Source organism: Arcticibacter eurypsychrophilus (assembly GCF_001730525.1).
Classification (GTDB): Bacteria; Bacteroidota; Bacteroidia; order Sphingobacteriales; family Sphingobacteriaceae; genus Arcticibacter; species Arcticibacter eurypsychrophilus.
In genome coordinates, this window is sequence record NZ_MDFN01000030.1 from 1 (window position 1) to 57,671 (window position 57,671).

A 57,671-nucleotide genomic window follows, 5' to 3' on the forward strand; every position below is an offset into this window, starting at 1 on the left:
AATTTCTGTGCATTGTTAATTACCGACTACAATTGTAGACAAGTAAATAAAGCGGAATAACTATTATCGCAATTGGGAAGATGATGAGAAACAATAATAAATAATACGCTTGTTTGTGCGCCATGTTGAATGTTTGCCCAAATCCATACTTCTTTTCAACAAACAGCTCAGGATCATCAGGATTGTAAAAAACATTCCCCATGTCCAGTACTTAGAATTCTTCCTATGATTATACTTCCATATTGCATATTAGAATCATCATCACATCAATATTCTGACTTGTAAAAGTTACTTCTTGAAGGGCCTTTGATTTATCGTAAACAACCTACAAATATGCGCATGATACATGGAGTGCTTTGCTTAAGCTTCGAGGATATTCTCCTTCACAGTGTATGTAATTAAGAAAAATCAATTCTTCTAAAGTTGTTAGGAGTAAAATAGCTATTACTAGCTATTGCGTCAATCATTTACTCAAGGTACATTAGAGAACTCAATCATATCAAAATGACTAAACTCTATTCATTATTTGCCCAAGGATTCTCTTGTGTATTTTTATTAATGGTTCTATCGGGATGTGGTACTAATTGCAAATATTTAACGGTTGTCTGTCCAGTCACGAATATGCCTGTTAATTACCCAAAATCTCAGAAATGTGCAAAATTATTTTATGAGGACGCTGTTAAGACCTATGAACCGCGCTTCAAGGGGGATATAGATATTCTAAGTAAAATAAAGATTATGTCTGTAGATGCTGGTGTAGATGCAAAAGTGGACTTATTAAAAGAAAAACTTACGAGCGAACACCAGCTTATGCAAGGGGTTCTGCAATCGGCTACATTGTTGTTAGCATCACACCCATGCGATGGGATTGTTGCTTATACACAAGCGATGGATAATGTTGCTAATTATAAAATCCGCCTTGAAATGATTGCTGCCGACGTAGAAAAAAACAAACAAAATCCAGAAGCACTTAAGCAGGTATTAGATACTTACAATAAGGGAAAATTCGTTGGCAAAAGAGTTGGGATTATCCTGGGTGCTTTAGATACATACTATGCTAATAATAATAAATATCCTTCCAGCCTGTCAGAGTTGCCGGATAAGCTTTCAAAAGACTCTATTGCAATTCTTGGATTGAGCTTGTTATACACTGCTGATTCCGCTGAAACTTACACGTTAAGATTTGCGGGCCAAGATGGAGTGATAAATAGTTCAGATGACAAAATACACAAAGGCACTAATGGCAAGCTCATCCCATTTTAACAAAAAGAACTAAACACTTACACCTCTTTTTCTTAATTCGCTTAATGGTCATTAATTCGAATATAGTACCCTAGTATTTTCAGTAACCGTTTATCATATAGGCTTTATTTTCAATACTTGACTAGTTTGGTTGTATGTGTCCTTTTTTAAGAACCAATTAAAAAAGGACGCTAATAAATTCTTTATAGCTACTAGTAATACTCCTTTATATAAGCATAAGCCCGATCAAACAAAACCTGTTCCTTATGCAACTTATACTTCAACAAAGCCTGGCGCAACGATTTCTGCACTTCCCGTTCCCCTGATGCAGTTTTTTGCCATCCAGGAAAACGAACCAATCGAACAATAGAATCTATATCATTTACAATCCTCTCCACAACCGCAGGAGTCTGGTCAGTTTTAAGCTCCAAAAACAACTCTGTTAAAGCAGCCTGAGGCGTTTTCTCAGGAATAGCTAGCGCAAGCTCTTTCTCTGCCTGAAGAGTCTCCTTGGCTAGCTTACAGAGTTCTTTTACAAATTCTATAGAAGTGATCAATCCCCGCTCTGCTCTATCTCTCAGGGCTTCTAAAAGCTCACTCAATTTTTTGAACCTAGGATCACCGCCACGTTTTTTAAACCGCTTTATCAATATCTTCTCCAAATCCTTAGCTGCCTTTGGATCTGGATTGTTAAAAATATCTTCAATCACATCCGCATCCAGTACAAACTCATCCAATTGATGTATTTCACCAACATGGATATTTTCATGGATAAGCTTAGTTGTCTGTGCTCCCAAAGAAAACCATAGCAATTTACCAATATGATTAGACGCAGGACGAACGGATTCAAAAACTTGAGAAAGCCATTTATAATCTACCTGATAATCATTCAGTATCTGATCCGGTGACAAAGACTCCCATAAATTAGCCAGATACTTAAAGTCTTTTGCAAAAGCATCCTTTTTTTCATCGGTATTAATAACATTTTGAGCAGCTTCAAGTCCGTCAAAACCTGTTATCGTTCTATCCAAGTCTCCAAAATGCATTAGCGTTTTTTCTATCGCTTTTGGTAATACGTTGCGTAATTCTGATAAGTTAGATATTATCTTTTTTACACCTTCTTCATCAAATTCAAGAGCCTTTGCTGCATCATCAAAAACGCCAAAATAATCTACAATCCTTCCAAATGTCTTTCCTGGAAACAAACGATTCGTTCTACAAATGGCCTGTAATAAAGTATGATCTTTTATCGATTTATCCAGATACATCGTTTGCAAAATTGGCGCATCAAAGCCTGTCAAAAGCTTGGCTGTTACAATTAAGAATTTCAATTCTGTTAATGGAGCATTAAAGTCATCAAGTATTTTTTCTTGCTGACTCTTATCTACAGCCCATTTTTGTTTAAATTCATACGAATCATTGGCTGTTGTGGATATTACGACTTTACTCGCAGCAATCGGAAAATAACGATCCAGTTCTTCTTTGTATTGAACACAAGCATAACGATCAGGACAAACAATCATAGCCTTGTACCCTTGTGGCCCAACCTTTTCATTAAAATGCTTAGCTATGTCCTCAACAATTTTTGCAACCCGCTCAGGCGATTTCAAAAATGCAGCCATCTTAGCTGATTTTCTATTTAAAGCATCAGCTTCCTCATCAGATAATGCAGACTCTTCTTTAAAATCCTGGAAAGCCTGATCAATTGTCTCCTTATCCACATGAACATCTACTAAACGAGGCTCAAAATGCAAAGGTAAAGTTGCGTTATCACGAATTGAATCTTGAAAAGTATATCGAGACAAATATCCGCCTTCATCTTCCGAAGATCCAAATGCCCAAAAGGTGTTTTTATCAGCCTTATTAACCGGTGTTCCAGTTAATCCGAATAAAAAGGCATTGGGTAATGCAGCACGCATTTGTCTTCCTAAATCACCCTCTTGCGTTCTATGCGCCTCATCCACTAAAACAATAATGTTATCACGTGTATTCATATCAGGCTTTGCATCCCTGAATTTATGAATCATCGAAATGATGATCTTTCTGGTATCCCGCTCTAATAAGGTTTTAAGTTCGCTAATACTTTCTGTGGTAACCACGTTGCTAATATCCGCGGCGTTGAAGGTACCCGTAATTTGGGTATCTAAATCTATTCTGTCCACCAAAACAATAACCGTTGGGCTTTTTAAAGCAGCCAGCTTACGTAACTTCTGTGCTGCGAATACCATCAATAATGACTTCCCAGAACCCTGGAAATGCCAGATCAATCCCTTTTTAATTCTACCTTCAACAACCCGATCAACTATTTTATTTGCCCCTTCATATTGCTGGAAACGACATATAATTTTTATCCTCTGTTTCTTTTTATTGGTGGTGAATAAAGAAAAATTCTGAAGAATATCCAGTAATCTTACAGGACTCATCAAGTCTGATAACTCCTTCCCTATTTCAGCTAAACCTAAACGCCTAGCTAAAGCATCATCATCACCTTCAATACGCCAGGGGGACCAAAACTCCAAGGGAGTTCGAATACCGCCGTATTTTAAAGTTTTACCTTCAGTCGCAAAAGAAAGAATATTTGTAACAAACAATTGCGGTATGGCATCCTCGTAAACAGCATGAATTTCATGGGCACCATCAAGCCAACTCACGGAGGGACGTATTGGTGTCTTGGCCTCACCAACAACAACCGGGATCCCATTGATGAATAATACAATGTCAGGAATCTTCGTCTCTCGGTAGTGAACGCGAAATTGGTTCGTTACCCAGTAATGGTTATTATCTAATTTTTCAAAATCTATTAGGCGAACCTGTACATGGCGGTTATTTTCACTAAAAGGCATTGTCTTTTCGCCCTGCATCCATTTAAAAAACTCCTCATTCGCTTTTACTAACCCTACCTGGTTAACTGATAACAGAATTGCCCTGAGCTTATAAATAACCTCATCCGCCAATTCATTACGAACTCCAATTTCCGGATTTAACCTAATTAAAGCATCCTTCAGTTCAGTTTCCAGTAAAAGTTCATTAACACCTCTTTCCAGCTCTGAAGGATCTTTATAAATCCATTTATTACCATAGTTGGCTTCTGGTTCAGTAACTAAGCTGCTATTTAAATTCACATTGCTTAATTGATGAATGATATAATGTTCTACTGAGTTGAGTTCGTTGAATGACATTAGTTTTTAGGCTAGGCTAATATATTTACAAAGTAGTAAAATTATACTGTAATAAAAAAAGAGATGGTTTTATCATCTCTTTCCTCTTATACAAATACATTTTGTTTATGTTGTTCCAAATGCTCTGCGGCAATTCTAACATGCCTTTCTTCAAACATATGGGCCTTCCGGGGATTCCAGGCTTTAATTTCGTGAACTAGTAATCCCAGATCTTTTGTTTTATTCACCTGCTGTACAAAATCTACTGAAGCTAATAGTTCCAATGAAAATGTAGACTCAAAACCATTGATTAACTTAAGTACATTTTGTAACCTTTGCTTTTGTTCAAAAGATAACTGGGTTTCTACGTATCTGTTAATTTCATCTGCTTTAGCATAATTTAGAAACAGCGGTTCGAATGGTTTCGCCTGATTCTGTTCCATACCTTTCAAATAAACGCCATTTAAATAACCAAGCACATGATTCAGCTGAACAGTATAAGGACCATAATGATGTGCTTTAAAATCCAGTTTTAAATTTTCACCACTCCGTTGTAAAAAATATGCTAATTTATTTACCACAAACAGACTACTTTGCTCACCATAAATTTCATATTGGTGCATTAAATGCAACAACATCGCTCTTGCCGGTGTTAGCTTAATTTCTTTTTTTACACCTTCTTTTTGTAGAATCTCTTTTATATGATCATTTGGTGTGTAAACTATTACTTCAGCAGATAAGTTGCCCAGGTATTTATCGATCATTGGCTGAACTTTTTTCCAATCCAACCCGCCATTTCCACAACCTAATGGAGGTAATGCGATACTTTGTACCTGCTTTTCAATAATAAGTTTACGAAGTTCTTGTAATCCAGATTCTATGTATTCATATCTCGAATCTCCACGCCAATGCGCTTTTGTTGGAAAGTTAATAATCAACTTTTTATCAGTCAAATCATCTTCCTGAACAACAAGTAATTCACCCACATGAAAAGACTTCACTCTACAAGCTTCCTTATATACCTTGTAATTATTGGCAAAACGGTTTTTAAACTGCAATGCAATACCTTTCCCCATGACACCTACGGTATTCACAGTATTTACCAATGCATCAACAGATGCATCTAATAAATTTCCTTGTGTGTACTTGATCATGGGTAATATAATTTATTTCCTGTATCTATATGAACTGGAATATTCAATCCAAAAGTATACAATTGCTCTTCAATATAGGTCTTTTTTTCTTCATTTTTAACAACTATCGCACTAATTAATTCTACAGGCAGATGGTGCCTAACCAGAAATTCCGCTTGTTTTAAATCTCTCTTCTGAATATTTTCTTCTGTATTTTTCCATTCAAGGGCATTAATGCAATCCCAATTCAATTTATCTAAATCAGCAGTATCCGTGAAGGTTTCAACAAATTTTAATTTAGCATTCCGATCGGTAAAGAAGAAATCAACACCGGACTGACTTACTACCTCAATTTTGCAAACAAGAAATATCAAATCTTCTTGTGGCCGCTTTTGAACCCCTAGATAACCATTCATTATGACGTAGAGCATTGGGGAATGCCCTGCAAAGTAGAATGGAATGTAATCTCCTAACACACCTAATCCTTCTAAATCAATGGGATGCTGATCTCTATCATTAATTAATTGTTGATGACCAATATTAATAAAATTAGCATCCGCATTTTCATGGGCACGACAACATAATCCATATTGTAAAATATGAGGAACGTTTTGCCAATGCACCATGCGATATATGTATTTACCTATAGCCAACTATCCAAATATTTGATTGATTAAGGCTTTTTGTAAGGATTTGGAGGCATTAAGTTTTGAATTAACACCAGAAATTGACGTATCAAAGTATTCCATTTTTTTTATAATCAAATCTTGTACTTTTAATATTGGTATTGCCAGTGGGAGACTTCCAATATCACTTTGATCTAAGCTTGCTTGATTAATAGCTTGCTTTGCTCTTCGTTCATAAAAGCGTTTTGCTGGCTTATTATCTAAAAGATAATGCAAAAACGTATATCTGATCAAGGATGGGTCTGCTTTTAATCTCATAAGATTAACTCCATGATATAAGTCTACGTGTTCTTTATAAAGAGCAACTTTGCCAATATGAGCTACACTATTAATGTGACTAAACAATATATCACCAACATCCAATTTATATTTTGAATAATCTCTAGTGGTATCAATAAACCCTACATTCTTTATATTTATTACACTCTCTGAGATAGTTTCTATACGGGTTACTTTAATCCCTTTCTCATTCAAGTTTTGTTCTTCTGAAATTCCATTTCTCAGGCTTGATAACAATTCTTTAAGATGAAAGACTGTCCAACTCTTAGGATAAACTATTGACTTATATTTAGCATTCTCTTCATCAAAGTAAATTCCTGAAGTAATGCTCCTATTGAAATAAACATATTGACCTCTAGTTATTTTATTTAGTAATTTATGCTCCTGCTCAATTAAATGATCAATTCTCCACAATAATCTACCCAATCGTTCTTGTTCTTCTAAAGGAGGTAGATGAAACTCTTGTGTTTTTAGTGTTCCCCAATTTATAGTTGGAGAAAGTGAACCAACAGAAATATCAACCGCCCTATTCATGAACAAATCGGAGTGTATAAAAAAAGGAAAAAGTTTAGGATGAATAACCGCTGGATTAGCTCTCAAAACCAATGAATGCGCTGAGCAGAAACCATCGAAAGTTGCTATCGCCGCTTTACGCTGATATGCTCTCCTTCTTCCAAAAATGATATCCCCAGGGTAACACCTAAGTTTTGTTCCATTAACATCATCTGGCGTTCCTGTTCTTTTTATGTGTAAAGATTCAGAATCAATATGTTCTAAACCTACATATACTTGTAAATCAGTATCATTTGGGTCTACACGTTCAGATATATTTTTAGCAATCTCATCAAAGCGATAAGATCTCCACTTAGACCTATCAATATTTTTCAAATCAATCCCTTGCAAAATTGTTTCCATTTAGTTTAAGATTTGAAATAACTCACTCATACTTTTCTTTAAGTCAACAGATTGCTTATTAAATGCCGACAGTGCTTCATCAATTGATAATTGCACTTTTTGTGAATCGACATTGCTCACATACAAAGCCATGTTTAGACTTGACCTATTATTTATTATTTCTTCTATGGGCACTACTTTACAGAATCCATCAGCGTCCTGGAAATTCTTATAGGCATCAAAGATTTTAATAATATGATTTTGTTGTAAATGAGAAATAGTCTTTTCTTGTTTTAGCTCCTTAACCGCATTGATAATTAAAACCTTACCTTTCTTACTAACAGCCTTGTTATTATTAGTAATCAACAAACACGCTTCCATCGGTGAGTTATAAAATAAATTGGGACCTAACCCAATCACACATTCAACCAAATCTTGTTCAATCATCTTTTTGCGCATTTCAGTTTCAGCATCTCTAAACAAAATACCATGAGGCCATAATGAAATAGAACGCCCGTTCTTCTCATTTAAACTTTTCTGAATATGTTGTTGGAAAGCATAATCTGCACAGCCTTGAGGTGGTGTTCCCCAAATATTTCTACCGTAAGGATCACTTTCAAATCCTTTACGGTCCCAAGCCTTTATGGAATAAGGTGGATTAGCTAAAATAACGTTGAACTTTTTTAGTTCATCATTCTCTAAAAATGCCGGCTGAGCTAAAGTATCCCCACGTACAATACTGAACTCCTCTATACCATGCATAAACATATTCATACGGGCAATGGCTGAGGTTATCAAATTTATTTCCTGCCCGTAAAGTTTTAAAGTCCGAAATTCTTTACCTTCTTCTCTTAAATGTAAAGCACAATTCAGCAACAATCCTCCAGAACCACAAGTAGGGTCATACACACTCTCTCCAGGTTGCGGATCCATGATCATTGTCATCAGCTTCACTACAGTTCTGTTGGTATAGAACTCAGCAGCAGTATGCCCACTATCATCAGCAAATTCTTTAATCAAATATTCATAAGCGTTGCCTAATTTATCATCTGGCACATTTTCAAGATTAAGTTTGTGCTGAGAAAAATGCTCTACCAGATTATTTAAAGTAGCATCTGACAGGCGCTCTTTATTTGTCCAGCTGGCATCACCAAAGATACCAAACAGGGTTTCAGGATTAGCCTTCTCTATCTCCCGCATAGCCTCCTGAATGGCCATACCAACATTCACTGTCACTTCTCTTACTTGATTCCAATGAGCACCAATAGGTATTTGAAAGCGATGATTCTCCTCAAAGGCAGCATACTCTAAATCTCCGTCACTTTCTTTTAAGGCTTTTTCAAATTCTTCTTCATACACATCGCAAATGCGTTTAAAAAAAAGCAAAGGAAAAATATATTGTTTATAATCTCCGGCATCTATTGTACCTCGTAAAGCAGTAGCTGCACCCCAGAGAAATTTTTCTAATTGTTGTTGAGTCATGATTAACTAAAATTTTCAACTTTATATAAGACTCTTACTGCTCATGTTAAGGTTGCTTGAGGACATCTTTATACTTAAATAATAAATCTGTCTAATATCCTTTTAAATTTTTCTTCTGCTTCCAGACTTGCATCCCAGGCTGTCTTTAAATCAGCTAGAGCTTCCTCTACTGAAGGTAAGTTGTCTTCAATAATCTTCTCTACATAAAGCGGAATATTTAAATTATAATCGTTTTCTTTAATAGCTGCCAAGTCAGCCACCTGAACGTAATTTGCAACATCATTATAATTTTTATACCATGAATAAATTTGTTTAATGTGGTCAGGCTCCAAGTAATTTTGTGCCCTACCCTCACGAACCTGATCAGAGGCATCAATAATCAACACCTTTCCTTTCCTGGCTTTTTCTTTATTTTGCTTAAAAACCAGTACACAAGCCGCTAATTGAGTACCATAAAAAATATTCGACCCTATACCAATTACAGCCTCTAATAAGTCCTGATTAATTAAAGCCTCTCTAATTTTTCCTTCAGCGCCTTTTCTAAACAAAGCACCATGAGGTAAAACAACTGTCATTCGGCCAGTTTTATTGACTGACTTAATCATGTGTTGGACCCAAGCCATATCACCATTTCCTTGAGGAGGCACTCCCGCAATATTTCTTCCAAATGGATCATTTGCCCAGTTTTCAGCCCCCCAATCTTTCAGTGAAAAAGGTGGATTTGCAATCACACAGTCAAAAGTCTTTAATTCATCAGCTTCAAAAAATGCAGGATTTCGTAAAGTATCCCCTCGAACGATGTGAAAATCTTCAATGCCATGCAAAAACATATTCATACGAGCAATGGAACTTGATGTCAGGTTTTTTTCCTGACCATAAAGCTTCAAGGTTCTGAAATCTTCCTGATTGTCTCTCAAGTGATCAACACATTCTAATAACATTCCGCCTGTACCACATGCGGGATCATAAACACTTTCCCCTTCGTGTGGATCCAAAATTAAACCTAGCAAATGCACAACCGATCGGGGCGTATAAAACTCCCCTGCTTTTTTGTTGGTTAGATCTGCGAAATGTTTAATTAAATACTCATAGGATTGACCTAAAATATCCGGATCAACTAAAGAATTTGATAGTGTATACTGGGAAAAGTGCTCGATTAAATCTATTAAAAGCCTATCTGAAAGTTTATTCTTGTTACTCCATTGTGCATCGCCAAAAATGCCATATAAAAATTCCTGATTGGCTTGCTCTATTCCCCTAAGCGCACTCTCAATAGCTAACCCGATATTAGATGTTTTTTCTCGAACATAATTCCAATGACAACCTTCAGGAATAATAAACCGATGTAATTCTGGTAGTAAAGCATATTCTTGATCACCATCAGAAGCATTCAACGCCTCCTGATACTCCTCATCATACACATCTGAAATTCTTTTAAAAAACAAAAGAGGGAAAATAAACACCTTAAAATCTGATGCATCCACCGGGCCCTTTAAGATCCATGCAGCTCTTGATAGATACTGTTCTAATTGTGATAATGATAGCTTGGGTTGAGACATCTCGTTATTCGGCATTATTAAGAAGTTTGCAAATTACCAAATATTTGCTGATTGTGGGTCTTAAATCTGGCACCTATTTTTCAGCAGGAGCAACTAGTCTTATAGAAAATTCTATTCAATAACAATAACCAATAATGATTCTCTCCAAATTTTCACATAATCAACGACCTCGTTTAGATTCAATTCAGAAGACAACAGCCCAATGCACCAAAAATTGGCGAATCTTGTAAATCAACACCTTCATCACAATTTAGTCCTCGGTCCTCTAAACATTCCCTTATATGTTTATATACTTCTTCCTTATGTTACTAAAAGTTCGCTAAAGAGACTAAGAGTTGAGTGATTAGTATCCCGAAGATCTAATCACTCAATTCTTAGTCATTACAACCAGTTTCAATTCCAAACAAATAGGAAACAAAAACAGTTCACTTGTATAACCAATTGACCTTTGCTAATTCTGTGAAAGTATTCTTATCTACATCTTTTAGGAATTCATATATTAATTACTCTTCTTCCATTTTCCCCTCTAAGGAGTTGCGACCTTTTTCCCTTCCGTGGCCTTGCCTAACCCTGACGGGAAAGGCAAGGCCACGGCAAGTTCGTTTTTGTAAGTCAATCGTGCGGAGCAGATTGTACGTACAAAAACACAACTCGCAGTTAATAAAACAAAACGCCTTTTCTTATTAAAGTATGTGAATCAAGAGAATAAAGAAAAGAAAATTCCCCACCCTAGTGTTACACAATTTCTATTCGCATTCGTTGACTGGTAGGAATTTCATGGCCAATTCAATCAGGAAACTCTTGTTCGCTAGTATGGACCACGGTATGCTTTGTAAACCAGCCCATCAACTCAACATCTTTCCTTATTTCTATTTCTAAACTATCCGGATACTTTTCTAGCTTATCGACATATGCAAATAAAAACCGATGCTCCCGGTTTGATGATATCAGTATCATTGATTTACTCTTATAATCTGTATAAAGATTTGAACTTTCAACCGCCAAATTATTTAAGGTATTGACCATCTCTAAATCCATTTGTTTTGTATAAAAAGTAAATAACACTCCGATACCATCATAATCAGCAAATCTTCTCCCGAAGTTCAAACCTGCTATGTCCTTATACAAATCATAAAAATCAAAATAGCTTTTAGCAATTGTTCTCCTTGTCAGCCTATCAAATGACAGGAGTGCTTTCGCCAAGCCTTCCCGCATAGGATTTAAATTTTTAAGTAAATTATCCTTCAATAATTCGTTTTTAACGAACTCATCTATAAAATAGCTTACCTTATCGGCTTGGGTCTTTTTAAGAACCTTTTGATTTGCCGCAAAACTTTCCCAATCTCCGTCTATTTGTAGGTAGTAGCTATCGGAATCACCATTAAGTATTTCAGGAAAATTCCTTTGATTCTTAAAAAAATGGGACAACAGATCTTTTTCCGTTCCTGATATTAATATATTCTTTTTGCCTAAAGTTTCCCCGAACTTTGAAAATTCCTGCTGTGTTTCAACTGGAAAATCGAATTCATCTCCTGGTAATATTATAGTTGTCTTACCTTTAAAGAGTTTTTCCCGTTTTTCCAAATAATCTATGAAATCAGGTATGGTATCTAATTCATCAATTATTGCTTCAAATGATTTTTTATCAAAAAGTGTGACGTAGTCATCATTTTTTGTAGTTTGGTTGAAAGGATAAAATTTTACGCCCTCACCTAAGTTAATTACAATCCTAAATACCTTTTTAATCTGGTCTTTAGGGAAAATTTCTATTTCTTTGTCGGGATGCTTAATCTGGACTTCAGACGAACCAAATAAAACCCGACAAGCACCATATATCTGCTTTACCGCCTTTTCAATGGTATTATTGAAATATCGGAAGTGGTTGCCTTTGAACTCATAATTTTTGACTGAAACCACAATCAATATTGAATTAAATATTATTAGTAGATCACAAATCTCTTTTTTATTACCATTTTCAAATCTAGGTCCAGGATAGCACCAAAATTTCAGAAATGAACTATATGCTAACTCATTGACAAATTCCTCTCCTAATTTTCCTTTATCTTCCATCTTACGTTTTAATTTGCTTAATCGTAAAAGTAGTCAATAAAATAGATTCAATATCTTACTGGTATTATCAGCTTAACGGTAGGGTCACACTAAACATTAAGGTTTACAATGCGCATAGTTCTCCGTTGTTCAACTGGGTCGCTAAGTTTCTTTATTCTAGCCTCATTAGGTTCGCTCAATAGTGCGATTACCTTTGACTGTACTTCATCTACAATGCCCCAGTCCTTTTCGATATAAATATCAGTAGTCTTATTTCCCTGATCTACGTGATTAAGCGCTAATCCCACATCATCCTTACTCATGCGGCATTTGTTACGGCCAAGATTTGCGAATGTATGTCGTGCCCAATAAAAGGTTATACCAGATAACTTTGCCCTTTCATTAACAATCTTAATCCCCTCATTGATCGCTCTATCCAGATTTTCAAAGCTGTTATACCGGGTATGTGATTTTTCAAGATACCTATCCAAAAGTGGTTTCGCCTCTTTCACTACTTTAATACTTATAAAAGCTTTATCTGATCTTCGGATAGTTTTACTTCTGTTATATTCGACACGGCCTTTAATAATATTGGACGTTCGTAAATGGTATAGATCAACCGCGTTCATACCACATAGGTAAAAAGACAGCATAAAAAGATCCTGCACCAATTCAGCCCTGCTATCAGTTGGCACTTTGCAATCACGGATCGCTTTAATCTGCTCAACCGTCAGATTTCGTTTCCTAGTTTCCGGGGCATCAACGATTTTGTAATTATCGAAAGGGCAATAAGGTATCCTAATCTCGCCGATTTGCGGTTTGTTATAAAATTTCATTGCCGCTTTAAACAGTATTCGTAAATCCCGGAAATGATTGTGCACGGCTGCATCACTCATGCCCTTTACTGTCCGGGTGATCAATTTCCCCTGATTTAAGCGCGTTAATTTTCTTTCAGCCCGTAAATATTTCTCATAAGCGGTAAGCATCCACTCATTGATTTCCAAAGGTGACAAAGCATTACCTTTGAAATAATCCTTCAGGCTTAGCAGGACTGTATTCAATGTCCCAGCTGATCCTTTTCTCCCCTGGTTCTTTAAGGCTTCAATATGGTCGCTGCAAAACCTAAAGAAATCCATCGGTTCATTTTTATCCCTTAAATGGTTCCTTAACGTTTCCGCATTAAAGAGTTCCAGTTTAGGCCCCAGGTTACTGATTGTGATTCGGTAATCATCGAGAGTCTGGTTCAGAAACTTTCTTAAGGTAGCATCCTTCAGCGTAGATTTAGCTTGAGTTGCTTGTCAACAACAAAATGGGGAGTATCGATGTATTTCTTTTCCCCTTTGTGTGCAATCCTGATTTTTACATTGTAAGTTCCATCTGCTTTTTTGTGGTGTTTGTGAATTTTGATACCTACAGTAGCCATGACAAAACCTGTTTAACAAAAAAGTTATGTAAAAGCTATCGGAACGGGACGTTCCTGACAGTTGGCTTAAATCTTAAAAAACCGCCTTTATAAACGAGAAAAGGCCTTTTTCTAAGCGAAAAAGACCTTTTTTGTTTTGTGGTACCACCTGGATTCGAACCAGGGACACAAGGATTTTCAGTCCTTTGCTCTACCGACTGAGCTATGGTACCCTATTCGTGTTTGGGTTTGCAAATATAGAATCTTTTTATATTAAATTAACATATTTCGCAAAAATATCCCTTCAAATTCCCAAATTCAAATGCTCCCTCCTGATTATTAGAAAATTAAGTCCTAATTATTTTTTTATCCAAACCCTCATTTAGCCCTAAAATCACTCCTTAATACCCCTAAACCTCCAACCACATGACAACCAAACTATATTTAAGTCAATATTGATACTAACATGATTCTATCATAAGTCCGACTTTTGCCGCTAAAACATGGACTTATCATGGACTCAACCCAGTATCTTACCCGATTCAATAATAATAAAACCTAAACCTATCCCCTCATTCTTACTAATTCCCTACCACACAATTTTACCTCTACCCTATAATTCTCTAAACCCAAATTATGTATATTTACATTATGGAATTTTCACAAAATTCAAAGGTTTGGATTTATCAATCCAACAGACCTTTTGCTCAAGAGGAGCAGGTTAAAATAGAAAAAATAGTAGCGGAATTTGCCACTGAATGGCAGGCTCATGGCGTACAATTAAAAGCAAGGTCCGAAATTCGATATAACCGCTTTATTATATTCATGGTGGATGAAATTAAAGCAAACGCTTCCGGCTGCTCTATTGACCGCTCTGCGGACTTTATCAAGGAATTGGAAGCCGAGTATAAGGTCAGTCTGTTTGATCGCTTTAATATGGCTTATAAAACGAATGAGGAAGTAATTTCCTGCAACCGCGATGAGTTTGAGGTTTTACTAAATAATGGGATCATTAAACCGGATACGATTGTGTTTAACAATATGGTGCATACCAAGGCAGAATTAGATACGAATTGGGAAATTCCTTTTAATAAAAGCTGGCACGCACGCGTATTTGCTTAATCCAACAAGTATCTACACTTAATCAGGCACCTATATTCGCTTAATCAAACTACTATCTGGCTTTAATCATAAACGTATCTTCACTTAATCCGGCAACCTTATATACCGCATATTCCGCATAATCACCCCTCTTTTATAATAAATATAATTGGTTGGATGCTCCGGCGTCCATTTCCTTGGATTCGGAAACACAGCTACCAGTAGTGCAGCCTGCCTTCTACTCATGCTCCGGGCAGACTTAGAGTAATACTCTTGTGTAGCCGCTTCCGCTCCATAAATACCATCCCCCATTTCTATCACATTCAGATAAACTTCCAGAATCCGTTGTTTACTCCAGAATACCTCAATCAGCACCGTAAACCAGGCTTCAAATCCTTTACGTAACCAGGACCTTCCTCCCCATAGAAATACATTCTTTGCGGTTTGCTGACTGATAGTACTTCCCCCGCGGATAGGTTTACCTGCACGGTTCTTTAGATAAGCTTTTTGAATCGCATTGGCATCGAAACCCCAATGCTGGACAAACCCTGCATCCTCTCCGGCAATAGCTGCCTTCTTCAGGTTAGCGGACAGCTCATCATAGTCACGCCACTCCTGGTCAATCTTCCAGCTCTTACCGTCAAGCTTTCGCTCAAACCCTCTTTGAATCATCAACGAGGTAAAAGGCGGATTGATAAAGCGATATAACAAAACCCACAAAACACTCAGGGCCAGAAACCAAACGAAGGCCCTTTTTAAATATGTTAGAATGCTAATGAAAAGAGAACGACTACCCTTCCCTGCTGAATACTTTTTTTTACTAGACATTTTCTTACAAAAAAAGGCGCCCTGTTATGGAGCGCCCTTTCATTATCTTTAAAATTAACTTATTCAGCGATCACTTCAAAAGGAACCTGAACCTTAACTTCTTTATGAAGATTTAAGTTAGCAACATATTCGCCAACAAATTTAGGTTCTGATTCGAAAGTGATACGACGACGGTCTACTTCAAATCCTAGTTTTTTCAATGCTTCTGCTACCTGAATGGTATTTACTGCACCAAAGATCTTTCCGCTTTCACCAGCCTTAGCGCCGATACTTAATTTAACTCCTTCTAACCGTGCTGCAACAGCAAGAGCGTCATTTTTGATCTTCTCTTGTTTGAACTGTGCTTGTTTCAGGTTTTCTGCAAGAACTTTCTTAGCAGATGAAGTAGCCATAATTCCGAATCCCTGAGGAATAAGGAAATTACGTCCGTAACCTGGCTTAACGCTTACAATATCGTCTTTCTCGCCAAGGTTCTTAATATCTTGTTTTAAAATGATTTCCATGCTGATCTACCTCTCTTATTTTATTGAATCAGTAACATAAGGTAATATACCAATATGGCGTGCACGTTTAACTGCTTGCGCAACTTTACGCTGAAACTTCAATGATGTTCCTGTTAAACGACGTGGTAATACTTTACCCTGGTCATTGATGAACTTCAAAAGGAAATTTCCGTCCTTATAATCAATATACTTGATACCGTTCTTTTTGAAACGGCAATATTTCTTACGCGTATCCTCTACTTTAGGGGCTGTTACGTATTGAATTTGTTCTCTTGCCATTATTTTGAAGCGTTCTCGGTTTGATTATCAGTTTTAGGTTTCTTCAGGAATGCTCCACTGCGTTTCTTTTCGTTGTACGCACGGGCATGTTTGTCTAAAGAAATCGTAAGGAAACGCATAACTCGTTCGTCACGTCTAAGCTCAACCTCCAGTTTGTTAATTAAGTCACCCGGGGCCTTGTATTCAGTTAGGTGATAGTATCCTGTTGTTTTCTTTTCAATAGGATACGCAAGTTTCTTCAAACCCCAATTATCCTCTTGGACAATTTCGGCTCCGTTATCGGTTAGAAGTGTACTGAATTTGGTTAAAACCTCTTTCACTGCTTCTTGTGATAACAACGGGGTAAGAATGATTACTGTTTCGTACTGTTGCATTTTATATAATTATCAATTATTTACCCTCTTTATAAGGGATTGCAAATGTAGCAGATTCGGTTGTAAAAAACAAATTTCATGTACATTACTCTTATCCTTGCACATCAACTCCCTTCTGCTTATCTTAGTGGCGATGGATAATTTCTTAGTATCGGCTAGAAAATATAGACCTACAACGTTCGAAAGCGTTGTAGGTCAGTTACATATAACCAATACGCTTAAAAATGCCATTAAAAATAATCAGCTCGCACAGGCCTTTTTATTCTGTGGTCCGCGTGGTGTGGGCAAAACTACCTGCGCCCGTATTCTTGCAAAGACCATTAATTGCGAAAATTTAAGTGCCGAAACTGAGGCTTGCGGCGTTTGTCCTTCCTGCAGGGCCTTCCTAAATGGCAATTCCTTCAACGTGCATGAGCTGGATGCGGCATCGAACAATTCGGTGGATGATATCCGGAGTCTGACGGAGCAGGTTAGGATTCCCCCTCAGGCTGGCCGGTACAAAATCTATATTATTGATGAGGTTCATATGTTATCCCAGGCGGCTTTCAACGCCTTTTTGAAGACACTGGAAGAACCTCCTCCATACGCGATTTTTATTCTCGCCACTACAGAGAAACATAAAATCCTCCCTACTATTTTATCAAGGTGTCAGATCTTTGATTTTAACAGGATCAAGGTGGACGATATGGCTCATCACCTGGCGGGAATCGCGAAAAAAGAAAATGTAACCTATGATGCAGATGGACTGCATGTGATTGCACAGAAGGCGGATGGCGGACTGCGTGATGCCTTGTCTATGTTCGATCAGATTGTCAGCTTTTCTAACCGTAACATCACCTATAAGGCGGTTATTGATAACCTCAACATCCTGGATTACGACTATTATTTTAAAGTGACTGATCATTTGCTGAATGAGGATATCGCTTCTACCCTACTTGTTTTTGATGAGATCCTCGTGAATGGTTTTGATGGTAATAATTTCATTACCGGACTGGCTTCTCATTTCAGGAATCTGTTGGTGGGTAGGGATACGGCTACTTTAAAGCTTTTAGAAGTGAGCGAGGGAATCCGTAACCGGTATATGGAACAGTGCAAAAAAACCTCTGCTTCTTTTTTACTTTCGGGTTTAAATATTGCCAATCAATGTGACCTGAATTATCGGAACAGTAAAAACCAGCGTCTTCAGGTGGAAATCTCACTGATTAAGATCTGCCATATTACCTCTGCTTTAAATTTGGCTAATGCTGCTCCTGAAGAGGTTGTAAAAAAAAAACCTAATCCTGTCATAGGTAATTCTGCTGTTATTCCGGTTCAAGTACCTGTAAAACAGCCTAATCCTGTTGTTCAAACACCTCCAATACCAACAAATTCAGCTCTTCAAACTCCTTCGGTACCAACAATACCGACTATTCAGTTGCCTGCTGCAGCTGTACAGGTTCAGAATGATTCTGCTCCTACAAGCTTTCAGGCTGCACTTCCGGTTAAGCCTAAAATTCTAATCAAGAAAATGGTTAATACGGGGTCCCTCATTCCAAATCTGAATGATTTGGCGACCAGCATGGTTGCTGAAGAGGATAATGCACCTAAATATGTATCGGGCGACATGAAGGAGCATTTCAGCTCCGAAGATCTGTTAATTGCATGGAACAAATATGCTCAGGATATTTTGAAAGAGAATAAAATGAGCATATATACTTTAATGCATGCGAATGAGCCTGTTTTAAAAGACAATTTTCAGGTGGAGGTGATTGTAGACAATCGCATCCAGGAAAACCTGCTTGTTCATGAAAAGGTTGATCTGCTTAATCGTTTAAGGGTTGAACTTCAAAATTTCGACATTGACCTGATCGTCCGTTATATAGAAAAAAATGAGAAGAAGCAGTTGTATACTTCTCATGATAAATACCAGCACCTGGTTGCTAAAAACCCACAGCTGGATGACCTTCGTAAACGATTCAACCTTGATCTGAGCTAATCGGCAGTTTATAAAAAATTTCCGTCTTTATCCGGATCAACGTCATTCTTTGGGTATCCTTCTTCATCGAGGTCGCCTCTTTCGTCTTCCGGTGTTTCAGACAGCTCTTCGTCTAACTTATCCAGTACCACTATTTTACCACTGTCTATGTGCATGCCATACTCATCTATTCCATCGTCATCTTCATCATTGGCACGGTCGTATTCATCATTCGCAGTAGGATTGGCTTCATCAAAATCCGAATCAGAATCACTTCCATTCTTTACTGAAGTATCGTATGGATCGGGATGTACATAATCCGGATCTTCACTTTCCACATCGATCTCATAACTCCCTTCTTCTTCGTTATATTTAAGGTCCTCCTTATCTACTTTAGCTCCTAATTCGTCTTTTATTTTCTTGTCCCTATTGCTGTTTTCGTTGTTTAATTCCGGATAGGGTGTATTTTCGTTACTCATGATATATAGGTTTTATACTTATAATAGCAATTGAAAGGGTTAAATGTTTGTCATCAAATACTTTTGAAGCACCTTACATTCCCCTCTTTATTCAATTTTTATATATTTGTGTTTCTGAACAAATTACTCAAACAAACTCAAATATGTCAGTGCAGAAAATTAAAGTTGTTAATTCAATAGTAGAACTAGACGGGGATGAAATGACCCGCATCATATGGAAGTTTATTAAAGATAAACTAATTCTTCCTTATCTTGACCTTGATATTAAATATTATGATCTGGGTATTGAACACCGCGATGAAACCAATGACCAGGTTACTATTGATGCCGCGAATGCAATTAAAGAACATGGTGTTGGGATTAAATGTGCTACTATCACTCCGGATGAACAACGTGTTGAAGAATTTAAACTGAAACAAATGTGGAGGTCTCCAAACGGGACTGTACGTAATATTCTCGATGGTACTGTATTTCGCGAGCCTATTCTGATGAATAATGTACCTCGTTTGGTTCCAAACTGGACCGCTCCTATTTGCATTGGTCGTCATGCTTTTGGTGATCAATACCGTGCTACAGATTTCCGGACTAAGGGAAAAGGTAAGTTAACCCTTACTTTTACTCCTGAAGATGGCTCTGAAGTGCAGTCTTACGAAGTGTATAACTTCACCAGTGACGGTGTCGCCCTTGCGATGTACAATACAGATGAATCGATCACTGGTTTTGCCCGCGCTTGTTTTAATCAGGCATTAATGAAGAAATGGCCTTTATATCTTTCTACTAAGAACACGATCCTAAAGAAATATGATGGTCGTTTCAAGGATATCTTCCAGGAAGTGTTTGAACAAGAATTTAAGGCTGAGTTTGAACAAACAGGCATCACTTATGAACACCGTCTGATTGATGATATGGTTGCTTCTGCTTTGAAATGGAATGGAAATTTTGTTTGGGCTTGTAAGAATTACGATGGTGATGTACAGTCGGATACGGTTGCTCAGGGATTTGGATCATTAGGTCTGATGACTTCGGTTCTGATCACTCCGGATGGAAAAACAATGGAAGCTGAAGCGGCACACGGTACAGTGACCCGTCATTTCCGCGAACATCAAAAGGGAAACCCTACTTCAACTAATCCTATTGCTTCTATCTTCGCATGGACAAGAGGTTTGGAATTCCGTGGTAAACTGGATGGTAACGAGGAATTGATCAAATTCTGTCATGCATTAGAGCAAGTTTGCATCGAAACTGTTGAAAGTGGTAAGATGACCAAGGATTTGGCTATCACCATCAAACCTAAAGTAGAGCATGGAACGGATTACTTGTATACCGAAGAATTTTTGGATGCTATTGATCAGAATTTACAAGCTAAACTAGCATAAGTTGAAGCACGTTTAGGATAACAATATAACAAAAACAGGAAAAGGCTGGGTCGTAAAGATTTAGCCTTTTTTTTATGTCCTAATTTTCATATCTTTGATGTCCAAAATTATAAAAAAACATGCCTGAAAGTGTTCCTCGTTATTTCTTGTGTATTCTCGTCTTTGCGTGTCTGATGGGCTCTGCTCCTGTATTTGCGCAAAATATAGATGCTATAATTTCCTCCGAAATGAGTGATTATAAAAACAGGACGATTCATTCGAATTTAACGGCTAAAGTGATTGATGCGACTCCGGATCAGGAATTGGTACAGGTAATTAAGGATAATTTATTATCTAAAATGAAGAAAAGCATGAATAATGAAGATCAGGTATTTAGTATGTTGTCCGAACCCAGGAAAGCGATTTATACCATCTGGCAGGTAGAAGCGGAAGTTAACAATGGTGGGTTTAAACAACTATTTTCCAGTCCTGCCCGCAAGTTTGTTGTTCATGCGCAAAAGTCTTTTAACTCTATACGGGCTCCCCATTTTGCTAAATTGCTTGCAGAGGTAGTAGAAAAAGAGAAAAACGGACAAATTTCTGATCAATATATCTCATTTAATGAAGCATTCGTTGCTTTATATGATCAAGAAGATCTTCAAAAACTCAAAATTGCCTATATTAGGCATAATAAAAATGAGTTTATTGACAATTAAGGTTCCTATTGAAACAAGCTAAATCCTCTTTCCTTCTTGTAATTATTGCTTTTGCTACTGTTTATATAGTTTGGGGCTCAACTTATTTCTTTATCCAAAAAGCAGTACTGCATATCCCCCCTTTTGTTATGGGCTCGATCCGATTTTTGATAGCCGGAGGAATCATGTTGTCCTGGAGTGCCCTGAAAGGGGAAAAAATTTTTCGTAAAGATTTGATCCGATCTGCTGGCATCAGCGGATTATTGTTGCTCTTTGTTGGAAATGGCTGTGTGATCTGGGTGGAACAATACATTCCGAGTGGCATGGTTGCCATCATGGTTTCTTCTGCTCCTCTTTGGTTTGTGCTGTTTGATAAGCCTAACTGGGGAGCTAATTTCAGAAGTCTGCATACCATCCTCGGTCTGGTAGTCGGTTTCGCTGGAGTAATTCTTCTTTTTTGGAACCAGGTGGGTGCATTATTCAGCAAACATGACCTGACTAATTTGCCGGCGTTAATTATGTTGCTCATTGGCTCAATGGCCTGGTCTGCAGGATCCTTGTATTCCAAGTATTATTCGAAGTCCGGATCTGCCATTGTAAATACCGGCTGGCAAATGACAATTGCTGGTTTGGCTTTTGTTCCAGGAACTTTCATTTTGCAGGAATGGAAACTGGTAGTTTGGGAAAGTATCCCTACGGAATCCTGGTTATCGCTGCTTTACTTAATCTTTATGGGTTCGATTGCAGCTTTTAGTTCTTATGTATGGCTTTTACAGGAGCGACCGGCCACACAGGTTAGTACCTATGCGTATGTGAATCCTGTCATTGCTGTTTTACTGGGTGTATTTTTTGCGCATGAAAAGGTTTCCTTTATCCAAATAATTGGGCTAGCAATCATATTGGGAAGTGTGCTGCTCATTAATCTTTCCAGATACAGACAGGGCAAAAAAAAACTGTCCTAATTAAATCAAGACAGTCTTAAACTTTTATAAAACAGTATTACACTGAGGCATCACGAATGGTTTGATCTTCCCGAAGCTTATCTACATTGTTTGTATCACCAAAGTTTTCTGTTTTATCAGCGAAATAATCTAAGATTCCAGCAATGGTATCCAAATTATCGGCAGTACGCTGATGAACATCAGGTAAGTCTTTTTCAAGCCTTTTATCACCTAATTCCATGTTATCTACTTCGATCTTAGCAATTTTTTGTATGACAGCTTGCTGACTGTTTTTTAGATCTTCCAATTCTCTAACAATTTTTGCCATCAAATCGAACTTTTTCAACTTATCCATAAATATATATTTATATTGATTTGCTACTACATACTATAAAGCAATAACTCTGCCGAAATGATTTTGAAGCACAATTACCCGTAACAACGGAGAAAACAGGTTCTTTTACTAGACAATCGTATCGATATGAAGACAGTTAAATTGCTTGTGCCTTTTTCTGAAGCCATTTTAAATCTTCGGCATCCAGAAATGGACTTAATTTAGCGACTACTTTTTCGTTATAGGCATTTAACCATTTTACATGTTTATCTTCAAGTAAGGATTGATCTACAAGACTGGTATCAATAAGAAACTGTGTAAGGGTTTCAAAGGTATAAAATTCGCCAAACTCTGTTTCTTCATCTTTTACGGTCAGCACCAGGTTCTCAATCCTGATTCCGTATCGTAATGGACGGTACAGACCGGGTTCCACAGAGGTGATCATACCAAGGTCCACTTCTACCGTACTATTAGATGCGTTGAATACTTGCGGACCTTCGTGCACGTTGAGAAAATAGCCAATTCCATGACCTGTACCATGTCCGTAATTCCGGGCAAAATCCCACAATGGTTTACGGGTAATGGCATCAATCTGATAGCCTTTGGAGCCTTTTGGAAAACGCGCGGTTGATCCTTCAATCATTGCCCGAAGCACCAATGTGTAATCGGTCTTTTCTTCCTGACTTAGATTACCCAAGGAAATGACGCGGGTGATATCCGTAGTGCCGCGCAAGTACTGCCCTCCTGAATCAAGTAAAAATAATCCTGATTGCAATAAGGGAACATCGCTTTCGGGTGTAGCCTTGTAATGAGGCAATGCTCCATGTGCGGCATACCCTGCAATAGTATCAAAACTTTCGCCAACAAAACCTTCTTGTTCTGCCCGGAAAGCATAGAGCTTTTCTGCTACGGATATTTCTGTTAAGGTTGCCTGATCCGGATTAGTTTCCATCCATCTGAAGAAACGGGTTAGCGCTACACCATCCCGAACCATAGTCTGCCTGATATTAGCTATTTCTATTTCATTCTTAATGGCCTTGAAATTGGTACTTGGATTGGTATCCTGTACAATTTTAACACCGGCAGGAATCATTTGGTAAAGGGCGTTGCAGGTTTTCTTAGGATCGATCAGGATACTGCTGGTCTTAGGAAGGGATTGGATCTGTCCGTTTAGATCCTCATAGGGCCATATTTCTACTCCCCAGATTTTAAGTTTGGATTGATCCGTACTGGAAAGTTTGGCTGCATCAATATACAAGCGCGTTTCGTCTGGACTAATTAAAGCAAAGCCGAGGGTAACGGGGTTGCATTTTACATCTGCTCCACGGATATTGAAAACCCAGGCTACATCGTCAAGAGAAGATATGAGATGATAAACAGCACGTTTCTTTTTTAACACTTCGCGGATGCGCTGCAGTTTGGAAGGAACGGATTCTCCGGTAATTTCTTCTTCCAACAGGAACGCCGGGGAAGCTGGAAGTTGGGGACGGTCTGCCCAGATTTCAGTTAAATAATCTTTATGCTCAGCTACACCGATATCCGCAAGATCCAATCCTTCGGCAATCATTTGAGCCAGTTGAACAGAGATGAGGTTAGAGTCGAAGCCAACAACTGCACCGCTCTTGAGGCATTCGGTCAGCCATGTGATATATTCAGGAGTAGCCTGTGCAATTAGTTTCACTAATACAAAACCGCTATTTTCTAATTGTTCTGCAGCCTGAACGAAATACCGGGCATCTGTCCAGAGTCCTGCAAATTCTTGTGTGATCACTAAAGTTCCAGCCGAACCGGTGAAACCTGAAGTAAAATAAATACATTTATAGCGGTCCGGAAGGTATTCGCTGATATGTGGGTCAGCGGATGGAATTATATAGGCGTCTACCCGGTCATCGCGCATTTGGCGACGTATTCCTGAAAGTTTTTCCTGATATGTCATTTTGAAAAGATTAAAGTCTGCAATTTACAAACTCATTAGCTCTTTGAATGTATCAAAGAAGGAAAACTTACATTTAACGGATGGCTGACGAAGATTTCGAAATTATAAAGAAAAGAATATGATTAAACAGTATGCGAATAAAGCAGAACATGGATATGATTGGATCGATTTGACAGATCCTGAAGAAGCTGAATTACGCGATGTAGCAAAAAATTATAATTTACATGAGGCCTTGGTTCATGATTGTTTGCAGCCTGGACATTTGCCTAAGTACGAATCATTGGAAGCTTATGCCTTTATCATTTCCAGAGTTTATACCGATATTGATATGCTGGAGGCGGATACAGTTCAGGAGCTCACCAATAAGGTTGCCTTATTTTATGCGGACAGCTTTTTTATTACCATACATCGGAAAGATCAGCCTTTTTTAAATAAATTGGCTTGTCTGGATCGCACCAAAGGTTTAAAAAACACGCATCAGCTTTTGAATACCGTGGTCAGGGCCTGTTTAATGACTTATGAAGAGCCTTCTAATAAGCTGGCTAAGTCCATCGACTATTATGAAGAGCAAGTGTTTTTAAGTAACAGAAGGACTCCATTGTTAAAGGGACTCTATTATTTAAGGAGAAAGATTGATTTGCTGAGGAGAATGCTGATCCTATCTTTAGATACGATAGAAAACATCGATGACGACCGGGGGAATGTAAATACACGGGACACGCGCGATTTGTACGTAAAGCTTACCACGATTTATGATAGTTTGAATGATAATATCAATCAGCTGCTGACCACTTATTTCTCCACTTCCTCTCAGCGGACCAATGAGACCATGCGGGTACTGACTATTTTCTCCGTATTTTTTATGCCACTGACCTTTATTGTAGGCATCTATGGCATGAATTTTAAATTTATGCCCGAACTTGAACACCCTTTGGGATATCCTGCTATTTTGATCGTGATGGCGGTCATCACGATTGGCATTTATTTTTGGTTTAAACGAAAAGGCTGGTTATAAACAGCTTATCGTTTAAACCTGTTTTTAATTAGACACTAAAGCCTTTAAGTTGCTCGGCAATTCTTGACTGAAGATCTTCATCAATATTAGTCGTATTGGTATCAATGGCAAATGACCCATTTTTATCATCCTTGAATGTGGCGATCAAGGTCTCTTTATCATATACTTCATAATACTGGGCTTTTCGATCTGTTTTAACGTCATAGTCAGCAAATTTGCCATCCTTTAACATTACCTGCATATTAAATCGTTCCATATTTTCTTTTTTTAACAATAACCTCCTTATCGGATTAATGTTTGTTTTGAAATCTTTCTGATCGGGTGTACCTATTGTGGGTCGTATTGAAATATTGCTGTACTGAAAAAACAACATGTGTTTGCAGGCTTTTAAAATCCATGCAAAAGACAAGGCTTGTTATAAATTTAGTTATTCATTATCAGCATCTTACAAGTAATCCTATAAGGCATCCTGGTTTTGGCATGTTTTTGGAATAATCCTTTATATAACTTTAAACCAAACATCATGAAAAAGATCATATCTATTACCAACATTAGCGAATTGACACAAGATTTTGATATTGAATTAATGGAGATCCTTAAATCAGAAGTTAAAAAGTTTAAAACAATCAAGACATATATAAATCTACGCGATTCTATTATACAAGCAGCATAATCTATTTACTTTATTATTTTATCAACTACCTATGAGCATAAAAAAAGGGAACTTCTTACGAAATTCCCTTTTTTTATGCTCATATAACCGGTTTTAAAGTGTCTTACGGTGAAAAGACTGCGGTTTTTCTCTTGGCTTAAAACTTCTTTTCTTTGCTGCTGCGGCTAAATTAATTTTAGTTTTCGCTCTTTTAACAGAAGAAGCATCCATCAGTTTATTAAAAAACATCGGGTAAGGATGATCTTCAACCAATGGAATGTCCTGTTGAGTAAGTTTTAAGATATCATGCAGGAATGGGCGATCTTCTTCATCGCAGAATGACCATGCTGTTCCGCTTGCTCCTGCTCTTCCTGTACGTCCGATCCGGTGAACATAAGTTTCCGGAACATTAGGAAGGTCGAAATTGATTACATTTTTCAGTTCATCTACATCAATACCACGTGCTGCAATATCTGTAGCTACCAATACACGCAAAGTTCCGGCTTTAAAACTTGTTAATGCACGCTGACGCGCATTTTGAGATTTATTTCCATGAATAGCTTCTGCATTGATGCTTGCTCTTTCGAGTACTTTTACCAGTTTATCTGCACCATGTTTGGTCTTGGTAAATACCAAAACGTTCTCGATGGATTTATCCTGTAAAAGATGGATAAGTAGATTAGGCTTATTTTTCTTCTCTACGGAATAGATTGCTTGCGTAATCTTTTCCACTGTAGAAGATACCGGAGATACTTCTACCCGTACGGGGTTGGATAAAATGGTATTAGCCAGGTTAGAGATCTCAGAAGGCATGGTAGCTGAAAAGAACAGGGTCTGTCTTTTAGCCGGGATTTTAGAAATGATCTTTTTTACATCATTTACAAAACCCATATCCAGCATGCGATCGGCCTCATCAAGGACAAATATTTGGATGTGCTGTAAATTAACCAGACGTTGAGAAACAAGATCCAGAAGTCTTCCAGGGGTAGCAATTAAAACGTCTACTCCTTTATTGATTTCTTCTACTTGTTTTCCTTGAGAAACACCACCGAATATAACGGCTTGTCTTAGACCGGTAAATTTTCCGTAAGACTGAAAACTTTCCTTAATTTGAATGGCAAGCTCGCGGGTAGGTGTTAGAATAAGTGCCCTGATGTCTCTACGGGTACTTTTCTGAATAGGTTGTGCACTTAATAGCTGTAACATCGGCAATGCGAACGCTGCCGTTTTTCCTGTACCTGTTTGTGCGCAACCCAATAGATCTTTTTGTTGTAAAACGATGGGGATGGCCTTTTCCTGGATAGGAGTTGGATGTGTATAACCTTCTGCACTCAGAGCTTTTAGAAGTGGCTCTATGAGATTTAATTCTTTAAATGACAAAATTGTTGATTTTTTTTAATGTGATGTATCGTATTTGCCCTCGAATACTTTGTTATATTACAGGAGCTTTCTGAATGAATAGTATGATTCAAAACAGTTTTTACGACTCAAAGATACGAAATTATTACATCTTAGCAATTAGAACTGAGCAACACTCTGAAAATGAGTCAATTTTAACAAAAGTAAGACAACTAATCATTTTTAATTATACTTGCGTTGATAAACTGACATACATATCATGGCAACATTATATCCGCTAAAATTTAAAACTATATTTAAAGACAAGATCTGGGGAGGCGAAAAGATTCGTACCTACCTTGGAAAAGATTTTAGTCCGCTGCCTAATTGTGGTGAGACCTGGGAAGTATCAGGTGTAAAAAGTGACGTTTCTGTGGTACAGAATGGCCCCCTTGAGGGACAAACCCTGGCGGCGTTACTGGAAACCCATCAGGAAGAGCTGGTAGGCAAAAAGGTTTACGAACGCTTTGGCAATGAATTCCCTTTACTGATTAAATTTATTGATGCTAATGAAGATCTGTCTATTCAGGTACATCCGAACGATGCATTAGCACGTAAAAGACATAATTCCTTTGGAAAAACAGAAATGTGGTATGTGCTTCAGGCTGATGAGGGTGCATCCTTAATTGCTGGATTCAATCAGCCTTTGGATCAGGAGATCTATCTGGAGAAATTTAATAGTGGTCATCTGATTGACATCCTGAATAAGGAAGAGGTAAAAGCGGGTGATGTATTCTTTTTACCTGCTGGACGGGTTCATACTATCGGTAAAGGTTTACTGATTGCTGAAATACAGCAGACTTCTGATATTACCTACCGGATTTATGATTTTGACCGTGTAGATGATAAGGGTAACAAACGTGAATTGCATACCGAAGATGCTTTGGCTGCTATCGATTATAATTTTTATCCGGAGTACAAGTCGCTTTACAAGGAAAAGCTGAATGAACCGGTAGAGGTTGTCACTTGCCCCTATTTCACGACCAATATCCTTGAATATACCGAATCTGTTTCACGCGATTATGCTGCAAAGGATTCATTTGTGATCCATGTATGTGTTGCAGGATCTTATACCTTATTATATGGGGAAGAGAGTTTGAAGGTAAGTATGGGTGATTGCATTCTTATCCCGGCTTCTATTGACCGTGTAACCTTACATGCACAGAAAGGGTTTAAAATATTAGAGTCTTATGTATAAGACTCTAATATTTTTTTAGTTTTCTAAAGCCTGGTAGGCCAACGCTCTGAACTTATCGTAAACATCCCCTTTAGGGGGGTTGTTGCGTAAAGATCAAGCAGAGTAGTTTCTTTTGTGGATCTATCCTAAAGTTCATTGTCGGATAAGAGACAGTAATGGTTGGGAAAAAGTATAATTTACAATTTATGTTAATAAATCAAACATTTATGCTTTTTAACAATTATTGATTTGAACTAAATACATTTAACTTGAGAAGATTCGGTACCCTCACCTTAAAAATCATTCTGTGGATCATTGGGATTTTAATTTTTCTGGTTCTTTTAGTATTTGTCCTGATTCGTGTTCCGGCTGTTCAAAATTTTGCAAAAAAAAAGGTTGTAAGTTACCTGGAGGGTAAGATTGGTACGAAGGTAGAGATTAATAAGATTAGCCTGGACTTGCCTAAACTGATTGTACTGGAAGACATTTATTTCGAAGATCAGAAGAAAGATACCTTGTTGGCGGGAGATACGCTAAAAGTAAACATCAGCTTATTAAAGCTGCTTGATAATAAACTTGAAATTAATGAAATTGACCTAAGAGGTATTACGGCTAATATTCAGCGTGGATCCGATAGTGCATTCAATTTTGACTATATCATGAAGGCTTTTGTGAGCGAGCAAAAAAAAGAGCCTGAGCCGGTTGATACTTCATCTACCATGAAGTTTTCGCTGGATAAAATTAACCTGGACCGGATTAAAGTAAGTTTTAAAGATGCTCCATCAGCAAATGATGTTTATTTTTCTATTGGTCACTTTGACACCCGGGTAAAGGAATTTGATCTGGATAAGATGAAGTTCAGTATCCCCAAAATAGTACTTTCGGGAGTCAATGCGAGGGTAATTCAGAGTAAGCCTGCCGTAGTTGCAAAATCAGTTGCGGTGCATGAAGCGGAAAGTGCTGAGCCTATGAACCTCGATCTGCAACTAGGAACCATTGATCTTTCTAAGATAAAGGTATACTATCAGAATGATGTGTCAGCGATGAAAGCGGATGTAAACCTGGGTTCTCTTGCTGTTGAATCTGATCAGATCGATATGAAGAATCAGCATATCGCTTTGAATAAGCTTGATTTGAGTAATTCTTCAATTTTATTTCAGCTTGGGAAAAGTCAGCAGGCTAAGTTGGTGGCTTCAGAAACCGTAAAAACTACAGAGGCGACAGCTAACAACTGGAAGTTTGATACCAAAGACCTGAATCTGGGCAATAACAATATCCGCTTTGATAACTTCAACATGCCCATGCAAAAGAAGGGGATGGATTTCGCTCATATGGATATTAAGGACTTGAATTTAAGTTTGAATGACCTTGCTTATTCTGTAGACACCATTTCAGGGAAAATCAATTCAGGCACGTTTAAGGATAAAAGTGGGTTTAACCTGTTGAAGTTTGAAACGAAATTCTTTTATGGACCTAAAGAAGCCTATTTGAAAGACCTGCTGATTCAGACTCCTTATACCAGCATTAGTAATAATATCAGAGTTACTTATCCTTCTATAGCCAGCATCTCTAAGAATTTGGGTGAACTTGGGGTGGAAGCGAACTTGATTAAAACTAAGATTGGATTCAAAGATATCTTAATTCTGGCTCCGGATCTGGTTAATACAGTTCCCCTTAAAGGTAATCCAAATGCGGTACTGAATATAAATGGCAAGGTGAAAGGTAAGGTGAAAAATCTGGAGATTGAAAATCTTCAGATCTCAGGATTGGGAGGTACGATCATTAAGGCCTCCGCTAAGACCAGGGGGTTACCGGATATGAATAAGGCTTGGTTGGACATTAAAATTGATGAGTTTAGCACCAGAAGGTCCGATATTCTCGCATTAGTTCCAAAAGGTACCATTCCTGCAAATATCCGGATTCCTGAATCGATTAAGTTGACGGGCAAGTTTAAAGGTGGAATGACCAATTTCAGTACAGACTTAAACCTTTTTTCAAGCTTTGGAAGTGCGAAAACTATTGCGACGTATAATGCGCTGGTTAAAGGCCGGGAATCTTATAAAGCTAATGTACGGATCTTCAATTTTGACGTCGGAAGGATGATCAAAAATGATAGTATCGGGCGGATTACACTGGCGGCAAATGTGGTAGGGAATGGATTGAATCCTAAAACGATGCGAGCCAGGGCAGTTGCTAAAGTGATTAAAGCGGAATACAACCACTATACCTACCGGAACTTTTCTTTTGATGGTTCTGCCAGCAGAGGAAATATGATGGTGAAGGCTGATATGCCTGATCCAAACTTGAAGTTTAATTTGACTGCTTCGGCTAATATGTCGGGCACATATCCTGCGATTAAGTTGAACCTGGATCTGGACAGTGCAAATCTGAAGAACCTACATTTTGTGAAAGAGGACATGCGTTTCCATGGTAAGTTGGTTGCCGATTTGCCTACTGCTGATCCTGACTATTTAAATGGGAGCATTCTGCTGACTGAAGCGTTGTTTGCCAAAGCAGATCAGCGAATTGGTTTGGATACAGTGAGTATCATTTCCAGTGCTTCTGCGGATAGCAATACACTTCGTTTACGCTCGGAAGTGATGTCCGCCGACTTGAAAGGAAAGTATAAATTGACGCAATTAGGTACTGCAGTGCAGGATCTGATTGGCAAATATTATACAATAGGTTTGAAGGCTAAACCGGTAAAATATGGGCCGCAAAAATTGATCTTTAATGCAAAAATTGCCAATGGGCCTTTGATTCAAAAGTTTGTGCCGGATTTGAAAGAACTTGCGACCATTGTTTTGAATGGAGATTTTGACAGTCAGAAAAGGCAACTGAATGTAAATGGTTCGATACCCCGTATTTTGTATGGCACAAATGACCTGAGTAATTTCCAGATGAAGATCAACACAGCGGACAGTACGCTGAATTATGCATTGATGCTAGATAAGATTACAACAGGCTCTATGCAACTTCTTAAGGCTAGTGTTGCCGGAAATGTGAGGAATAATACGATTACGACTGCGATCCAGACCCAGGACAATAAGGGTCGGGCTGATTATCGGATTGCTGGTGCGCTAAAGGCTTTGCAGGACGCTTTTCAGTTTAGTTTGAATCCGGATGGATTAGTTTTAAATCATACGCCATGGAAAGTAAGTCAGAATAATGCCATTCTCTTTGGAGGAAAAGGGATAGAGGCAACGAACTTTGTCTTATCCAACAATAATCAGCAATTAAGTATCAATACGAGTCCACCGGGACTTAATAACCCTTTGGTAATTGACTTTAAAAATTTCCAGATTGAAACGTTAACCAATATAGCGAAACAAGATTCCCTATTGGCTGGTGGTACAATAAACGGGAATGCACAAGTGCGCAATTTCAATACAACTCCTGTATTTACTTCGGATATGACGGTGAGCAATTTCAGCTTCATGGGTGATACCGTAGGAAATATAGCTCTAAAAGTCAATAATGAGCAGGCAAACACTTTTGCAGCGGACGTTAAGATTACAGGACAAGGGAATCAGGTTAACCTGAATGGCTTATATTATACCAACAATAGCAGCTTTGACATGAAGCTCGACATTGCCAACCTTAATATGAAGAGTATTGAAGGTTTTACTATGGGGAGTGTGAAAGAAACAAAAGGTTTTATGAAGGGGAACCTGGATATTACCGGCACCACTACTGCACCTGCCATACGAGGAGGAATTGACTTTAAGGAAGTAGCCTTTAATGTGACGATGCTGAACTCCTATTTTAAAATTCAGGACAATGCGAGGATTGGTTTTACGGAGGATGGGATTACGTTTAACGACTTTGCCCTGATTGACTCCGCTAATAACAAAGCGCAGCTTTTAGGAACTGTATATACGAAAACGTATACAGACTTCCGTTTTGACCTGAAATTAAATGCAAATAACTTCAAGCTTATTAACTCAGCAGCAAAAGATAATGACCTGTTTTATGGAAAGTTATTTATTGATACCCGTTTAGGAATTAAGGGAACAGTAGCTGCTCCTGCTGTGGATGGATCTTTAAAAATCGATCCGAAAACGGACTTCACTTTAGTGCTTCCTGCCAGTGATCCGGGAATTCAGGACAGGGCAGGCATTGTTGAATTTGTGGATAAAGATAATCCACAGCTTGCAAAGGTGTTTAAAGATCCTGCTGATACTTTAAATTCTTCTGCGATTACAGGAATGGATGTCTCAGTGAACATCGAACTGGATAAAGAAGCGCAACTCAACGTTTTGGTGGATCCTGCAAATGGGGATATGTTGCGGCTTAAAGGTGCGGCACAGTTAAACGGGGGTATTGACCCTAGCGGTAAGGTTAGTTTAACAGGTAACCTTACTGTAGAAGAAGGTTCTTATGACTTAAGCTTAAGCTTTCTTAAAAGAAAATTCTTAATCAAAAAAGGAAGTACTCTAACCTGGAACGGAGAGCCGATGATGGCTGATGCGGATATTACTGCAACGTACGTGGTCAATACAGCTCCTATTGATTTGGTGGAACAACAATTGGGCTCTGTGGCACAGACTACGCTTAATACCTATAAACAGAAACTTCCATTTAATGTGAACCTGATGTTAAAAGGAGAACTGATGAAACCAACGATTACTTTTGACATCATTCTGCCGGAAGCAAACTATAATGTTGCCACAGAAGTGATTACTAATGTGAATGGCAGATTGACGCAGCTAAGAACAGAGCCTTCGGAGTTGAATAAACAGGTATTTGCGGTATTGTTATTGAACCGTTTTATATCGGATAATCCTTTTGCGAGCAGTGCTGGTGGCGGTGGTCTGGAATCTTCTGCCAGACAAAGTGTAAGTCGCCTGTTATCGGATCAGCTGAATAACCTGGCCGGTGATATGATTGGTGGTGTGCAGCTGGAATTTGATCTGCAGTCATCGGAAGATTATACGACCGGACAAATGGCTAACCGTACGGATTTGAACGTAGGTTTATCCAAGCGATTGCTTAACGATCGTTTGAAGGTAACGGTGGGTAGCAATTTTGAATTAGAAGGTCCTCAGCAACAAAACCGAAAGACCAGTAATATAGCGGGTGATATTCAAGCGGAATACCAGCTCAGCAATAATGGCCGGTATATGTTACGGGCTTACCAAAAAAATCAATATCAGGTAGCACTTCAGGGACAAGTTATTGAAACAGGTGTAGGATTTGTAATTAGCATGGATTACAATCAGTTTAAAGAAATATTCGGAACAAAAACAAGAGAAGAAAAGAGACGTCAGCGTGCTCGAAAATCGGCTAATGAAACTACTAAAGAGAATGACTAAACGATATATAAAATACTTCTTGTTACTCTGTGTAGCGTTTCTTGCTGCATGTAATGTGACGAAAAATGTTCCCGAAGGTGATTTTCTGTATACTGGTGCAAAGGTTAAAATTGAAGACAAGGACCTGAAGAAAAAAGATAAAAAGATCTTGGAACCCGACCTGACCAGTTTATTAAGGCCTAAACCGAATATGTCTATTTTGGGGATCAGGCCCAAAATATGGATCTATAATATTACCAAAAACGCGAAGAAAGGACCGTTGAAATGGATTAAAAAGTACGGTGAGCCCCCTGTATTATTCAGTTCGGTAAAGGTAGATTACAATCGGGATATCGTTTCTAACAGGCTTGAAAATAAAGGTTTTTTTGTGGCTAGCACGAATGCGGATACCACTATACATGGTAAAAAAGCTTCTCTTACTTATCAGGCTTTGGCTGGACCGCGATATCTGATTAAAACCGTTAATTTTACTACGGATAGTTCTGACCTTGGAAAAGCAGTACATGCTACAGCTGAGGATAGCCAGTTAAAAGTTGGCGACAGTTATGACCTTGATGTCATTAAACTGGAACGTGAACGGATCGACTCCCGGCTGAAAGAACAGGGATTTTACTACTTTAGCCCGGAGAATCTTATTGTTCAGATTGACAGTACTACAGCCGATCACAAGGTTGATTTGTATATGAACATCAAAGACGCAACTACTGAAAAAGCGAAGGATATTTACAAGATCAATAACATTTTTATCTATCCTAACTTTAAACTTAGGGACACTGTACAGGGAAAAAGTCCGGAAGCTGTGAAGTATAAGGACTTTTATGTCATTGACCGGACGAATATGTTCAAACCTGCTGTATTTGAACGGACTATGTTCTTTTATAAGGGGGACACCTATAATCGTGCAGATCATAATTTGTCTTTAAGCAGATTGACCAGTTTGGGTACTTTCAAGTTTGTTAAGAATCAATTTATAGAATCGGACACGACGAAAAAGGCACTGGACGCCTATTATTACCTCACTCCTATGGCTAAAAAGTCTATTCGGGCAGAGGTAACGGGAAGAACAAATTCAGCTAATTTTACCGGATCGGAATTTACATTAAGCTGGCGGAACAGGAATGCTTTCCGGGGTGCGGAACTGCTAACTCTATCTGCTTATGTGGCCACTGATGTACAAGTATCGGGCAATAATAGCGGAGACGGGATTTTTAGATATGGTACAGAGGCCAACCTCAGTATTCCACGTTTCCTTACTCCTTTTAAACTGAATACGAGTAGTGCTTATATTCCACGTACACGGTTTGTTTTGGGGTATGACCGCCTGGAAAGAAAGAACAGTTACAAGTTAAATTCATTTCGTACCTCGGTGGGTTACACCTGGAAAGAGAGTTTGGAAAAGGAACATCAGCTGACCGTTTTAGGGGTAACTTATGTACATGCCCCATTTGTATCTCCAGCTTATGACACATTGGCTCAAACTAATTCTACTTATAGAAATGCGATTCAAGATCAGTTTATAATTGGCCCTAACTATAATTTCAATTATACGAACACCCACCGTGCTTATAAAAAGAATACCTTTTATTTCAATGCGAATCTGGATATGTCTGCTAATTTATTGGGCTTAATTCAGGGGGCAAAGGTAGAAAATGAAAAGAAATTATTCAACACCCCCTATTCCCAATATGTAAGGGGTGAATTAGACTTCAGACACTATTATAAGTTGGGTATAAATTCACAATGGGCATCTCGACTAATTATGGGTTATGGTCAAGCGTACGGGAACTCGCGATCATTACCATTTGTTAAGCAGTTTTTTATTGGCGGCACGAATAGTTTAAGAGCATTCCGTGCAAGGTCTCTGGGTCCGGGGGTATATCGTGATCCGGCGCAGGATTCCAATGATACCATAGCAGCCGATCAATCCGGAGATATTAAGCTGGAATTTAACACCGAATTCAGGCCTAAATTATTCAGTATTGTAAGAGGAGCCTTGTTCCTGGATGCCGGTAACATCTGGTTACTAAATAATGATACTAACCGATCCGGTGCTAAGTTTACTAAAGATTTTATGAAAGAGCTTGCCGTAGGAACAGGAGCCGGAGTAAGGATTGATGCCTCCATATTAATTTTACGTCTTGACCTGGCATTTCCTCTCCGGAAGCCATGGTTGCCTGAAGGTGAACGCTGGGTATTTGATGAAATCAATTTCGGAAACAAGGAATGGAGAAAAGACAATCTAGTGTTAAATTTAGCAATTGGGTATCCATTCTAATGTTTAAACAAAATTTGTGTTACATTTAATGAATTCTATCGAATAGGTTAGGGGATTTATTTAAATTGCCTAACTTTTATTACATACTAAATTACCTAAAACATGAAAGTTACAGTAGTGGGAGCAGGTGCCGTTGGAGCAACCTGTACTGATAATATTGCTAGAAAAGAATTAGCAGAGGAACTTATATTGCTTGATATTAAAGATGGTTTTGCCGAAGGCAAGGCTATCGATATGATGCAAACCTCTGCCCTATTGGGTTTTGATACTAAGGTTAGAGGCGTCACGAATGATTATGCAAGTACAGCTGATTCAAACGTAGTTGTTATTACATCCGGATTACCGCGCAAACCAGGAATGACTCGCGAAGAGCTGATTGGAACAAATGCTGGTATTGTAAAAGGTGTAGTAGAAAACATACTTAAGTATTCTCCAGAAGCTGTTATTGTTATTGTTTCTAATCCGATGGATACAATGACTTACTTGTCTCTTAAAACATCAGGATTACCAAAAAATCGTATTATTGGTATGGGTGGAGCACTTGACTCATCCAGATTTAAATATTACCTGAGTCAGGAACTAGGATGTTCTCCTGCAGATTTGAATGCGATGGTTATTGGCGGACATGGTGATACTACGATGATTCCTTTGATTAATCATGCTACATGGAACAGTATCCCGGTTACTCAATTCTTAAGTAAGGAACAGCAGGATAGTATAGTTGCGGCGACTATGGTTGGTGGTGCTACACTGACTAAACTAGTTGGTACTTCTGCCTGGTATGCGCCAGGTGCTGGAACAGCTGCCATGGTTGAAAGCATTCTTAGGGATGAGAAAAAATTAGTGCCTTGCTGTGTTGCCCTGGATGGCGAATACGGACAATCGGATATTGCTATAGGAGTTCCTGTGATCATCGGCAAGAATGGATGGGAAAAAATCATTCAACTTCAGTTAAGTGATGAAGAAACTGCTGCTTTCAATAAGAGTGCAGAGGCTGTAAGGGCTATGAATAGTGTTTTGACCTTCTAATGATAGAGGTAAAATTGAAACTTTTGAATCTACATAACGACGGCTTTCACGCTTTAGTGGACGTCGTTGTATTTGGAAAAAAGTTCAAAGCGGTTGTTGATACAGGAGCTTCAAGAACTGTTCTTGATAAAAGCATGGTGGAGAAATACATCAGTTCGGATATGATCTCTATCAGTGATTTACTTTCAACAGGACTAGGTACTAATTCAATGGAAAGCTATACGCTGAAAGTTGAAGAAATGAGTATTGGGGATTTAGTGATATCGAATATGGAGGTTGCTATTCTTGATCTTTCGACAATTAACAATGCATTTGAGCAAGTATCGGTCAAACCGGTAATTGGTGTAATTGGTGGGGATATTTTAGTGAAGTATAGGGCAATCATCAATTATCCGTTGAAAAAGATCTCTTTTTCTGAGGTTCGAAAACATATATCCAAGGATACAAAAGTTTCGTTTGAAAAAATAGATTCAGGACAAACTACATTTGATTAAAAGAATTTATTTATTTTCATTTATTTATAAGCATAAAAAAAGAGGCTGATCAAATGAATCAGCCTCTTTTTTTATGCTTATAAGTATTATACGTCTATTCTTGCATACTTTGCATTTTTCTCTATAAAGTCACGACGGGGAGCAACTTCATCACCCATCAGCATTGAGAATATATGATCACATTCGGCCGCATTTTCAATGGTAGCACGTCTTAGCGTTCTGGTTTCAGGATTCATAGTTGTTTCCCATAACTGCTCCGCGTTCATTTCTCCAAGACCTTTGTAACGCTGTACATGAACGTTCTCTTCCTTTCCAGCACCTTTTAAGCGTTGAACAGCAGCATCACGAGTGGTATCATCCCAAGCGTAAGCTTGTTCTTTACCTTTCTTTACCAGATACAATGGAGGGGTAGCAATATACACGTAACCAAACTCAACCAACTCTTTCATATAACGGAAAAAGAAAGTTAAAATTAGCGTAGTAATGTGAGAACCATCCACATCCGCATCCGTCATGATGACCACTTTGTGGTAACGTAACTTATCCATGTTCAATGCCTTGGCATCATCAACCGTTCCTATACTTACACCAAGAGCAGTAAAAATATTCTTTATTTCTTCATTTTCATAGATCTTATGCTCCTGTGCTTTCTCCACGTTTAAGATCTTACCTCTTAAAGGAAGAATAGCCTGGAAATACCTGTTTCTGCCTTGCTTGGCCGTTCCACCTGCAGAGTCCCCTTCGACAAGATACAGTTCGCATTTGGAAGCATCTTTTTCAGAGCAATCGGCAAGCTTACCAGGAAGACCTGATCCACCCATAACCGTTTTACGCTGAACCATTTCCCTTGCTTTACGGGCGGCTGCACGGGCTTGTGCTGCAATAATAACTTTCCCTACTATAAGCTTTGCTTCCCTGGGATTTTCTTCCAGATAGTTGTTCAGGATCTCTCCTACCGCCATATCGACGGCTCCCATTACATCGTTGTTACCAAGCTTGGTCTTTGTTTGACCTTCAAACTGCGGTTCCTGAACTTTTACAGAAATAATGGCAGTCAGACCTTCGCGAAAGTCATCTCCATTAATTTCAATTTTTATATTTTTAAGCAGGCCTGATTTTTCCGCATATGATTTAAGCGTACGCGTTAAACCTCTTCTAAAACCAGCAACATGGGTTCCACCTTCAATTGTGTTGATGTTATTCACATAAGAATGGACATTCTCGGTGTAGGTTTCATTGTATTGCATGGCCAGCTCAACTGGAATACCCTGTTTAATTCCTTCTACATAAATAGGTTCAGGGATTAAAGGAGTGCGGGTGCCATCTAGAAATTTAACAAATTCTTTTAATCCGCCTTCTGAATAAAACTCTTCTTTTTTAAAGCTTCCATCTTCATGTACTTCCCGTTCGTCGGTTAAAGTCAAACGGATGCGCTTATTCAAATAAGCAAGTTCTCTTAAACGAGCAGCTAAGGTGTCGAATTTGTATTCGTTGGTCAGACTAAAAATGCTGGTATCAGGAGTGAAAGTAATCGATGTTCCTCTTTTATCTGAATCGCCAATAATTTTAACATCATATAATGGTTTTCCACAACTATACTCTTGTCTGAAGATTTTACCATCACGGTAAACGGTTGCAATTAAAAGGGTGGATAGTGCATTTACGCAGGATACCCCAACACCGTGTAACCCACCTGAAACCTTGTATGTATCTTTATCAAATTTACCTCCGGCATGCAGAACCGTCATAACTACTTCAAGTGCTGACTTTTTTTCTTTTGCCATAATCCCGGTTGGGATCCCACGGCCGTTATCTTCGACAGAAATAGAATTATCGGGGAGAATAACTACGTTAATATCGGTACAATATCCAGCAAGTGCTTCATCGATAGAGTTATCAATTACTTCATAAACAAGGTGATGTAATCCCTTTATACCAATATCGCCAATATACATAGCAGGACGCTTACGTACAGCTTCCAGGCCTTCTAAAACCTGTATATTTTCCGCTGAATAATTAGTTTTGTCTTCCTTTTGTTCGCTCATAATTATTTTAAAACAATAGATCAAATCTAGCCATTTTAAGCGAATTAACAGTATTTTATACCATTAAAGCGTCAGAGAAAGCTGTTTTATGATTTCTAAATTGTTTACATCAGGCGAAAGATTATATTTGCCTGAAATTATAAGTAAAAATGACAATATCATTCGGAACATTCTCCAAACTTACAGCGGGATTCTTGTTTGCAGCCGTAGTTGTTTCATGTAACAATAAAGAGCAGGCTAAAACAAATTCGCCATCTACTTCAGCTTCGGCATCTAAAGCTGCAGAACCAATTGTATTTGTTAATTCTGATTCTTTAGTTAATAATTACAATTACTTTAAAGACATTAAAGGTAAACTTCAATCTAAATCTAAAAAAGCTCAGGATGACTTAAGTTCTAAAGGGACTGCTTTCCAGAGAGAAGTTGCTGAATACCAACAAAAGGCTCAAAGCTTGAGTGCAGATGAACGGGCATCAACAGAACAACGCCTTGCTCGTAAGCAACAGGAACTACAGGCTTTTAATCAAAATGCCAGTTCTGCTTTAGCTAACGAATCTGCTGGAGAAAACGAAAAGCTTTATGATAAAGTAGCGGAATATTTGAAAGTGTACGCAAAAGAAAAAGGCTATAAAATGGTCCTGACTTATTCTAAAAGCAATCCTTCATTGTTATTCGCAGATGAAAGTCTGGACGTAACCAATGAAGTGGTTAAAGGGTTAAACGATCAGTATACGAAGGATAAAAAATAATCATCACAGGTTAAACTACATAAAGAAGGTTGCATTCGGTTTGGTTTGCAGCCTTTTTTAATATCCCCTTATTATGGAAGAGAACGTTCATCATCAATTTATGAGAATGGCTATCTCATACTCCAGGTCAAATATACTGGAAAGCCTTGGCGGTCCTTTCGGAGCGGTCATTGTTAAAGATAATTCCATCATTGCCGCCAGTCAGAATTTAGTACTTTCCACTAATGATCCTACTGCGCATGCAGAAATCTCTGCTATTCGGAAAGCATGTCAGCTATTGAAGACTTATGACCTGAGTGGTTGCATTATTTATACGAGCTGTGAGCCTTGCCCTATGTGCTTAGGTGCAATATATTGGGCCAGGTTAGCTAAAATTTATTATGCCAACACCAAACATGATGCAGCGGTAATCGGGTTTGATGACCATTTCATTTATGAGGAGCTAGAATTAGTTAAAGAACAAAGGCAACTTCCATCTGAACAAATTTTGGAAGACGAAGCTAAAGTTGTATTCGATCTTTGGGTTCAATCTGAAAAAAAAATGCGTTACTGATTGAAATTAAGATTTAGGCGTCTATTATTTAACAACTATTACTATTTCTGACTTTTAACATTACTATTCTTGACTTTTAACATCTTCATCACTAATCAGATCATCAATTTCTCTTCTATCTTTCTTTGTAGGCCTTCCCGTGCCCCTGTCTCTCTTCAATGAGGGAGCATGAAACATTGATTTATAACCTAATGTTTCTTCTTCTGGTGTGATATCTTCGTAAAAATTGACTACCGTTTTAGCATCTACCCTACTGTGTAGAAGTCCGGTTACCCGTACCTGTTTACGTTCAATACCTTTTGAGACATGAAAAACATCTCCTATTTTCACCTCGTAGGAAGGTTTAATATTTTGTCCGTTTAACTTTATACGTCCGGCTTTGCATGCATCTGTTGCTAAAGTACGCGTCTTAAATAGTCGGATTGACCAAAGATATTTATCTATTCGTAGTTTTTCTTTCTCGCCCATGCCTTTAATAATTAGATATAAAATTACCAATTTAATTCTTATGAAAATAAATGGTTCTAACCCAACCATTTTAAACTATTCGTAAAACTGATTGATTTTTCAATTGATGATTATAACCTACCAATTCTAATTATTAATTCAACAATTGCTTCTTAAATCAATTAGGTATAACCATCCTATTTTGATTCTTTGTAAAAATGATTGGTTCTTATTGATAGAATAGATAACAAAAGTCCTTAAAAAAGCTTTATTTTGCTGGAAATATAATTAAATGATCTTTAAACTACAAAAACAGATTGAAGAAGCCTGGGAAGATAGAACTCTTTTAACTTATAGTGAATATATCAAGGCTATTGAGCACGTTATCGACCTGCTTGATAAAGGAGAAATCAGAGTTGCTGAACCTGTGGCAGGCGGATGGCACGTTAATGAGTGGATTAAAAAAGCAGTAATTTTATATTTCCCTATTCGCACGATGGAAGAAATTGAAGTTGGTCCTTTTGTTTTTCATGATAAAATGAAATTAAAGACCAATTATAAAGAACTTGGTGTACGTGTAGTACCACATGGCATTGCCCGTTATGGTGCTTACCTGGCTAAAGGTGTAATTTTGATGCCTTCGTATGTCAATATAGGTGCATTTGTTGATGAAGGCACCATGGTGGACACTTGGGCTACGGTTGGCTCATGTGCGCAAATTGGAAAACATGTTCATCTGAGTGGTGGTGTGGGCATTGGTGGCGTATTAGAACCTGTTCAGGCAGCACCGGTAATTATTGAAGATAATTGTTTCATAGGATCCCGCGCTATCGTGGTTGAAGGGGTTCGGGTTGAAGAAGAGGCTGTGTTAGGAGCTAACGTAGTGCTTACTGCTTCTACAAAGATCTTTGATGTATCAGGTAGTTCCAGTGTGGAATATAAAGGTATTATTCCTGCCCGTTCGGTTGTTATTCCTGGAAGCTATGCGAAGCAATTTCCTGCTGGAGAATTCCATGTTCCCTGCGCATTGATTATTGGAAAACGGAAAGAATCAACTGATAAAAAGACCTCATTAAACAACGCTTTAAGAGAAAATAACGTAGCAGTATAACCTGTTTCAAAAACCTGCATGAACTTACCTTAAGTTTATGCAGGTTTAATATTTTATAAAAAGTCAATTTTCATTGATTTAATAACCTATTGTACTTGGTTTTGGTTTATGCAAATTAAAACATGGAGCAGTTAAGTATTTTATGCCTACAAAACCCTTTTTCTACTTATTCGGGTTTATTATCTTAACTTAATGTTATAATCAAACAGTTTCGGATATTGGTTTGATACTGAAATCGATTTCTTAAAATAGCAAATTTTTCATTCCAATGAAGGAGTCTACATCGTGATAATTTTACATGAGAGGCCTCAGTATTCATCGGGCAATCAGATCAAAAATGACCTGCTGATTCCCAGGAAGACACGAAAGTCTATTACTGTCTGAGGCGATTAAGCATGGAGATCGTTTAACGATACTTTTATCTGATAACAAATAATAACACTATTTAAAAAAGCACAATGAGGATTGGTTTTGATGGAAAGAGAGCAGCAAATAATCTCACTGGTTTAGGAAATTACAGTCGATCTTTAATTGTGCAATTAGCTAAATTATTCCCGGATAACCAATATTTAGTTTATGCACCTAAACACAAAAAATCGAAACAGATTGATACCTTTCTTGATACCGTTGGAATTGAATTAAAACTTCCGGAAAAAAAGTCATTATCCTTGATGTGGAGAAGCTTTGGAATAAAAAGTCAACTTAAAAAAGACAACATAGTACTTTACCATGGCTTGAGTAATGAAATCCCTTTTGGCATCCAATCTACTGGTATCAAAAGCATTGTAAGTATCCATGACCTGATTTTTTTACGTTACCCTGATTATTATAAGCCCATAGATCGGTTCATCTATAATTTCAAGACGAGGTATGCTGCGAAAAATAGCGACTGTATTGTTGCAATCAGTCAAAAGACGAAACAAGATCTAATTGAATTTTACAACGTTAAGGAAGAAAAGATAAAGGTCATTTATCAAAGTTGCGATGCGGAGTTTAAGCTAATCCAATCACAGGAGTTTAAAAATTCAATCAAGGCAAAATATGCTTTACCAGATAAATATTTACTGAATGTAGGCACGATTGAGCCCCGGAAAAACTTATTGTTGATTATTAATGCACTAAAAGATATTGATCCGGCTTTTAAGCTTGTTGTGGTCGGTAGAAATAAACCTTATGCAGATCAGGTAAGAGCACAAATAAAATCATTAAATCTATCAGATCGGGTAATTTTTTTGAAGGATCTCCCTTTCATTGATCTGCCGGCTATTTATCAAATGGCGACTGTGTTTGTTTATCCCTCATTTTATGAGGGCTTTGGAATCCCGGTAATAGAAGCTTTATATTCAGGCATCCCAGTGGTTGCGGCTACTGGATCCTGTCTGGAAGAAGCAGGCGGACCTGAAAGTCTCTATATTGATCCAAATGACAGTTCAGCATTGGCGCATGCACTAAATGGTATTTTAAGTGATTCCCTTCTTCAGAATAAAATGAAGATTGCAGGACTAAAGTATGTGCAAAAGTTTGATAGCGATTTACTTGCTCAGCAAATGATAGAATGCTATTATACCCAACTTAATAAAAACTAATACTCAATCATTTCAGAGGCAATTTATTATAAACCAAAGCCAATAATCAGAAAACATCATTTGGCCAAGTTTATTATCTTATCTTGCAGATTATTTTGTCTAAATGAGTGATATGGAAATAAAAAGCCATTTGTACTCCATTATCGAATAACTAATTGCTATAATTAATGAATGCTGAAATAACAAAGGCACTTGAAGTACTTAAATCCGGGGGACTTATCCTCTATCCTACTGATACCATTTGGGGTATTGGTTGTGATGCAACAAACGTAGAGGCTGTTGAACGCATTTATAAGCTTAAAGGCCGTGATTCCAGCAAAAGCCTGGTTATTCTCCTTGATTCTGATAATAAACTCCTTTCTTATGTATCGGAAGTTCCAGATATTGCCTATGATTTGATCGAATATGCAGAGAATCCTCTTACTATAATTTATTCCAATGCTAAGAATTTGGCACCTAATATTATTCATGAGGATGGAAGTATAGGAATCAGGATCACAACTCATAATTTCTGTAAACAACTAATTCAAAAATTCAAAAAGCCAATTGTTTCTACTTCAGCTAATCTGAGTGGAGAGCCATCACCTGAAAACTTTTCACAGATTTCAGAAACTATTATGGAGGGTGTCGATTATGTTGTTGATCTGGAACAAGCTGACATGTCAAAGAAAAAGTCTTCTACTATCATGAAAATTGAGCCTGACGGTCGCTTTTCATTCATCAGGAAGTAGTTAAAACCTGAACCAATTACTTGAATTTCAAATTAGACAGTTCAAAACAATCAAAATACATTAATTTTGCATTCCCAAATCGTATTCTTTAAATAAGAAATAGGATAAGGGCAACGTGTTTTATGAAGCAACACCTTAAAAATCCTTTATTTAGAAAACTCAATAAACTAGCTGACGAGAGAGGTGTAGAAACGTATGTTATTGGCGGATTTGTAAGGGATATTTTCTTAAAGAGGCCATCTAAAGACATTGACATACTTATTATCGGAAATGGAATTGAGTTCGCAGAAGCAGCTGCCACTGTACTCAAAACTAATGTATCCGTATTTAAAAATTTCGGCACAGCCATGCTTCGCTTTAAAGACCTTGAAATTGAGTTTGTTGGTGCACGTAAAGAATCATACCGAACAGATTCAAGAAAACCTATAGTGGAAAATGGCACTCTTGAAGATGATCAGTTCAGGCGTGATTTCACTATTAATGCGATGGCTATCTCGCTGAACACATCAAATTTCGGTGCATTAGTAGATCCATTCCATGGAGTTGATGATTTGAAAGAAAAAATCATACGTACACCTCTAAATCCAACAGAGACCTTTTCTGATGATCCATTGAGAATGATGAGGGCTATACGCTTTGCATCACAATTAAATTTCACTATAGAAGAGAAAGCCTTCGAAGCAATTAAATCATTTAAAGAGCGAATATCCATTGTTTCTACCGAGCGTATTATGGATGAGCTCAATAAAATTATTTTATCTCCAAAACCATCCATTGGTTTTAATTACCTGTTTGACACCGGTCTGCTTCATCTCATCTTCCCTCAGATGACAGAATTATATGGCGTTGAATTTATTAATAGCAAAGGACATAAAGATAATTTTTACCATACATTGGAAGTTTTAGACAACATTGCAGAAACAAGCAATGATCTATGGTTACGTTGGGCGGCGATATTGCATGATATAGCAAAGCCTACTACTAAACGCTTTGACTCTGATCACGGTTGGACATTCCATGGACACGAAGATCGGGGAGCACGTATGGTTCCTAAAATTTTCACTCAGCTTAAACTTCCATTAAATGAAAAAATGAAGTTTGTTCAAAAGTTAGTACAATTACACCTCAGGCCAATCGTTATTGCACAGGATGTAGTTACTGATTCAGCTGTAAGGCGTTTACTTTTTGATGCAGGTGAAGATATTGAGGCTTTAATGTTACTCTGCCATGCAGATGTTACGACTAAGAATGAGTATAAAAAGAAAAAATACAGGAATAACTTTGAGCTGGTTAAGCAAAAGTTAAAGGATGTAGAGGAACGGGATCAAATAAGGAACTGGCAACCACCCATATCTGGTCTGGATATAATGGAAACGTTCGGAATTAAGGCTGGACGTGAAGTAGGCATTATTAAAAATCAAATCAGAGAAGCAATTCTTGAGGGTGAAATCAAAAATTCTCGCGGAGATGCAATGTCTTACATGATTGATAAAGGTAAAGAACTGGGCCTCTTTCAAAAGAATACTATTATTTAACATAATTTCAAACAATCTGAAATAGAGAGCGTTAAAATTACGCAATTTTTCATTTCGCATAAAACATAAAACTTGTCATGGCTATTTACCGATTCAAGGTTACTTTTGAAGATTACGACGACGTAGTACGGGATATCGATATTAAGTCAACCCAAACATTTGAGGATTTTCATCTTGCAATACATAAAAGTACAGGGTATAATCCGGAGATGGCTTCCTCTTTTTTCGTCTGTAATGATCACTGGATCAAAAGTGATGAAATTGCATACCTCCCGTCTCAAAGAAAAATTGATAGAGGTGTTGCGCTCATGTCAAACACGAAATTGAGCCGCTTTATTGATGATCCTCACCAAAAATTTTATTATACCTTTAATTTTGAACGTCCTTATGACTTTCATATAGAACTAGTCAAAATCCTTGAAGAAGAAAACGGAAAACAATACCCTTTTCTTTCCAGAAGTATTGGTGAAGCTCCAAAAATGCCGGGTACAATACCAGTACCTCCAGCTACTACAGAAGACGATGAGGGATTTGATTTCCTTAATGAAACAGAATACGGCTATATTGAGGAAGAAACGGATGATATGGATACGGCCAATTCTGTAGAAGAATTAAATGGTGGTGCCTCTGAAGATGAAGAAGATGAATTTGCAGATGGTTTTTCTGATAACGACAGTTCCGATTCCGACGACTATGACAATAACAAAAATAAAGACGACTATTAAAAAATATCCTTCTAATAACAACATATGGGTTCTGATAACACGCTAATTGTTATAGCCGGACCTACTGCTATAGGTAAAACTGAACTTGCCATTAAGGTTGCTTTGAATTTTGATACTGAAATTATATCGGCAGATTCAAGGCAATTTTACAAAGAAATGAGCATTGGAAGCGCTAAGCCAAATCAAACCGAATTAGAAGCAGTTAAACATCACTTTATAGATTCCATTTCTATAGAGGAGTCTTACTCAGCAGGAAGTTTTGAAAATGAAGCCCTATTCAAACTGAATGAAATCTATCATAAAAAGAATACAGTTGTCTTAGTTGGAGGTTCCGGTTTATTCATTAAGGCTGTTTGTGAAGGATTCGATGAATTTCCTGATGTTGATCCACTAGTAAGAGACCTCTTAAATAAGGAATATGCTGCTAAAGGGATTCAAACTCTCCAAGATCAATTGGAGAAACTTGATCCTTCCTATGCCAAAGAAGTTGATTTGAATAATCCTCAACGCCTTATTAGAGCTTTGGAAGTTTGCATTTCCACTGGACAGCCTTTCTCTATATACCGGTCAAATTCTATAAAACAAAACAGACCTTTTAGTTCAATAAAAATAGGTTTAAATATGGAAAGGCCATTGCTTTATGAAAGGATCAACAAAAGAGTGGACATGATGATTGTAGCTGGATTAGTTGATGAGGTAGAAAAATTAAAACCATTCAGGCATCTCAATGCCTTAAACACAGTAGGCTACTCGGAAATATTTGACTATTTAGATGGTTCTCTTAGCTTGGAGCAAGCTATAGATAAAATAAAGCAGAATACCAGAAGATTTGCTAAACGTCAGCTTACCTGGTTCAGGAAAGATCCAGAAATAAGCTGGTTTCATCCAGAAGATTATTCCAGCATAATCTCCCATATTAATCAACAAAAATAAGAACAAGCTATTTTGAATTTTAAACACGCTAAAAATGTGTATTTAATTCACGAAAGAAGATGTATTCAAAAAGGCACCTTACCGTAAAGTATTCAGCTTGATAGTCATTCCTCTTTTCATCCTGTAACCAATGCCGATCATATTAGGGTTTTGCAATAAACGGATTTCACCATTAAACGGCTACTTTTACGTCCGCTACTTATACTTGCTATTTAGTCCTTGTCTAATAACAATAAGCATACATAGGAGGTTTCTAAATCATCCAGCTCGTATTAAGCTTGTGCCGTTGGGCCTCCAAAAGTAAGCGGCACACCATTATCCTTTTGTATTTTTATTCTTCCATTCTGTTCTTCAAACTTTTCAATATTATCTTCAAGCGCACTGAGAAGTCTTTTTGCATGCTCTGGTGTTAGTATAATCCTCGATTTAACTCTTGCCTTTGGCACTCCTGGCATTACTCTGATAAAATCCAATACGAATTCAGTATTGGAGTGAGTAATTATAGCAAGATTGGAATAAATTCCTTCTGCAATTTCTTCTGATAATTCAATATTTAACTGATTATCTGTATTCTGTTCTTCCATAATGTAAAAATAAAAAAGTCCCCCTAAATTAGGGGGACTTTATAAATAATATTTAATATAAATTAAACGGCTTCTTCTAATTTCGACGCCAATAATTTATCATACTCTTCCTGAGAACCAACTATGATACGTTCATAGCTACGTAAACCAGTACCTGAAGGAATCAGGTGACCTACAATTACATTCTCTTTCAGACCTAACAGATTATCACGTTTTCCACTAATCGCAGCTTCATTCAGAACCTTAGTAGTTTCCTGGAAAGATGCTGCTGAAATAAATGACTTCGTACCTAATGACGCACGGGTGATACCCTGAAGAACCGGACTGGATGTTGCTGCGATAGCATCGCGTGCTTCAACCAACTGCAAATCCTTACGTTTTAGAACAGAATTCTCATCCCTTAACTTACGGACAGAAATAATCTGACCTGCTTTAAAGTTTGGAGAATCACCTGCCTCAGTAACTACCTTCTTGTCATAGATATCATCATTTTCAATCATAAAGTCCCAACGGTCAACCGCATCCTTTTCAAGGAAACGAGTATCACCTGGATCTTCAATCTGAACTTTCTGCATCATCTGGTGAACAATAACTTCAAAATGCTTATCATTTATTTTCACACCCTGCAGACGGTAAACTTCCTGAATACCATTTACCAGGTATTCCTGAACCGCAGCCGGACCTTTAATAGATAAAATATCAGCAGGAGAAATTGAACCATCAGATAATGGCATTCCCGCTTTCACGAAGTCATTATCCTGTACAAGGATGTGTTTAGATAGGGGCACAAGATATTTCTTAAGCTGTCCATCTTTAGATTCGATAGAAATCTCACGATTACCACGTTTCACACCACCCAATGTTACCACACCATCAATCTCCGTTACAACTGCAGGATTTGATGGGTTACGTGCTTCAAACAATTCCGTTACACGTGGTAGACCACCCGTAATATCCCTTGTTTTACCAGTTGAACGAGGAATCTTAGCAATTACCTCTCCCATCTTAATCTTAGCACCTTCATCAACCGAGATATGAGCTCCTACCGGGATGTTATATCCTTTCACAATCTGAGCTTGACCATCAGCAATCTGAATTACCGGATTCTTTGTCTTATCACGGGTATCAATGATTACTTTTTCTCTGTGACCAGTCTGCTCATCAGACTCTTCACGGAAAGTAACCCCTTCAATTACCGCTTCAAAAGCAACTCTACCTGTAAATTCAGAGATGATAACGGCATTGTATGGATCCCAGCTACAAATTCTGTCGCCTTTTACCAACTGCTGTCCTTCTTTAACATACAAGTAAGAACCGTAAGGAATGTTATTTGTCATAATCATTCTTCCTGTTCCAGCTTCTATGATACGGAACTCACCTGAACGTCCAAGAACTACCTCTACCGGACCTTCTTCAGTTTCGTAAGGAACAGTTCTGATATTTTCAAACTCGATAATACCTTCAAACTTCGCGTTGATCTGAGATTCAGCAGCGATATTCGATGCAGTACCCCCAACGTGGAACGTACGAAGTGTTAACTGTGTTCCCGGTTCCCCAATGGACTGTGCAGCAATTACACCGACAGCTTCACCAGCCTGAACACGTTTACCAGAGGCAAGGTTACGACCATAACATAGCGCACAAACACCTCTTTTATTTTCACAAGTAAGAACGGAACGAATTTCGATACCTTCAAGTGATGAGTTTTCAATGTTGTGACCTATATGCTCAGTAATATCCTGATTTGCATAAACCAAAAGTTCTCCGGTGATAGGATCATAAACATCATGTAATGATGTTCTACCTAAAATCCGGTCGTATAATGGTTCAACAACATCTTCATTATCCTTAAGCGCAGTTGTATAAGTACCTCTTAAAGTACCACAATCAGTTTCACTCACGATCATGTCCTGAGCAACGTCATGCAAACGACGAGTTAAATAACCCGCATCTGCTGTTTTAAGAGCCGTATCCGCAAGTCCTTTACGTGCACCGTGAGTAGAGATAAAGTATTCCAATACCGTTAGTCCTTCTTTAAAGTTAGACAAAATCGGATTCTCAATAATTTCACCTCCTGAACCTGATTTCTGAGGCTTAGCCATCAGACCACGCATTCCACAAAGCTGGCGAATCTGCTCCTTTGAACCACGCGCACCTGAGTCAAGCATCATGTATACCGAGTTGAACCCTTGATTATCATTAGACAAAATATCCATCACATTCGCTGTTAAACGATTGTTGATACGGGTCCAGATATCGATAATCTGATTGTAACGCTCGTTATTAGTAATGAAACCCATGTTGTAGTTACTCATTACCTCTTCAACTTCCTTAGTAGCCTGAGCAATCAATGTAACCTTAGCCTCCGGAATATTTAAATCCTGAAGATTAAAGGAAAGACCACCATGGAACGCCATCCGGAATCCTAATTCCTTAATATCATCAAGGAATTGAGCGGCACGTGCCATACCGGTAGCTTTAACTACCTCACCAATAATATCACGAAGTGATTTCTTAGTTAAAAGTTCATTGATATAACCCACTTCTTCCGGTACCATTTCATTAAACAGCACACGACCTACAGTAGTGTCGATGATTTTGCTGACAATAGAACCGTCTTTTTCTTTCTCTTTTGCCTTTACCTTAATAAATGCATGAAGATCGATCTTCCTTTCATTGTAAGCAATGATCACCTCTTCAGCAGAATAGAAAGTCTGACCCTGTCCCTTAATAACTCGTTCTGCATCAGTCTTACGGCCTTTAGTGATATAATAAAGACCCAAAACCATATCCTGAGAAGGTACGGTAATAGGAGTACCATTTGCAGGATTCAGAATGTTATGAGAAGCAAGCATCAAAATCTGAGCTTCCAATACGGCAGCATGACCCAAAGGTAAATGAACAGCCATCTGGTCACCGTCAAAATCCGCATTAAAGGCAGTACAGACAAGAGGGTGCAACTGAATCGCTTTACCTTCAATCAGCTTTGGCTGAAAAGATTGGATACCTAAACGATGAAGCGTAGGCGCACGATTAAGCAATACAGGATGTCCTTTTAGTACGTTTTCTAATATATCCCAAACGATAGGATCCTTACGATCAACGATTTTCTTAGCAGACTTCACTGTTTTGACCACACCTCTTTCTATCATCTTACGAATGATAAACGGTTTGAACAACTCAGCAGCCATATCCTTTGGCAAACCACACTCATGAAGTTTCAAACTCGGTCCAACAACAATTACCGAACGAGCTGAATAATCCACACGTTTACCTAATAGATTCTGACGGAAACGACCTTGCTTACCTTTCAAAATATCTGAAAGAGACTTAAGGGCACGATTTCCTTCAGTTTTAACCGCATTTACTTTACGTGAATTATCAAATAAAGAGTCAACAGCTTCCTGTAACATACGTTTTTCATTACGTAAAATTACTTCCGGAGCCTTGATCTCGATCAAACGTTTCAAACGATTGTTACGGATAATTACACGACGGTATAAGTCATTTAAATCCGAAGTAGCAAAACGGCCACCTTCCAGAGGAACTAAAGGACGTAACTCAGGAGGTATAACAGGAACGATTTTAACGATCATCCATTCAGGACGATTTTCAATGTTCTTGCGAGCACCTCTGAAAGATTCTACAACATGAAGACGTTTAAGGGCTTCATTTTTACGTTGCTGAGAAGTTTCGTTAGCTGCCTGGTGACGAAGATCATACGATTGCTGATCAAGGTCCAGACGTTTTAACAATTCTTCAAGAGCTTCCGCTCCCATCTTGGCCAAAAACTTTTGAGGATCTTTATCATCAAGATATTGATTTTCCTTAGGAAGCGTATCCAGAATATCTAAATATTCCTCTTCAGTAAGAAAATCCATTTTGTTGATACCATCAGCCTCTTTAATACCTGGCTGAATAACAACATAACGCTCGTAATAAATGATAAGATCAAGTTTCTTAGTAGGCAAGCCTAGTAAATAACCAATTTTATTAGGTAAAGAACGGAAGTACCAGATATGCGCTACGGGAACCACCAAATTGATGTGTCCCATACGCTCACGACGTACTTTTTTCTCTGTTACCTCAACACCGCAACGATCACAAACGATACCCTTATAACGGATACGTTTGTATTTACCGCAATGACATTCGTAATCCTTTACCGGACCGAATATACGCTCACAAAATAAACCATCACGTTCCGGTTTGTAAGTACGATAATTAATCGTTTCAGGCTTTAAAACTTCACCGCTTGAACGCTCCAGAATTGATTCTGGAGAGGCCAAGCTTATCGTAATCGATGTGAAATTGCTCTTTATTTTATTATCCTTTTTATAAGACATAGCTCTTTATAAAGTTAAACCTTTGTAACTAATCTAACGTGATGTCTAAACCAAGACCTCTTAATTCATGAACCAATACGTTGAATGATTCCGGAACTGAAGGAGTTGGAAGGGTTTCACCCTTAACAATCGCTTCATAAGTCTTAGCACGTCCTACCACGTCATCCGATTTAACGGTCAATATTTCCTGAAGAATATTAGCTGCTCCAAATGCTTCAAGTGCCCAAACTTCCATCTCACCAAAACGCTGACCCCCAAATTGAGCTTTACCACCCAATGGTTGTTGTGTAATTAATGAATATGGTCCAATTGAACGCGCATGCATCTTATCATCAACCATGTGTCCAAGTTTCAGCATGTATATAATACCTACTGTTGTTGGCTGGTCAAAACGATCGCCGGTTAAGCCATTATACAAATAGGTACGGCCTGAAGGTGGAACCCCGGCTTTAGCAACCCATTCTTCTACTTCTTCATGTGAAGCACCATCAAAGATTGGTGTAGCAAACTTTATTCCAAGTTCTTTACCTGCCCAGCCTAATACAGTTTCGTAAATCTGTCCAAGGTTCATACGGGAAGGCACACCCAGTGGGTTAAGTACGATATCTACAGGTGTTCCGTCTTCCAGGAATGGCATATCTTCATCACGAACGATTCTTGCCACAATACCCTTGTTTCCGTGACGACCAGCCATCTTATCACCAACCTTAAGCTTACGCTTTTTGGCAATATAAACCTTAGCCATCTGAACAATACCTGAAGGTAACTCATCACCTACACTGATTGCAAACTTATCTCTCTTGTAAGCACCAAGTTCTTCGTTAAGCTTAATGTTATAGTTATGCAGTAAAGCTTTAATCAAGTCATTTTTGTCATCATCAGTAGTCCATTTTGTAGGATTGATGTTGGCATATTCCAACTCAGTAAGTATTTTCTGCGTAAACTTAGCACCCTTAGGCACAAGAAGCTCCTTGTAAACATTAAACACTCCTTGCGAAGTCTTACCATTTACGATAGTGAACAACTTTTCAATCAAACTTTCTTTCAGACTCTTAGAAGCTCTGTTATGAGAAGAATCCAGTTTTTCCAACTGTGCTTTTTCTTCCGCTTTAGAAGTTTTCTTCGCACGTGAAAACAGCTTAGTGTCAATTACCACACCCCTTATAGAAGGAGGAGTTTTCAACGAAGCATCTTTCACATCACCTGCTTTATCACCAAAGATTGCTCTTAATAGTTTTTCTTCAGGAGAAGGATCAGATTCACCTTTCGGAGTAATCTTACCAATCAAAATATCACCTTCTTTTACTTCAGCCCCAACGCGAATGATACCATTCTCATCAAGATCTTTAGTAGCTTCTTCAGAAACATTAGGAATATCAGGAGTCAATTCTTCTTCACCACGTTTCGTATCACGAACTTCAAGTTCGAATTCTTCAATATGTAATGAAGTGAAGATATCCTGAGATACTACACGCTCAGAGATTACAATAGCATCCTCAAAGTTGAAACCCTGCCAAGGCATAAATGCCACTTTAAGATTTCTACCTAATGCTAATTCACCATTCTGTGTCGCATATCCTTCACAAAGAACTTCACCCTTTTCAACCCGTTGTCCTTTTTTAACAATAGGCTTCAAATTGATACAAGTACTCTGATTCGTTTTCTTAAATTTAATTAAGTTATATGATTTTGACTCGCCGTCGAAAGAAACCAATATATCATCATCATTACGATCATAAATAATACGGATTTCATTTGCATCAACATAATCAACCACACCACTGCCTTCCGCATTAATCAAGGTACGTGAATCACGTGCCACACGACCTTCAAGACCTGTACCAACTACAGGAGCTTCCGGACGCAATAATGGAACAGCCTGACGTTGCATATTCGAGCCCATCAAGGCACGATTCGCATCATCATGTTCAAGGAAAGGAATCAATGACGCTGCGATTGAAGTAATCTGATTCGGAGCAATGTCAATTAAATCAAGTCTCTCCGGTTCAATAACCGGGAAGTCACCTTCAAATCTGGCTTTAACCTTAGGTGTTGCAAACACACCGTGTTCATCATAATGTGCATTCGCCTGAGCAATGGTTTTACCATCCTCATCCTCAGCAGAAAGATAAATAACAGGTTCTTCAACTACCACACGCCCTTTATCTACCTTAAGGTAAGGGGTTTCGATAAATCCAAGATTGTTTATTTTCGCATGCACAGCAAGAGAAGAGATCAATCCAATATTCGGACCTTCCGGAGTCTCAATTGTACAAAGGCGACCATAATGCGTATAATGAACATCACGAACTTCGAAACCAGCACGTTCTCTGGAAAGACCACCAGGGCCTAAAGCCGAAAGACGGCGTTTATGTGTAATCTCAGCAAGTGGATTGGTTTGATCCATAAACTGGGATAACTGATTGGTACCAAAGAAAGAGTTGATTACCGATGACAACGTACGTGCATTGATCAGATCCGTTGGCGTAAACACTTCGTTATCACGAATGTTCATACGTTCACGGATTGTTCTTGCCATACGAGCCAAACCAACACCAAACTGGGCGTATAACTGCTCACCTACCGTACGTACACGACGATTAGATAAATGGTCAATATCATCCACTTCAGCCTTAGAGTTGATCAGTTTGATCAGGTATTTAACAATAGCAATAATATCATCTTTCGTAAGCACCTTAGTTTCTTCAGAAGTACTAAGCTTAAGCTTACGGTTGATACGGTAACGACCTACATCTCCTAAATCATAACGTTTGTCTGAGAAGAACAAGCGGTCGATAATACCACGTGCAGTTTCTTCATCAGGTGGTTCTGCGTTACGCAACTGCCTGTAGATGTGTTCCACGGCTTCTTTTTCGGAGTTAGAAGTATCCTTTTGAAGCGTGTTATATATAATCGAATAATCTGCGTTATTAGAAGCATCTTCCTTTGTCAGGATAATACTTTTAACTCCTGCATCAATGATCATATCAATATGATCTTCAGAAAGTACAGTTTCACGCTCCAGGATGATTTCGTTACGGTCGATAGAAACTACCTCACCTGTATCCTCATCCACAAAGTCTTCCACCCACTTCTTCAGAACCCTTGCTGCAAGCCTACGACCTACATATTTCTTTAAGCCTGATTTACTGACCTTAACCTCATCAGCAAGTTCAAATAATTCAAGAATATCTTTATCCGAATCATAACCAATTGCACGAAGCAAGGTTGTAACCGGAAACTTTTTCTTACGGTCAATGTAAGCATACATGACGTTATTTACGTCAGTCGCGAACTCAATCCATGATCCTTTAAATGGAATTACACGGGCTGAATACAATTTACTACCGTTAGTATGACGGCTTTGTCCAAAGAACACTCCCGGTGACCGATGTAACTGAGACACAATAACACGTTCAGCACCATTGATTACAAACGTTCCTTTAGGAGTCATATAAGGGATAGTCCCCAAATAAACATCCTGAACAATCGTTTCAAAGTCTTCATGCTCTTCATCATTACATGATAAACGCAATTTTGCTTTTAATGGAACACTGTGAGTTAAACCACGTTCAATACATTCCTGAATGGAATACCGGGGTGGATCTACAAAATAATCAAGAAACTCTAAAACGAAGATATTTCTTGAATCAGAAATCGGGAAGTTTTCAGCAAAAACCTTAAACAATCCTTCCTGATGGCGGTTGTCAGAGGTTGTTTCGAGCTGAAAAAACTCCCTGAAAGATTTCAGTTGCACATCCAGAAAATCGGGATAGTCGATTACGTGTTTGCTGGTCGCAAAGTTTATTCTTTCGCTTTGATTTTTGGTTGCCAATGGATTACGATTTTAGTTTATCAAAACTGTGACTTATCGGGCATCTTGTAAACCATGTCGTAAGTCAAACAACTATGGGTACAATACAAACAACAATAGACCCCGGTGAAAACCGGAGTCTAAAGTATAAATTTATTGAGTCAAGAAATTACTTAACTTCAACTACAGCTCCTGCGTCTTCTAATTGTTTCTTCAGGGATTCAGCTTCTTCTTTAGATACACCTACTTTTACTTCTTTCGGAGCACCATCAACTAAATCTTTTGCTTCTTTCAGTCCAAGACCAGTAAGGTCTTTTACCAATTTAACAACTGCTAATTTAGCACCACCTGCTTCTTTAAGGATCACGTCAAACGTAGTTTTTTCCTCAACAGCAGCAGGTCCATCGTTAGAAGGAGCAGCAGCTGCTACTGCAGCAGCAGCAGGCTCAATACCATATTCATCTTTTAAGATCTGAGCTAGCTCGTTAACTTCT

General features: G+C 38.1%; 44 protein-coding genes and 1 tRNA gene (1 of these 45 running past the window's edge). 20 read left to right on the plus strand and 25 right to left on the minus strand.

Annotated features, from left to right (window positions below):
- Positions 1–19: 19 nt before the first annotated feature.
- Positions 20–202, minus strand: coding sequence for a DUF5808 domain-containing protein (locus tag BFL47_RS20535; RefSeq protein WP_394332414.1), 183 nt, complete (start codon positions 200–202; stop codon positions 20–22).
- Positions 203–504: 302 nt separating this feature from the next.
- On the opposite strand from BFL47_RS20535, the gene BFL47_RS15345 reads away from it, so the two are divergent.
- On the plus strand, positions 505–1,263 hold the full coding sequence (locus BFL47_RS15345) for a hypothetical protein (RefSeq protein ID WP_139125836.1): 759 nt from the start codon (positions 505–507) through the stop codon (positions 1,261–1,263).
- A gap of 191 nt (positions 1,264–1,454) precedes the next feature.
- On the opposite strand, the gene BFL47_RS15350 is transcribed toward BFL47_RS15345, so the two are convergent.
- The 9 genes from BFL47_RS15350 to BFL47_RS15390 all read right to left on the minus strand — a co-directional run bounded on the left by BFL47_RS15350 (position 1,455) and on the right by BFL47_RS15390 (position 14,117).
- Entirely contained in the window at positions 1,455–4,421 is a 2,967-nt protein-coding gene (locus BFL47_RS15350; protein WP_069660687.1) for a type I restriction endonuclease subunit R, read from the minus strand.
- 86 nt (positions 4,422–4,507) lie between these two features.
- The gene (darG, locus tag BFL47_RS15355; RefSeq protein WP_069660688.1) at positions 4,508–5,554 is read right to left on the minus strand and encodes a type II toxin-antitoxin system antitoxin DNA ADP-ribosyl glycohydrolase DarG; all 1,047 of its coding nucleotides are present in this window, start codon (positions 5,552–5,554) and stop codon (positions 4,508–4,510) included.
- Complete coding sequence (gene darT / locus BFL47_RS15360) at positions 5,551–6,186, minus strand: type II toxin-antitoxin system toxin DNA ADP-ribosyl transferase DarT (protein ID WP_139125837.1); 636 nt, start codon at positions 6,184–6,186, stop codon at positions 5,551–5,553. Before darT ends, darG begins: the two co-directional genes overlap by 4 nt.
- Positions 6,187–7,413: a restriction endonuclease subunit S gene (locus tag BFL47_RS15365; RefSeq protein WP_069660690.1), complete on the minus strand. Its 1,227-nt coding sequence runs from the start codon at positions 7,411–7,413 to the stop codon at positions 6,187–6,189.
- On the minus strand, positions 7,414–8,874 hold the full coding sequence (locus tag BFL47_RS15370; RefSeq protein WP_069660691.1) for a type I restriction-modification system subunit M: 1,461 nt from the start codon (positions 8,872–8,874) through the stop codon (positions 7,414–7,416).
- Positions 8,875–8,948: 74 nt separating this feature from the next.
- Entirely contained in the window at positions 8,949–10,448 is a 1,500-nt protein-coding gene (locus tag BFL47_RS15375) for a type I restriction-modification system subunit M (protein ID WP_069660692.1), read from the minus strand.
- A 771-nt stretch (positions 10,449–11,219) separates the two neighbouring features.
- On the minus strand, positions 11,220–12,503 hold the full coding sequence (locus BFL47_RS15380; RefSeq protein ID WP_069660693.1) for a hypothetical protein: 1,284 nt from the start codon (positions 12,501–12,503) through the stop codon (positions 11,220–11,222).
- 89 nt (positions 12,504–12,592) lie between these two features.
- Positions 12,593–13,618, minus strand: coding sequence for a phage integrase SAM-like domain-containing protein (locus BFL47_RS15385; protein WP_069660694.1), 1,026 nt, complete (start codon positions 13,616–13,618; stop codon positions 12,593–12,595).
- Positions 13,619–14,044: 426 nt separating this feature from the next.
- A tRNA-Phe gene (locus BFL47_RS15390) sits at positions 14,045–14,117 on the minus strand.
- Positions 14,118–14,535: 418 nt separating this feature from the next.
- Here BFL47_RS15390 and BFL47_RS15395 point away from each other — a divergent pair.
- The gene (locus BFL47_RS15395; RefSeq protein WP_083257219.1) at positions 14,536–15,006 is read left to right on the plus strand and encodes an ABC transporter ATPase; all 471 of its coding nucleotides are present in this window, start codon (positions 14,536–14,538) and stop codon (positions 15,004–15,006) included.
- Positions 15,007–15,090: 84 nt separating this feature from the next.
- Here BFL47_RS15395 and mtgA read toward each other — a convergent pair whose 3' ends face one another.
- From mtgA to rpsF, 4 genes are read right to left on the minus strand one after another with little or no spacing between them, the layout of a single operon-like run.
- On the minus strand, positions 15,091–15,813 hold the full coding sequence (gene mtgA / locus BFL47_RS15400; protein WP_069660696.1) for a monofunctional biosynthetic peptidoglycan transglycosylase: 723 nt from the start codon (positions 15,811–15,813) through the stop codon (positions 15,091–15,093).
- A 59-nt stretch (positions 15,814–15,872) separates the two neighbouring features.
- Positions 15,873–16,316 carry a 50S ribosomal protein L9 gene (gene rplI, locus BFL47_RS15405; RefSeq protein WP_069660697.1) on the minus strand — a complete coding sequence of 148 codons (444 nt, stop codon included), beginning with the start codon at positions 16,314–16,316 and terminating at the stop codon, positions 15,873–15,875.
- Between the two features lie 15 nt (positions 16,317–16,331).
- Positions 16,332–16,595: a 30S ribosomal protein S18 gene (gene rpsR, locus BFL47_RS15410; RefSeq protein ID WP_016193540.1), complete on the minus strand. Its 264-nt coding sequence runs from the start codon at positions 16,593–16,595 to the stop codon at positions 16,332–16,334.
- The gene (gene rpsF, locus BFL47_RS15415; RefSeq protein ID WP_069660698.1) at positions 16,595–16,969 is read right to left on the minus strand and encodes a 30S ribosomal protein S6; all 375 of its coding nucleotides are present in this window, start codon (positions 16,967–16,969) and stop codon (positions 16,595–16,597) included. The genes rpsR and rpsF overlap by 1 nt, the downstream gene beginning before the upstream one ends.
- A 133-nt stretch (positions 16,970–17,102) precedes the next feature.
- Between rpsF and BFL47_RS15420 the strand changes: the two genes are divergently transcribed.
- Positions 17,103–18,944, plus strand: coding sequence for a DNA polymerase III subunit gamma/tau (locus BFL47_RS15420; RefSeq protein ID WP_069660699.1), 1,842 nt, complete (start codon positions 17,103–17,105; stop codon positions 18,942–18,944).
- Between the two features lie 8 nt (positions 18,945–18,952).
- On the opposite strand, the gene BFL47_RS15425 is transcribed toward BFL47_RS15420, so the two are convergent.
- Positions 18,953–19,402, minus strand: a complete 450-nt coding sequence (locus tag BFL47_RS15425; protein WP_069660700.1) for a hypothetical protein — start codon at positions 19,400–19,402, stop codon at positions 18,953–18,955.
- 143 nt (positions 19,403–19,545) lie between these two features.
- Between BFL47_RS15425 and BFL47_RS15430 the strand changes: the two genes are divergently transcribed.
- The 3 genes from BFL47_RS15430 to BFL47_RS15440 all read left to right on the plus strand — a co-directional run bounded on the left by BFL47_RS15430 (position 19,546) and on the right by BFL47_RS15440 (position 22,414).
- Complete coding sequence (locus BFL47_RS15430) at positions 19,546–20,778, plus strand: NADP-dependent isocitrate dehydrogenase (RefSeq protein WP_069660701.1); 1,233 nt, start codon at positions 19,546–19,548, stop codon at positions 20,776–20,778.
- A 119-nt stretch (positions 20,779–20,897) separates the two neighbouring features.
- Positions 20,898–21,473, plus strand: a complete 576-nt coding sequence (locus BFL47_RS15435; protein WP_083257217.1) for a DMP19 family protein — start codon at positions 20,898–20,900, stop codon at positions 21,471–21,473.
- Positions 21,474–21,481: 8 nt separating this feature from the next.
- On the plus strand, positions 21,482–22,414 hold the full coding sequence (locus tag BFL47_RS15440; protein ID WP_069660703.1) for an EamA family transporter: 933 nt from the start codon (positions 21,482–21,484) through the stop codon (positions 22,412–22,414).
- A gap of 37 nt (positions 22,415–22,451) precedes the next feature.
- Here the strand turns inward: BFL47_RS15440 and BFL47_RS15445 are convergent, their stop codons facing one another.
- Both BFL47_RS15445 and BFL47_RS15450 read right to left on the minus strand, forming a co-directional pair.
- A complete protein-coding gene (locus BFL47_RS15445; RefSeq protein WP_069660704.1) occupies positions 22,452–22,748 on the minus strand; it encodes a hypothetical protein in 297 nt (98 codons plus the stop codon).
- A 136-nt stretch (positions 22,749–22,884) separates the two neighbouring features.
- On the minus strand, positions 22,885–24,663 hold the full coding sequence (locus BFL47_RS15450; RefSeq protein ID WP_069660705.1) for an aminopeptidase P family protein: 1,779 nt from the start codon (positions 24,661–24,663) through the stop codon (positions 22,885–22,887).
- Between the two features lie 118 nt (positions 24,664–24,781).
- Here BFL47_RS15450 and BFL47_RS15455 point away from each other — a divergent pair, with 118 nt between their 5' ends.
- Positions 24,782–25,678, plus strand: a complete 897-nt coding sequence (locus BFL47_RS15455; RefSeq protein WP_069660706.1) for a magnesium transporter CorA family protein — start codon at positions 24,782–24,784, stop codon at positions 25,676–25,678.
- 28 nt (positions 25,679–25,706) lie between these two features.
- Here BFL47_RS15455 and BFL47_RS15460 read toward each other — a convergent pair whose 3' ends face one another.
- Positions 25,707–25,934 (minus strand): hypothetical protein, encoded by a 228-nt coding sequence (locus BFL47_RS15460; protein ID WP_131678875.1) that lies wholly within the window; start codon positions 25,932–25,934, stop codon positions 25,707–25,709.
- 510 nt (positions 25,935–26,444) lie between these two features.
- Positions 26,445–27,710 (minus strand): DEAD/DEAH box helicase, encoded by a 1,266-nt coding sequence (locus BFL47_RS15465; protein ID WP_069660708.1) that lies wholly within the window; start codon positions 27,708–27,710, stop codon positions 26,445–26,447.
- Between the two features lie 238 nt (positions 27,711–27,948).
- On the opposite strand from BFL47_RS15465, the gene BFL47_RS15470 reads away from it, so the two are divergent.
- From BFL47_RS15470 to BFL47_RS15490, 5 genes are all read left to right on the plus strand, one after another.
- Positions 27,949–28,926 (plus strand): type I phosphomannose isomerase catalytic subunit, encoded by a 978-nt coding sequence (locus tag BFL47_RS15470; RefSeq protein ID WP_069660709.1) that lies wholly within the window; start codon positions 27,949–27,951, stop codon positions 28,924–28,926.
- 248 nt (positions 28,927–29,174) lie between these two features.
- Positions 29,175–34,220, plus strand: coding sequence for a translocation/assembly module TamB domain-containing protein (locus BFL47_RS15475; RefSeq protein ID WP_245681387.1), 5,046 nt, complete (start codon positions 29,175–29,177; stop codon positions 34,218–34,220).
- The gene (tamL, locus tag BFL47_RS15480; protein WP_245681388.1) at positions 34,195–36,495 is read left to right on the plus strand and encodes a translocation and assembly module lipoprotein TamL; all 2,301 of its coding nucleotides are present in this window, start codon (positions 34,195–34,197) and stop codon (positions 36,493–36,495) included. The genes BFL47_RS15475 and tamL overlap by 26 nt, the downstream gene beginning before the upstream one ends.
- Before the next feature lie 102 nt (positions 36,496–36,597).
- Positions 36,598–37,524, plus strand: a complete 927-nt coding sequence (gene mdh / locus BFL47_RS15485) for a malate dehydrogenase (protein ID WP_069660711.1) — start codon at positions 36,598–36,600, stop codon at positions 37,522–37,524.
- Positions 37,524–38,018, plus strand: coding sequence for a retropepsin-like aspartic protease (locus BFL47_RS15490; protein WP_069660712.1), 495 nt, complete (start codon positions 37,524–37,526; stop codon positions 38,016–38,018). Before mdh ends, BFL47_RS15490 begins: the two co-directional genes overlap by 1 nt.
- Positions 38,019–38,104: 86 nt before the next feature.
- Here BFL47_RS15490 and gyrB read toward each other — a convergent pair whose 3' ends face one another.
- The gene (gene gyrB, locus BFL47_RS15495) at positions 38,105–40,063 is read right to left on the minus strand and encodes a DNA topoisomerase (ATP-hydrolyzing) subunit B (protein ID WP_069660713.1); all 1,959 of its coding nucleotides are present in this window, start codon (positions 40,061–40,063) and stop codon (positions 38,105–38,107) included.
- A 149-nt stretch (positions 40,064–40,212) separates the two neighbouring features.
- On the opposite strand from gyrB, the gene BFL47_RS15500 reads away from it, so the two are divergent.
- Positions 40,213–40,812, plus strand: coding sequence for an OmpH family outer membrane protein (locus tag BFL47_RS15500; protein ID WP_069660714.1), 600 nt, complete (start codon positions 40,213–40,215; stop codon positions 40,810–40,812).
- A 73-nt stretch (positions 40,813–40,885) separates the two neighbouring features.
- Positions 40,886–41,365: a nucleoside deaminase gene (locus BFL47_RS15505; protein ID WP_069660715.1), complete on the plus strand. Its 480-nt coding sequence runs from the start codon at positions 40,886–40,888 to the stop codon at positions 41,363–41,365.
- A gap of 63 nt (positions 41,366–41,428) precedes the next feature.
- Here the strand turns inward: BFL47_RS15505 and BFL47_RS15510 are convergent, their stop codons facing one another.
- Complete coding sequence (locus tag BFL47_RS15510) at positions 41,429–41,833, minus strand: RNA-binding S4 domain-containing protein (protein WP_069660734.1); 405 nt, start codon at positions 41,831–41,833, stop codon at positions 41,429–41,431.
- 271 nt (positions 41,834–42,104) lie between these two features.
- Between BFL47_RS15510 and BFL47_RS15515 the strand changes: the two genes are divergently transcribed.
- The 6 genes from BFL47_RS15515 (at position 42,105) to miaA (ending at position 48,433) form a co-directional block, all read left to right on the plus strand.
- On the plus strand, positions 42,105–42,923 hold the full coding sequence (locus BFL47_RS15515) for a 2,3,4,5-tetrahydropyridine-2,6-dicarboxylate N-succinyltransferase (protein ID WP_069660716.1): 819 nt from the start codon (positions 42,105–42,107) through the stop codon (positions 42,921–42,923).
- Between the two features lie 458 nt (positions 42,924–43,381).
- On the plus strand, positions 43,382–44,509 hold the full coding sequence (locus BFL47_RS15520; protein WP_069660717.1) for a glycosyltransferase family 4 protein: 1,128 nt from the start codon (positions 43,382–43,384) through the stop codon (positions 44,507–44,509).
- Positions 44,510–44,676: 167 nt separating this feature from the next.
- Positions 44,677–45,240 carry an L-threonylcarbamoyladenylate synthase gene (locus BFL47_RS15525; RefSeq protein ID WP_069660718.1) on the plus strand — a complete coding sequence of 188 codons (564 nt, stop codon included), beginning with the start codon at positions 44,677–44,679 and terminating at the stop codon, positions 45,238–45,240.
- A 122-nt stretch (positions 45,241–45,362) separates the two neighbouring features.
- On the plus strand, positions 45,363–46,775 hold the full coding sequence (locus BFL47_RS15530) for a CCA tRNA nucleotidyltransferase (protein ID WP_069660719.1): 1,413 nt from the start codon (positions 45,363–45,365) through the stop codon (positions 46,773–46,775).
- 77 nt (positions 46,776–46,852) lie between these two features.
- The gene (locus BFL47_RS15535) at positions 46,853–47,500 is read left to right on the plus strand and encodes an IS1096 element passenger TnpR family protein (RefSeq protein WP_069660720.1); all 648 of its coding nucleotides are present in this window, start codon (positions 46,853–46,855) and stop codon (positions 47,498–47,500) included.
- Positions 47,501–47,524: 24 nt separating this feature from the next.
- On the plus strand, positions 47,525–48,433 hold the full coding sequence (gene miaA, locus BFL47_RS15540; RefSeq protein WP_069660721.1) for a tRNA (adenosine(37)-N6)-dimethylallyltransferase MiaA: 909 nt from the start codon (positions 47,525–47,527) through the stop codon (positions 48,431–48,433).
- 272 nt (positions 48,434–48,705) lie between these two features.
- Here the strand turns inward: miaA and BFL47_RS15545 are convergent, their stop codons facing one another.
- The 4 genes from BFL47_RS15545 to rplL all read right to left on the minus strand — a co-directional run.
- Complete coding sequence (locus BFL47_RS15545; RefSeq protein WP_069660722.1) at positions 48,706–49,017, minus strand: DUF3467 domain-containing protein; 312 nt, start codon at positions 49,015–49,017, stop codon at positions 48,706–48,708.
- A 62-nt stretch (positions 49,018–49,079) separates the two neighbouring features.
- Positions 49,080–53,363: a DNA-directed RNA polymerase subunit beta' gene (gene rpoC / locus BFL47_RS15550; RefSeq protein ID WP_069660723.1), complete on the minus strand. Its 4,284-nt coding sequence runs from the start codon at positions 53,361–53,363 to the stop codon at positions 49,080–49,082.
- A 28-nt stretch (positions 53,364–53,391) separates the two neighbouring features.
- Positions 53,392–57,198, minus strand: a complete 3,807-nt coding sequence (gene rpoB / locus BFL47_RS15555; protein ID WP_069660724.1) for a DNA-directed RNA polymerase subunit beta — start codon at positions 57,196–57,198, stop codon at positions 53,392–53,394.
- Positions 57,199–57,346: 148 nt separating this feature from the next.
- Positions 57,347–57,671, minus strand: the 3' portion of a protein-coding gene (rplL, locus tag BFL47_RS15560; protein WP_069660725.1) for a 50S ribosomal protein L7/L12. 50 nt of this gene lie beyond the right edge of the window; the window shows 325 of its 375 coding nt (coding positions 51–375); its start codon lies beyond the right edge, outside the window; its stop codon occupies positions 57,347–57,349.

Coding starts and splice junctions, on each gene's coding strand:
- BFL47_RS15470 (WP_069660709.1), top strand. CDS start 27,949: ATGGCAACATTATATCCGCTAAAATTTAAAACTATATTTAAAGACAAG.
- BFL47_RS15490 (WP_069660712.1), top strand. CDS start 37,524: ATGATAGAGGTAAAATTGAAACTTTTGAATCTACATAACGACGGCTTT.
- rpsR (WP_016193540.1), bottom strand. CDS start 16,595: ATGGCAAGAGAACAAATTCAATACGTAACAGCCCCTAAAGTAGAGGAT.
- BFL47_RS15535 (WP_069660720.1), top strand. CDS start 46,853: ATGGCTATTTACCGATTCAAGGTTACTTTTGAAGATTACGACGACGTA.
- BFL47_RS15380 (WP_069660693.1), bottom strand. CDS start 12,503: ATGGAAGATAAAGGAAAATTAGGAGAGGAATTTGTCAATGAGTTAGCA.
- BFL47_RS15375 (WP_069660692.1), bottom strand. CDS start 10,448: ATGCCGAATAACGAGATGTCTCAACCCAAGCTATCATTATCACAATTA.
- BFL47_RS15460 (WP_131678875.1), bottom strand. CDS start 25,934: ATGGAACGATTTAATATGCAGGTAATGTTAAAGGATGGCAAATTTGCT.
- darG (WP_069660688.1), bottom strand. CDS start 5,554: ATGATCAAGTACACACAAGGAAATTTATTAGATGCATCTGTTGATGCA.
- rpsF (WP_069660698.1), bottom strand. CDS start 16,969: ATGCAACAGTACGAAACAGTAATCATTCTTACCCCGTTGTTATCACAA.
- BFL47_RS15520 (WP_069660717.1), top strand. CDS start 43,382: ATGAGGATTGGTTTTGATGGAAAGAGAGCAGCAAATAATCTCACTGGT.
- BFL47_RS15530 (WP_069660719.1), top strand. CDS start 45,363: ATGAAGCAACACCTTAAAAATCCTTTATTTAGAAAACTCAATAAACTA.
- gyrB (WP_069660713.1), bottom strand. CDS start 40,063: ATGAGCGAACAAAAGGAAGACAAAACTAATTATTCAGCGGAAAATATA.
- BFL47_RS15525 (WP_069660718.1), top strand. CDS start 44,677: ATGAATGCTGAAATAACAAAGGCACTTGAAGTACTTAAATCCGGGGGA.
- BFL47_RS15420 (WP_069660699.1), top strand. CDS start 17,103: ATGGATAATTTCTTAGTATCGGCTAGAAAATATAGACCTACAACGTTC.
- miaA (WP_069660721.1), top strand. CDS start 47,525: ATGGGTTCTGATAACACGCTAATTGTTATAGCCGGACCTACTGCTATA.
- BFL47_RS20535 (WP_394332414.1), bottom strand. CDS start 202: ATGGGGAATGTTTTTTACAATCCTGATGATCCTGAGCTGTTTGTTGAA.
- rplI (WP_069660697.1), bottom strand. CDS start 16,316: ATGGAAATCATTTTAAAACAAGATATTAAGAACCTTGGCGAGAAAGAC.
- rpoC (WP_069660723.1), bottom strand. CDS start 53,363: ATGTCTTATAAAAAGGATAATAAAATAAAGAGCAATTTCACATCGATT.
- BFL47_RS15435 (WP_083257217.1), top strand. CDS start 20,898: ATGCCTGAAAGTGTTCCTCGTTATTTCTTGTGTATTCTCGTCTTTGCG.
- BFL47_RS15515 (WP_069660716.1), top strand. CDS start 42,105: ATGATCTTTAAACTACAAAAACAGATTGAAGAAGCCTGGGAAGATAGA.
- tamL (WP_245681388.1), top strand. CDS start 34,195: ATGAAACTACTAAAGAGAATGACTAAACGATATATAAAATACTTCTTG.
- BFL47_RS15395 (WP_083257219.1), top strand. CDS start 14,536: ATGGAATTTTCACAAAATTCAAAGGTTTGGATTTATCAATCCAACAGA.
- BFL47_RS15365 (WP_069660690.1), bottom strand. CDS start 7,413: ATGGAAACAATTTTGCAAGGGATTGATTTGAAAAATATTGATAGGTCT.
- BFL47_RS15350 (WP_069660687.1), bottom strand. CDS start 4,421: ATGTCATTCAACGAACTCAACTCAGTAGAACATTATATCATTCATCAA.
- BFL47_RS15385 (WP_069660694.1), bottom strand. CDS start 13,618: ATGGATTTCTTTAGGTTTTGCAGCGACCATATTGAAGCCTTAAAGAAC.
- BFL47_RS15455 (WP_069660706.1), top strand. CDS start 24,782: ATGATTAAACAGTATGCGAATAAAGCAGAACATGGATATGATTGGATC.
- BFL47_RS15370 (WP_069660691.1), bottom strand. CDS start 8,874: ATGACTCAACAACAATTAGAAAAATTTCTCTGGGGTGCAGCTACTGCT.
- mtgA (WP_069660696.1), bottom strand. CDS start 15,813: ATGTCTAGTAAAAAAAAGTATTCAGCAGGGAAGGGTAGTCGTTCTCTT.
- mdh (WP_069660711.1), top strand. CDS start 36,598: ATGAAAGTTACAGTAGTGGGAGCAGGTGCCGTTGGAGCAACCTGTACT.
- BFL47_RS15445 (WP_069660704.1), bottom strand. CDS start 22,748: ATGGATAAGTTGAAAAAGTTCGATTTGATGGCAAAAATTGTTAGAGAA.
- BFL47_RS15545 (WP_069660722.1), bottom strand. CDS start 49,017: ATGGAAGAACAGAATACAGATAATCAGTTAAATATTGAATTATCAGAA.
- BFL47_RS15505 (WP_069660715.1), top strand. CDS start 40,886: ATGGAAGAGAACGTTCATCATCAATTTATGAGAATGGCTATCTCATAC.
- BFL47_RS15430 (WP_069660701.1), top strand. CDS start 19,546: ATGTCAGTGCAGAAAATTAAAGTTGTTAATTCAATAGTAGAACTAGAC.
- BFL47_RS15500 (WP_069660714.1), top strand. CDS start 40,213: ATGACAATATCATTCGGAACATTCTCCAAACTTACAGCGGGATTCTTG.
- BFL47_RS15510 (WP_069660734.1), bottom strand. CDS start 41,833: ATGGGCGAGAAAGAAAAACTACGAATAGATAAATATCTTTGGTCAATC.
- BFL47_RS15450 (WP_069660705.1), bottom strand. CDS start 24,663: ATGACATATCAGGAAAAACTTTCAGGAATACGTCGCCAAATGCGCGAT.
- BFL47_RS15345 (WP_139125836.1), top strand. CDS start 505: ATGACTAAACTCTATTCATTATTTGCCCAAGGATTCTCTTGTGTATTT.
- BFL47_RS15425 (WP_069660700.1), bottom strand. CDS start 19,402: ATGAGTAACGAAAATACACCCTATCCGGAATTAAACAACGAAAACAGC.